Source organism: Streptomyces sp. AK08-02, from assembly GCF_033795085.1.
GTDB lineage: Bacteria > Actinomycetota > Actinomycetes > Streptomycetales > Streptomycetaceae > Streptomyces > Streptomyces echiniscabiei.
Genome location: NZ_JARAZV010000014.1, coordinates 57,349 through 114,651, shown reverse-complemented (window position 1 = coordinate 114,651; position 57,303 = coordinate 57,349). Strand labels below are relative to the sequence as shown.

Below are 57,303 nucleotides of genomic sequence, written 5' to 3'. Positions count from 1 at the left end.
TCCTTCGACGTTTCCTGATGAGGGCGAACTGAGCTGAGAGCGCTGCCGAGAAGCGCGGACGAGCGCTGAGAGGTGTGGGCGGCGGTGGCGTAGTCCCCGGCGCTTCGCCACCGCCGCCCGGCCTTCCGCCCTCTTTCGGCGGCCCCTCGTTCGCTGGGTCAATAACAGCAGACCGTGTGAACCGAGTCAACACGATTCACACGACGACTCATGTACACGGTCGTGAAGGGGTAGATCTTGTGCACGCCGGTATGCTCGGCGTCACACGTTGAACGAGGGTGTACGACCAGGGCTGTGTACAGGCGACCAGAGCCGCGCACAGGCACACCGAGGCCGTGCACGGGACGAGGGGAGCGCGGCGCGTGCAGGACAACGCCACGGAAGTGACCGCCGCCGGTATCGCACGGCTCGCAGGCGTCGGCCGCGCCGCCGTCAGCAACTGGCGCCGCCGTCACGCCGACTTCCCCAAGCCGGTCGGCGGCACCGAGACCAGCCCCGCGTTCGCCCTCGCCGAGGTCGAATCCTGGCTCCGCCACCAGGGCAAACTTGCCGAAGTGCCCCTCCGTGAACGCGTCTGGCAGCAACTCGTCGGCCACCCCGACGGGCCGGCCACCGCCCTCGTCCACGCGGGCTGTGTTCTCCTGCTCATCCACGACCGCCCCACTGTCTGGCTCGAACTCGGCGCGGTCTCCGACGAACGCCTCGCCGCCCGTCTGCCCGCCGCGCTGGAACAGGTGATCGCGCCGCGCTTTGGCCTCGGCGGAAAGCGCGGTGTTCACACCTCGCCCGCCGTGCGGGGAGTTCACAGGGAGTCGGTCGAACAGGGGGTTCACAGTCCGGCTGGTGTGCGAGGAGTTCACACTCCGGCGGTCGGACGCGTTGTGTCGGCTGTGAACGAGCCCGAGGGTGTGAACGCTTCGGATGCTGTGAACGTCGCGCCCGGCGTACACGCCTCCCCTCCCGCAACCGGCGTTCACACCACCTCCGCCCCACCCGGCGTACACAGCTCACCCGCCGTTCACACCACCCCTGCTCCACCAGCCGTACACACCCCCACCGGCCCCGCACTCCTCCCCTCCGTCCCCCTTCTCCGGGGAGTCGCCGAGCTCGCCGCCGAGATGGGGGCGCGGCAGGCCTACGAGTTCCTGGTCGGGCGGCATCTCGACGCCAACCCGCGGCAGTACACGCTCACCCCGGCCGAGCTCGCCCGCCTCATGGGGGACCTCGCCGGTCCGGCGCGCACCGTGCTCGATCCGGCCTGTGGCACCGGCGCACTGCTGCGCGCCGTCCCCGTGCGCGGCGCGCGGGAGGTCGAACGGGACGATGCCGAGCGGGAGTTGTACGGGCAGGACAGCGCCCCGGAGCTGGCCGCGCTCACCGCCCTCCGGCTCGCGCTCCAGGGGCAGAACGTCGTGCGCACGGCCGTTGGGGACACGCTTCGCAGTGACGCGTATCCCGGGCTCAGGGCAGACGCCGTCCTCTGTCATCCGCCGTTCAACGAGCGCAACTGGGGGCACGACGAACTCGCGTACGACGCTCGCTGGGAGTACGGGTTCCCGGCCCGCAACGAGTCCGAGCTGGCCTGGGTGCAGCACGCGCTCGCGCGGCTCAAGGACGGCGGCACCGCCGTACTGCTGATGCCGCCCGCCGCGGCCTCCCGGCGTTCGGGGCGCCGTATCCGCGCGGATCTGCTGCGGCGCGGGGCGCTGCGCGCGGTGATCGCGCTGCCGGTCGGCGCGGCACCCCCGTACAACATCCCGCTGCACCTGTGGGTGCTGCGGCGGCCCGGCAAGGCGCCCGCGCAGCCCGAGGTGCTGCTCGCCGACACCGGGACCGTCGCCGAGCACACCGGGCGCGGCGGGCTCGACTGGGAGGCCGTGCGTACGGCCGTCCTCGATGCCTGGCGGCCCTTCGAGCGGGCCGGGACGGCGGTCGAGCGGCCGGGGGTGGCGCGTTCCGTCCCCGTCATCGAACTCCTCGACGACGACGTGGACCTCGCCCCCGCCCGTCACCTCCCGCCGGCCACCGCGGGCGACGGCGAGCAGCTGAGCGACGTACGGGAGCGGCTCGGCGAGACCCTGCGACTGACGGCGGACCTCACTCCGCCCGCCCCCGCCGGACCCGTGGACGGGCAGGCCGGGCGTTGGCCGCTGATCACCATCGGCGAACTCGCGCGCGGGGGTGCCCTGGTGATGCGTACGGGCGGAAACGGCGGCCACGCGCGCGTGCCCGTGCTCACCGACCAGGACGTCCTCGCCGGCACCGCTCCCTCCGGCTCACTGCCCGAGAGCGACGACGAGGCGGTGCGGGTGGAGGTGGGTGACGTCGTCGTGCCGGTGCTGGGCGGCGGGTCCGTCGCGCGGGTGGTCGACGAGGTGACCGCGGGGGCCGTTCTCGGCCGCAGCCTCGTCCTCCTGAGGCCCGATCCGGCCGCCCTCGACCCGTGGTTCCTCGCCGGGTTCCTGCGCGGCACCGCCAACAACCGGCAGGCCAGCAGCTACGCGTCCACCGCGACCCGGCTCGACGTGCGCCGACTGCAACTGCCCCGGCTGCCCCTGGACGAACAGCGGCGCTACGGCGCCCGGTTCAGGGCACTCGCCGAGTTCGAGGAGGCCCTGCGGCACGCGGGCCGTCTCGGCGGACAGCTCGTGCGGGGTATGTACGACGGGCTGACGGACGGGACCGTCGCGCCAGACTGAGCGGGCGGAAAACGCGTATCGGAAGGTACGCGGGCGCGTGCACGTGCGTACATGGACGTATCAACTGATGAGCTGCACAACGGTTCGGTACAACCCGGGACCTGTTGTCGGTGTCGACCTATACGCTCGACACGCTCGACGCGATGTTCGTCCTCGTCAGGCGATCGGGTCCAGGTGATCGGGTTCGGACGATCAGGTCGGGCCAGTCGGGCGAGCTGGTCCAGTCGCGCAGGTTCAGTCGATCAGGAGCAACCATGTCAGGCCACGGCTACCCGCAGCCGGTGAAGCAGCCGCCCCCGAGCGGGTGGCTGGTCTTCCTGCGTGTGCTCTTCGTGGTGATGTCCGTCATGAGCTGCGGCCTCCTGACCTGGACGATGCTGCTGCGGCTGGCCATCGTGACCCGCAAGGCGCTCGACTGGGGCCTGTTCGTCGCCGTAGTGGCGGCCGACATCCTCGGCCTCGTCCTGCTGGGAAACGAGCCCGGTGAGGACATCCACACCCCGGGCGGCTACACGGGCCTCGTGCTGCTCCTCGGCACCCTGGCGATCATGATCGGGTACTACATCGCCGCGGACATACGCCACTTCAGCCGGCTCCGTCAGGCCGCCTCCGCCGGCCCGCAGCACCCCGGGTACATCCCGCAGCAGGCCCCGCAGGCGTACGGCTACCCACAGCCCCCCGTGGGGTTCCAGCCCCAGCCCCCGTCGCCGTACACCGTCACGCCCCCGTACCAGCCCCAGCCCCACACGCCGGTACCCCAGAACCATGGCCAGACCCCGATACCCCAGCCCCCCGTGGGCGGCCCGCCCGTCGACCCGCCGCGCCCCGCGCCCGCCCGTATCGACCAGGTCCGCGCCGAACTCGACGAGCTCAGCGACTTCCTGCGCCGCAACGACGGCAGCGGCAGCAATGGCAGCGGCAGCAACGGCAGCGGCAGCAACGGGAGCGGCACCAACAACAGCGGCGGCGGCCACGAGGGCGGACGGTGAGCGTGGCGACCGGACGCGTCATCGCCGACCGGTACGAACTGTCCACGCTCATCGGCCAGGGCGGCATGGGCCAGGTGTGGACGGCGTACGACCAGCGGCTCGACCGGCGGGTGGCCGTGAAACTGCTGCGCCCGGACAAGGTCGCCGGCCAGGAGGCGGACGAACTGCGCCGCCGCTTCGTGCGCGAGTGCCGGGTGACCGCGCAGGTCGACCACCCCGGCCTGGTCACGGTCCACGACGCGGGCAGTGAGGGCGAGGAACTGTTCCTCGTCATGCAGTACGTCGACGGCGCCGACCTCTCCGACCACCTCGCCGAACACGACCCGTACCCCTGGCAGTGGGCGGTCGCCGTGGCCGCACAACTGTGCGCTGTACTGAGCGCCGTGCACGCCGTGCCGATCGTCCACCGGGACCTCAAGCCGCGCAACGTGATGGTGAAGCAGGACGGCACGGTCACCGTCCTCGACCTGGGCGTCGCCTCGGTCATGGACACGGACACGACCCGCCTCACGCACACCGGTTCGCCGATCGGCTCGCCCGCCTACATGGCCCCCGAGCAGGCGATGGGCGGCGCTGTCGGCCCGTACACGGACCTGTACGCACTCGGCGTACTCCTCCACGAACTCCTCAGCGGGGACGTGCCGTTCTCCGGCTCGACCGCCCTCGGCGTGCTCCACCGGCACCTGTACGAACCGCCGCTGCCCGTGCGCCGTCTCAGACCCGAGGTGCCCGAGGTGCCCGAGGCGCTGGAGGCGCTCGTCCTGCGGCTGCTCGCCAAGGACCCGCAGCACCGGCCCGCCTCCGCGCAGGAGGTCTACGAGCACCTGTCGCTGCTCCTCCCGGAGCGCGGGATGCCCACCGGAGCGCCTCTCGATCCCACGCGCCCGTTCCTGCGCCCGCACGCCCCCTGGCCGGACCGCGCCCGCACCCCCGCGCCCCAGCCGTCGGCAGCCCCGGCGGCCGAGCGGCCCGACGTCGCCCGAGCTGTCGACGAGGTCAAACGCCTCCTCGGTGAGGGCCGGATCACCCAGGCCGTCGACATCCTCGGCGGAATCCTGCCCGCCGCCGCCGAACAGCACGGCGAGCACTCCCCGGTCGTCCGCACCCTGCGCAAGCAGTACGCGGCCACCCTCATGGACGACGGCCAGTACCGCCGCGCCCTGCCCGAACTGCGCCGCCTCGCCGACGAACGCGCCGCCGAGGCAGGCCAGGCCGACCCCCAGTCGCTGCGCTTCCGCTACGAGGCCGCCCAGTGCCTCGAACAGCTCGGCGAACCCGCTGCGGCCCTCGCCGAGTACCGCGCCCTCCTCCCGTACTACGAGAACCAGTACGTCGCCGGAGACCCGGAACTCTCCCTCGACGTCCGCCGCCGTATCGGCCACCTTCTCCTCGCCCTCGGCGACCGCACCGCCGCCCGCGACACCCTCGCCCGCCTCCTCCACGACGTGGACCGCCTGCGCGGCCCGGGACACCCGCTGGCGGCGGAGGTCCGGCGGACCCTGGCATGGCTCGGACAGGTGCACGGATAAGGTTTGCGGTGCCTTGAGAGAATCTTGTGTGTCCGTGGGGCCGATGTTTCCCGAACACGGGAACGACGCCGGTTACGTTGCGAACTGCTTCCGTGCCGCAGAACGTCGTGCCGAACAACGTCATGTCGCAGAACCAGGGGTGGGTTACGTGGTGTCCAGTCACCGGCAGTCCAAGAAGCGCAGGTACATCACCTGGGCGGTGGCCGGTACGGCCGTCGTCGCCGGGGCCGGGCTCGCCGCGCAGTCGTCGATGGCCGCCACCACCTGGCCCGCGCAGCGCACCTTCACCGGCCGCGCGTTCGACACCTGCACCGCGCCCTCCGTCGCCGCGATGAAGGCCTGGCGCACCAACAACTTCTACGGTGCCGCCGCCGTCTACATCGGCGGCAAGAACCGCGGCTGCGCCCAGCCCAACCTCACCGCGTCCTGGGTCAAGACGGTCAGCGCCCAGGGCTGGAAACTCATCCCCCTGTACGTCGGCGCCCAGCCGTCCTGCCAGACCGGTTCCAGCCCCGAGAAGCTCACCACCGCCACGGCCGCCTCCCTCGGCGCGAGTGACGCGGCGGACGCGGTGTCCAAGGCCTCGGCGCTCGGCATGAAGGCCGGCAGCCCGGTCTACCTCGACATGGAGTCGTACGACATCACGAACAAGGCGTGCAACGACGCCGTACTGACGTACGTACGCGCCTTCGACAAGGCACTGCAGGCCAAGACGTACCGCACCGGCTACTACGGCTTCACCAGCTCCAGCGCGAAGGCGATCGCCCAGGCCACCGACCGCACCAACCTGCCGGGCAACATGTGGTACGCACTGTGGGACAAGCAGAACACCACCACCGCGGACTGGCCCTTCGCCGCCACGCAGTGGACCAACCACAGCCGGGCCCACCAGTACATGGTCAACAGCAAGGAGACGCGCGGCGGATACACGATCACCGTGGACCGCGACGCGTGGGACGCGCCGGTGGCGATCACCGGCTGAGACCGCAGGAAGCCGTAGGCGCGGAGGGCGGTGCCCGAAGTCCTGGTGAATCGTTGGTCGAATGGCTTGGCCAGAGCCCGGCCACTGCCTAACATCGATCACCGCAAGACTTTGTGCACCGCCGCACAATCTCCTCAGGAGGCTTCCTTGCACCGCCGTCGTCGCACCGCGCTGTTCCTGTCCGCCGCGATCGTCGCGGCGGCACCGCTCCTCACCGCCTGCGGAAACGACGCGCATCCCGGCGCGGCGGCCGTCGTGGGCGGGCAGCGGATCACGGTCGCGCAGCTGGAGAGCAGGGTGAACGAGGTACGCGCGGCGCAGCGGGCGGCCACCCCGGACCAGGCCCAGTACGCGCAGACCGTCGCCAGAACCGGCAGTCTCACCCGGGACACCCTGCACACCCTGGTCCTCGACCGCGTGCTGAACCAGGCCGCGAAGAACGCGGGCGTGACCGTGACCCGCAAGGACGTCCAGAGTCTGCGCGCCTCGCTGGAACAGCAGGCGGGCAACGCGAAGGCGCTCGAAGACGCCTGGCTCCAGCAGTACGGTGTCGCTCCGGCCCGCCTCGACGACAGCCTCCACACCGAGATCGTGGCCCAGAAACTGGCCGCCGCCCTCGGCGCCGACATGAACACGCCGGACGGCCAGGCCACGTTCTGGAAGGCGATGTCCGAGGCTTCGAAGAGCCTCCACGTCGACCTGAACCCGCGCTACGGCACCTGGGACGTCAAGAAGAGCAGCCGCGTCGACGCGAAGACCCCCTGGGTACGGGAGATCACGGCCCCGCAGACGGCCCAGGGCACGGCGTAACGGTTGTCCGTTCGGGTGTTCGCGCGCACGGGTGTGCGGGCGCTCGGCACGTCCCGGCCTGTGGACAACCGGGATAACCGGGGAGGCTGTGGACAACCGGTGGGGCTGTCGGCGGCGTGGGTTACGTTCGGAGGGTGAACGCAACCAGCAGCTTCGAGACGGCTCCGGAGACGGAGATGGGGACGCGGACCGACTCCGGTCGAGTCGTCCTGCTCACCACCAGCCACCGCGTGGCCCCCGGCCTGCTGTCCTGGCCCGCCTGGCAGGTGCTGCACGCGGCCGACCGGGTGCTGTGCGCGGACGGTGGGCACCCCCAGCTGCCGTATCTGCGGGACGCCGGGATAACGGTCGAGGAGACCGCACCGACCGCCGAGGACCTGCTCGACGCCTGCGCCGACGGCCGAACGGTCGTGGTCGTGACGACGGGCGAGGGTGACCCGGCCCTCACCGACGGTCTGGCCCGCCTCGCGGGATCCGGCCGCGTACGGATGCCGGACCTGGAACTCCTCCCCGCCTCCTACGACCTTCCCGGCGCCCGCCTCCTCGACCTCGTCCAGGTCATGGACCGTATCCGCCTGGAGTGCCCCTGGTCGTCCCGCCAGACCCACAAGGGCCTGGCGAAGTACGGCATCGAGGAGGCGTACGAACTCGTCGAGGCGATCGAGGAGGGCGACCGGGACGAGCTGCGCGAGGAACTGGGGGACGTCCTGCTCCAGGTCGTCTTCCATGCCCGCATCGCCGAGGAGGGAAGTGCCGGGAGTGCGGAGAGCGGCGACGAGGACGAGGACGAGGACGAGGACGGAGCGGGCCCTTTCTCGATCGACGACGTGGCCGCCGGCATCGTCACGAAGCTCATCCACCGCCACCCGCACGTCTTCGGCGACGAGACGGCGTCCACACCGGAGGACGTCAAGGAGCTCTGGCTGCGCACCAAGGCGGTCGAGAAGCGCCGGACCTCGGTGACGGAGGGCATCCCGCTCGGCCAGCCCGCCCTGGCCCTCACGGCGAAACTGGCGTCCCGCGTCCGCACGGCGGGCCTGGACGTTCCGCTGCCGCAGGGCTCGGGCATCGGATACGAGCTGCTGGAGCTGGCGGTACGGGCGGAGCGCGAGGGCGTGGATCCGGAGGGGGCGCTGCGGGCCGCCGCCCGGGCCTATCGGGACGCGGTGCGGGTGAGTGAGGGCGCGCCGACCGAAGGGGCGGGTGCGGAGGGGGCGCTGGAGCCCTGATGCGCCCCCGGATCAGTACGGTTGTCCCAGGGCCGGTGCTGAGGCGTGGGGGCGTGCGTGGAAGAGAAGATGGATCAGCTTGCGGCCGAGGGCGCCGAGACACTGGTCGCCGGACTCAAGTCGGCCGACTGGGAACGGGTTCGGGACTGGTTCGCCGAGTGGTTCGACCAGCGCGGGCAGGACGAGTGCGTCCATGCGCTCCGCGCGTTGCGTGGGCCGGCTGAGTTCGCCGACACGGAGAAGGCGATCTGGCGCGACCGGTTGAGCGAGGCACTCGCCGACGCGTGGGATCTGGACGGCGCTGATGAACTGGCCTCTGTCCTGGAGGAGTTGAGTCTGCCACCGACGGGCGATGATGCGTCGGCCGCGCAGCGTACTCCCGCACCGGTTTCCGTTCCGGCTCCGGTTCCCGTTCCGGTTCCGGCCTCCGTTCCGGCCTCGGCTCCGGATCCCGTGGTGCAGGGGGACCGCTTCGACTTCCAAGGGATCACGGTCAACGGCCAGTTCGTCGGCGTGCAGCACGTGCGGCAGGTGCAGGAGGTGCGGCAGTCGGACGGGGATGCCCCGAAGGGTGCTCCCCGGTCCCCTTCGGCGGACTGGCCCGTGGCGGAGGACATGGATCCGCGGGATTACGGGGTACGGCCGACGCGGCGAGACAGAGGGCTTCCGCTACTCCCTCCGTATGTGGCGCGGGACGCGGATCCGGCGGTCAACTCGGCTCTGGAGCAGGCGGCTTCGGAGGGAGGCCTGGTCGTCGTACGAGGGGAGGCGTTCGTCGGGAAGTCGCGTACGGCGCTTGCCGCGATGGCCGAAGTACTCCCCGGCGTACGGGTGTTCGCGCCCGCCCGGCGCGAGAACCTGCGGCAGCTGCCCGCCCTGCTGGGAAGCCTGTCCGGCGAACGCTGCGCGCTGTGGCTCGACGACCTCGACGGTCACCTCGGGGACGGGGGCCTGGAACCACGGCTGCTGACCCAGTTGCGGGCGCAGGGGGTGGTGGTGGTCGCGACGATGAGTGAGGACACGTACGACGAGTTCCGGAGATCGTCCCGGGGGCGCGTTCTCGATCTGGCGCACATCGTCGAACTGCCCCGGGAGTGGAGCCACGCGGAGCGGCAGCGGGCGTTGGAGGCCGAGGACCCCAGGCTGAAGGAGGCAGGTCGCCGGTCCGGTGCGGAGGGCGTGGCGGGGTATCTCGCGGTCGGGCCGATGCTGTGGGAGGAGTGGCAGCGGGCCCGGCGCGCGGACCGGCATCCGCGCGGGTACGCCCTGGTCCGTGCGGCGGTCGATCTGGCGCTGTGCGGGTTGCGGGGCCCGCTGTCCCAGGACCTGCTGGTGAAGGTGCACGAGGGGTACGAGGCCGTCGCGGACATCGAACGGGAGCCCGTGGAAGACGCTTTGGCCTGGGCGGAGGAGGAGCGGCACGGGGTGCTGCGGATGTTGCGGAGGAGCGGAGCGAATGCATGGGAGGCGTCCCCCTGTCTGGTGGACACCGCGTCCCATGACGAGACGTTTCCGGCCGTGGATGTGGCGGTGTGGGGGGTGGCGCTGGAGGTGGCCCGGGCGAACTCGGCGTACGACTTCGTGGTGGTCGTGGAAGGCGCGCGGAGAGCCTTCGGGGCGGCGGCGGACGCGGGTGACGTGCGGGCCATGTTCGAGCTGGGCGTGCTGGAGGAGAGCCTCGGGGACTGGGAAGCGGCGGAGAGCTGGTTTCGGCGGGCGGTGAAGGCCGGGGAGCCGGAGGCCGCGGGGAAGCTGGGACGGCTGCTGGTGGGCAAGGGCGAGGAGAGGGAGGCGGAACCGTTTCTGGAGACGGCCGCCAGGGCCGGGGATTTCGGAGCGGCGCACCTGCTCGGGCTCGTTCTTCGCGACCGGGGACTGTGGTGGCTGGGGATAGCGTCCGATTCGAGGGATCCGGCGAAGGTGCGCGAACTGCTGCTTCTGCTGCGCGGGGACCAGGAGTTCGGAAGGGGCTTCGACCAGCGGGAGCCCGAGCCGGACAGGTCACACCGTCGCGGCGTGCAGCGCGACGGCGACGGCGGCCGTGGCCACGGCCGTGAGGCGGGTGACGACGCCCGAGACGACGCGCGTGACGATGCCCATGTCGCCCGCCTCGTCGCCCGTCTCTCCAAGAAGCTCGGGCTCGACGAAAAGCCTCTCGACGAACAGCTCGATGAACAGCTCGACGAATAGATGAGCAGAGTGCCGGCACCGAGGAGCAGGCAGGGTGGCCTCCTGCCTGCGAGCAGGCGCTCCCGGACCTCCCCACCCCTCCCGATACCGTCGACGAGTGACCAACCAGCCCCACTCCACGCCTCCGGCGCCCGCCCTCGCGCCCGCTCCCGAACTCTTCACCTGGGAGTTCGCCACGGACCCCTACCCCGCCTACGCCTGGCTTCGTGAGCACGCGCCCGTGCACCGGACCAGGTTGCCCAGCGGGGTCGAGGCCTGGCTGGTCACTCGGCACGCGGATGCCAAACAGGCCCTCGCCGACCCCCGGCTCTCCAAGAACCCCGCCCATCACGACGAGCCCGCGCACGCCAAGGGCAAGACCGGTATCCCCGGTGAGCGCAAGGCCGAGTTGACGACCCATCTGCTGAACATCGATCCGCCGGACCACACCAGGCTGCGGAGGCTCGTCGCCAAGGCGTTCACCCCGCGCCGGGTCGCCGAGTTCGCGCCCCGCGTCCAGGAACTCACCGATCAGCTGATCGACCGGTTCGCGGCGAGCGGCTCCGCCGATCTCATCCACGAGTTCGCCTTCCCGCTGCCCATCTACGCGATCTGCGACCTGCTGGGCGTACCCCGCGAGGACCAGGACGACTTCCGGGACTGGGCCGGGATGATGATCCGGCACGGGGGCGGGCCCCGGGGTGGGGTCGCTCGGTCCGTGAAGAAGATGCGGAGCTATCTCGCGGAGCTGATCCACCGCAAGCGCGAGGCGCTGTCCGACGTGCCCGAACCCGGTGAGGACCTCATCTCCGGACTCATCCGCGCCTCCGACGAGGGCGAGCACCTCACCGAGAACGAGGTCGTCGCCATGAGTTTCATCCTGCTGTTCGCCGGTTTTGAGACAACCGTCAACCTGATCGGCAACGGCGTCCACGCCCTGCTCACCCACCCCGAGCAGCGCGCCCGCCTCCAGGCGTCCCTGGCCGACGCGGACTCCTCCCTCCTCGAAACGGGCATCGAGGAACTCCTCCGCTACGACGGCCCCGTCGAGCTGGCCACCTGGCGCTATGCCACTCGCCCGGTCAGCATCGGCGGGCAGGACATCGCGGCCGGCGACCCCGTCCTCGTCGTCCTCGCCGCCGCCGACCGGGACCCGGCGCGGTTCGCCGACCCCGACACCCTCGATCTCGGCCGCCGGGACAACCAGCACCTCGGATACGGCCACGGCATCCACTACTGCCTCGGAGCCCCGCTCGCCCGCCTGGAGGGCCGCAGCGCGCTGGCCACCCTCCTCACCCGCCTCCCTGACCTGCGACTCGCCGCGGATCCGGCCGAGTTGCGATGGCGGGGCGGGCTCATCATGCGTGGACTGCGCACCCTGCCCGTCGAGTTCACGCCGGTGCACGAATCCGGCCAGACCTTGCCGGCGGCACCGTAGAAGATCACGAGAAGGTGACACTCCCTCAACAATGTGATCTTCACGTGATCTCTGCGGCATGAACTTGTGACTGGCGATCGCCTGCGGCTACGTTCGTGCACCAGTGCGATGCCCGGCATCACGCGTCGCACTGGTCCCCGCTGTCTCGCGAAAGGCAACCCCATGCTCTCCGGGAACGGTCGTCACCGTCGCCCCCGCCAGGCCCCGGCGCTGCTCGTCTCGGCCGGCGTCGCCGGCTCCGCCATCGCCATCCCGCTGCTCGGCGCGACCGGCGCCAGCGCGGCCAGTGGCACCACCTGGGACCGGGTCGCGGAGTGCGAGAGCGGCGGCTCCTGGAGTGCCAACCCCGGCAACGGGTACTACGGCGGGCTCCAGTTGACCCAGGCGGACTGGGAGAAGTACGGCGGTCTCTCCTTCGCCCCGAGCGCCGACCAGGCCAGCCGCTCGCAGCAGATAGCCGTCGGCGAGAAGATCCTCGCCGACCAGGGCGCCGGCGCCTGGGAGGCCTGCGCGCTGCTGTCCGGGCTCGGCAAGGACACCGGCTCGGCCGACGTCGACACCGGTGTGGCCGGGGATGACGCCGATGCGGACAAGGGTGATGTCTCGGGTCTGGGCCTGGGAGTGATCGCGGGCTCGGGGTCGGACTCCTCTTCCTCCTCCTCGACCTCGGCGTCGCCCACGCCCTCGGGGTCCCCCTCCACCGGCTCCTCGGCGCTGACCGGGGGTTCGGACTCGTCGCCGTCCCCGACGCCGTCCGGCGGGGCGACCACCGGCTCCGCCGACGCCGGTGACTCGGCCGGGTCGGCCACCTCGCCGTCCCCTTCCACCTCGTCGCCCGGTGCGAACGGTTCGAAGGAAGGCGACAGTTCACCCGGAGGAGCAGCAAAGGGTGGGGATGCTGGCAAATCAGGTCAGAAGGCAGAAAAGGTGAGCGGTGCGGGCAGTACCGAGACCTCTGCCGGTACCGGCCGTCACCGCGGCAAGGCCGAGGGGTCGTACGCGGCGAGCATCGGAGACGCCCTATGGGACGTCACCGGCTCTCTGGATCTCGTCGGCGAGCAGTCCGAATCCACCGCCGGGAGCGACGCCTTCCTTGACGCGAGCTCGGGCCTCGTTCTCCCCGGTCAGATCCTTGCGGTAGGTAGCGAACCCGGGCAAAACTAACCGAAGTTCACGTCCTGTTTTCACGCTGAATGTCCGTTATCGATGCGGTGAGAGATAGGTCTCAGAAGCCCTGATCGTCTTTGTATTTCATCGGATCAGCTGTTTACGGTCGTCATCGCCCGCCACAGTGGGCCCCGCCGGTCGCAACGCCGAATCCTGCCAACGGCCGAACGGGAACAGTCGTCGCGTCAAGCGCCGTAGGCAGGAGCGGGGGACCCAAGGTAGGTGCCGCACCGGGCAGTTGTCCGGAGCGGCTCGGGGTGAAGCCGTACGCCGCCCGACAGGGGCGTACGGCCGGGCAACTCAACCGGCCCGAACCCGACAGCTCACCTCGCAGGCGTCGGTGAGGGGATCTTTCATGCTGTTTTCCGGTAAGGGCAAGCACCGTCGTCCGTCCAAGGCCACCCGCGTCGTCGCCATCGCCGGCGTGACCGGTGCCGCTGTCGCCGCTCCGCTGCTGGCGGCCGGCTCCGCCTCCGCCGCCACCTCCGCCGAGTGGGACACCGTCGCCCAGTGCGAGTCCGGCGGCAACTGGTCCATCAACACCGGCAACGGCTACTACGGCGGCCTGCAGTTCTCCGCCTCGACCTGGGCCGCGTACGGCGGCACGGCATACGCCGGCACCGCCGACCAGGCCTCGAAGTCCCAGCAGATCACCATCGCCGAGAAGGTCCTCGCGGGCCAGGGCAAGGGTGCCTGGCCGGTCTGCGGCACGGGCCTGTCCAGCGCGTCCTACGACGGCGGTTCGAGCAGCGGCAGCGGTACGAGCACGGGTTCGAGCAACAACAACTCGTCCGGCGGCTCCAGCTCCAGCGGCTCCAGCGAGACCTCCACCCGCTCCACCGGCAACCAGCAGGCCTCCCGTTCGCAGGAGCGGCCCGCCGCGAAGAAGACCGTCACCACCCCGACCGGCAAGAAGGTCAAGAAGGGTGACGGCGAGTACAAGGTCGTCAAGGGCGACAGCCTCAGCGCGATCGCCGAGGCGCACCACGTCAAGGGCGGCTGGCAGAAGCTCTTCCAGCTGAACAAGGACATCATCGACGACGCCGACTTCATCTTCCCGGGCCAGCAGCTGCACCTCAGCTGACCCAGGGTCGAAAGCCGATCCCAGGGGCGGACAGGCCGCTCGAAGTACAGTCCGCTCGAAGGTGAACCACAGCGCCCTCACATCCGTGCCTTCCATAGTGAAGACCTCGTGAGGGTCACCCCCGTCCCCCACGGGCTCCCCGCTCCGGTGCGTGTTCCCCCGTACGCACCGGGGCGGGGCTTTTTGTTTCCCTGAGGAACAATGTTTACCCTCGGTTCCGTTCGTGTTCCGTCCATGGGGTGGTCGGACGGCTGGCCGATCCCCCCGAGCCGGTTAGGCTCATCAACGCGGAGCCGCCGCGGCCCCGTACCCGTGAGGCCTCAGCAGCCCCGCGTACCCGCGTCACATTCCATAAAAGGAGATGCTCGTGCCGTCCATCGACGTCGTCGTAGCCCGGGAAATCCTCGACTCGCGAGGCAACCCCACCGTCGAGGTCGAGGTCGGCCTCGATGACGGCAGCACCGGTCGTGCCGCCGTCCCGTCCGGCGCCTCCACCGGAGCCTTCGAGGCCATCGAGCTGCGCGACGGTGACCCCAACCGCTACCTCGGCAAGGGTGTCGAGAAGGCCGTCCTCGCCGTCATCGAGCAGATCGGCCCGGAGCTCGTCGGCTACGACGCCACCGAGCAGCGCCTGATCGACCAGGCCATGTTCGACCTGGACGCCACCGACAACAAGGGCTCCCTCGGCGCCAACGCCATCCTCGGCGTCTCCCTCGCCGTCGCCCACGCCGCCTCCGAGGCCAGCGACCTGCCCCTCTTCCGCTACCTCGGCGGCCCGAACGCGCACCTGCTGCCCGTTCCGATGATGAACATCCTCAACGGCGGCTCCCACGCGGACTCCAACGTCGACATCCAGGAGTTCATGATCGCCCCGATCGGCGCGGAGTCCTTCTCCGAGGCGCTGCGCTGGGGTGCGGAGATCTACCACACCCTCAAGAAGGTGCTGAAGACCAAGGGCCTGTCCACCGGCCTCGGCGACGAGGGCGGCTTCGCCCCGAACCTGGAGTCCAACCGCGCCGCGCTCGACCTCATCATCGAGGCCATCAAGCAGGCCGGTTACGTCCCCGGCGAGCAGATCGGCCTCGCGCTCGACGTCGCCGCGTCCGAGTTCTACAAGGACGGCAAGTACGAGTTCGAGGGCAAGTCCCGCACGGCCGCCGAGATGACCGAGTACTACGAGGAGCTCGTCTCCGCGTACCCGCTCATCTCCATCGAGGACCCGCTGTACGAGGACGACTGGGCCGGCTGGAAGACCATCACCGACAAGCTGGGCGACAAGGTCCAGATCGTCGGCGACGACCTCTTCGTCACCAACCCGGAGCGCCTCGCCCGTGGCATCGAGGAGGGCAGCGCCAACGCCCTGCTCGTCAAGGTCAACCAGATCGGCTCGCTGACCGAGACCCTGGACGCCGTCGAGATGGCCCAGCGCAACGGCTTCAAGTGCATGATGTCCCACCGCTCCGGCGAGACCGAGGACGTCACCATCGCCGACCTCGCCGTCGCGGTGAACTGCGGCCAGATCAAGACCGGCGCCCCGGCCCGCTCGGACCGCGTCGCCAAGTACAACCAGCTCCTGCGCATCGAGGAGATCCTCGACGACGCGGCGGTCTACGCCGGCCGCTCGGCCTTCCCGCGCTTCAAGGGCTGAGCCTTCCCCACGTCCGCTCTGCGGACCACGGGCACAGCAAGGGCTGAGCCTTCCCGGGCTAAGGCATAGCCAGTCGTACGTACGTCCCCGTATCCGGTCCCGTACCGTGTGCGGGGACGTACGCGCGTGTGAACGGGAGGCGGGGACCATGGCCGTACCGGGCCTTCCCGGGGGACGACCCCCGGACCCCCGGCCGAAAGGACGCAGTCGCGCGGGCGTGACCGGCGTAGAGCTGCGAGGTGAGCATCAGTGACCAACCGGGACCGGTTCTCCACCGCGACCAGGATCAAGCTGCTCGGCGAGCAGACGGCGGCCCGCGTCTACCGTTCGCAGACCAAGCGCCAGGCCCGCCGCTCCCGCCTGACCGGCCGGGCGGCCCTGCTCGTCCTGGTGCTCTGCTCGCTGATCGTGGCCCTCGCCTACCCGATAAGGCAGTACGTCTCCCAGCGCGCCGACATCGCCGACCTGGAGCGCGAGCGCGACCAGGCCAGCCGGCGGGTCGAGCAACTGCGCGACCTGAAGGCACGCTGGCAGGACGACGCGTACGCGCAACAGCAGATCAGGCAGCGGCTGCACTACGTGATGCCGGGCGAGACCGGCTACGTCGTGATCGACCCGGACGCGGCGAAGCAGTCGCGCGTCGACCTGGGCGCGGCCGACCGCCCCTGGTACGCGAACGTCTGGGACGGCGTGGACAAGGCCGACGCCGCCGACCAGTGAGCTCACCAGTGAGTTCATTAGTGAAGTGAACGGAACAGAGAAGACAGGTATGGACACGCCCCCGCCTCCCACCCCGCGTACCGAGCCGACCGACGCGGACGTCGCGGCCTTCCAGCGGCAACTGGGCCGCCCGCCGCGCGGGCTGCGAGCCATCGCGCACCGCTGCCCCTGTGGGCACCCGGACGTCGTCGAGACGGCGCCGCGCCTGCCGGACGGCACTCCCTTCCCCACGACGTACTACCTGACGTGCCCCCGCGCCGCCTCGGCGATCGGCACGCTGGAGGCGAACGGCGTGATGAAGGAGATGACGGAACGTCTGGCGACGGATCCGGAGCTGGCCGCCGCGTACCGGGCCGCGCACGAGGACTACATCTCACGCCGTGACGCGATCGAGGTCCTGGAGGGCTTCCCGAGCGCGGGCGGCATGCCGGACCGCGTGAAGTGCCTGCACGTCCTCGTGGGCCACTCGCTGGCCGCCGGCCCCGGGGTGAACCCCCTGGGCGACGAGGCGATCGCGATGCTGCCGGAGTGGTGGGCGAAGGGGCCGTGCGTGATGCGCGCGGGGCCTCCGGCGGGGGAGGGCTGGACGGTGCACACGAACGACTCCGGCGGCCACTTCGCGTTCAAGCCGGTGGACTCGGCGGATCCGGTGGACGCGCTGGAGTCCGGGGAGGGCGGCAAGTGACCCGTGTCGCCGCCATCGACTGCGGTACGAACTCGATCCGCCTCCTCGTCGCCGACGCCGACCCGGAGACGGGCGAACTCGTCGACCTGGACCGCCGGATGACCATCGTCCGCCTCGGCCAGGGCGTCGACCGTACGGGGCGGCTGGCCCCCGAGGCGCTGGAACGGACCTTCGCGGCCTGCCGGGAGTACGCCGGGATCATCAAGGAGCACGGCGCCGAGCGGCTGCGCTTCGTCGCGACGTCCGCCTCGCGGGACGCGGAGAACAGGGACGAGTTCGTACGGGGGGTGCTGGACATCCTGGGTGTCGAGCCCGAGGTCATCTCGGGCGAGCAGGAGGCCGAGTTCTCCTTCACCGGCGCCACCAGGGAACTGACGGGGCGCGACGACCTCGCCAGGCCCTACCTGGTCGTGGACATCGGCGGCGGCTCGACCGAGTTCGTGGTCGGGGACGACCAGGTGCGCGGGGCACGGTCCGTGGACATCGGCTGCGTACGGATGACTGAACGGCACCTCGTACGGGACGGGGTGGTCACCGACCCGCCGACCGAGGAGCAGATCGCGGCGGTACGGGCCGACATCGAGGCGGCTGTCGACCTGGCGGAGCGGAGCGTGCCGCTGAGCGAGGCGCGCACCCTGGTCGGTCTCGCGGGGTCGGTCACCACGGTGTCGGCGATCGCCCAGAACCTGCCCGCGTACGACTCGGAGGCCATCCACCACTCCCGGGTCTCCTACGACCGCGTCCGCGAGATCACCGAGACCCTCCTGCGGTCCACGCACGCCGAGCGGGCGGCGATCCCGTCCATGCATCCGGGGCGGGTGGACGTGATCGGCGCGGGGGCGCTGGTGCTGCTGTCGATCATGGAGCGGATCGGGGCGACGGAGGTCGTGGTGAGCGAGCACGACATCCTGGATGGCATCGGATGGTCTTTGGTCTGACCGCCTACAGGTTGCGGTACACGTCCCGCCGGTCGCCCACCTTGACGACGAGGATGACAAGTTCGCCATCGTTGATCTGGTAGGCGACCCGGTAGCTTCCGACCCTGAGCCGGTAGAGCCCGGACGGGCCGGTGAGTTTCTTGACGTCGGCGTCCTGGCGGTACGGGTCGTCACCGAGTGCGGTCAGCGCGGTGAGGATGCGCATGGCGTCGAGCCGGGCGATGTCCTTCAGCTGCCTCTGCGCCGCCGTGGTGAACCGGAAGGCGTACTTCACGCGGCGCCTTCACCGTGCTCGGTGAAGAGATCCGCCAGGAGTTCGGCCATGGTCACGGTGGGGCCGTTCTCGGCCAGGACCGCTTCGGCCTCTCGGGCCAACATGACGTCGGCCGCCTCCTCCAGGGCTTCGAAGTCCGCGATCGGCACCACGGCAGCCACCGGAGTGCCGTTGCGAGTGATGACCGTCGGGGTGCCTTCCTCGGCCAGGTTGATGCGCTCCGCGAGATGGGCGCGGGCTTCCCGTATGGTCACGGTGTCCTCGGTCATGACGCCAGTGTACGCGCATGTGTGTACACGCGTCGGGGTGAGTCGCGTTCGTGGGACATCCTCGACGGGATCGCGTGGTCGGTCGCCTGACCCCTCGGCTGAGCAGGTCGGATTACGCATGAGCGCACTTGGGGGGCTGTTCGCGGCCCCCCGGTGACGCCCTCGCGGGAAAGTTCGTGAAGTTCTTCACAAGGAATTCGGTCCTGTTGGGCGACGAACGTGGTCCGGAGGGGCTTTTCGGGGGCTCACCTGGGGTGGGAGCCTGCTCGGGGGAGCGTCGCGGGGGTGTTTCCAGAGGGTGTTGCGGGGTGCTGGTCCAGTCGCTCCGGAGACCCGGAAGAGCAGTTCACGCGGCATTGACATCGGGGCGTACCGCCCGCTGGTATCCCTCGCGTGGCGCGGTCCCGGGGATGCGGGGCGCGCAGTGTAACAGAGGGTCTGGGTAAGCTTGTGAAGGGGCGCACGAGCGACCCCCCTGGACCGGGTGGATACTCGATGGCATGAGCACCACGGAGCGTCCCAGGATCCTCGTAGTAGGCGGTGGGTACGTAGGCCTGTACGCAGCTCGGCGCATCCTCAAGAAGATGCGCTACGGCGAGGCGACCGTCACGGTCGTCGACCCCCGGTCGTACATGACCTACCAGCCCTTCCTCCCCGAAACCGCCGCCGGCAGCATTTCGCCGCGCCACGTCGTCGTACCACTGCGACGTGTGCTGCCCAAGGCGGAAGTCCTCACCGGTCGGGTCACCACCATCGACCAGGACCGCAAGGTCGCCACGATCGCCCCCCTCGTGGGTGAGGCGTACGAGCTGCCTTTCGACTACCTCGTCATCGCCATGGGCGCGGTCTCCCGCACCTTCCCGATCCCCGGCCTCGCCGAACAGGGCATCGGTATGAAGGGCATCGAGGAGGCCATCGGCCTGCGGAACCACGTCCTTGAGCAGCTGGACAAGGCTGACTCCACGACCGACGAGGAGATCCGCCGCAAGGCGCTCACCTTCGTCTTCGTCGGCGGTGGCTTCGCGGGTGCGGAGACCATCGGTGAGGTCGAGGACATGGCTCGCGACGCGGCGAAGTACTACACCAGCGTGTCCCGCGAGGACATGCGGTTCATTCTCGTCGACGCCGCCGACAAGATCCTTCCCGAGGTCGGCCCGAAGCTGGGCCAGTACGGCAAGGAGCACCTGGAGAGCCGCGGGGTCGAGATCTATCTTTCGACTTCCATGGACTCGTGTGTCGATGGTCATGTGGTGTTGAAGAACGGCCTTGAGGTCGACTCCAGCACGATCGTGTGGACGGCCGGCGTCAAGCCCAACCCGGTGCTGTCGCGGTTCGGCCTGCCGCTGGGCCCGCGCGGTCACGTGGACGCGCAGCCGACGCTTCAGGTCACGGGTACGGACTACGTCTGGGCCGCGGGCGACAACGCCCAGGTGCCCGACGTGGCCGCCCGTAAGGCCGGCGTGGAGAACGCCTGGTGCCCGCCGAACGCGCAGCACGCGCTGCGGCAGGCGAAGGTGCTCGGCGACAACGTGGTCTCCGGTATGCGGGGCTTCCCGCAGAAGGACTACGCGCACTCCAACAAGGGCGCTGTCGCGGGTCTCGGCCTGCACAAGGGCGTCGCGATGATCGTCATGGGCAAGATCAAGATCAAGCTCAAGGGTCGGCTGGCGTGGTACATGCACCGTGGCTACCACGGTCTCGCGATGCCGACGTGGAACCGGAAGATCCGGGTGTTCGCGGACTGGACGCTGGCGATGTTCCTGAAGCGTGAGGTTGTGGCGCTGGGGGCGTTGGAGACTCCTCGGGAGGAGTTCTACGAGGCTGCGAAGCCTGCGCCGGTCGCTGCGGCTAAGAAGGCCGAGGAGAAGACAGAGGCCAAGGCCTCCTGACGTTCTTTCCCTTGAGCCCTTGACCTCCGGTCGCTGAATTACCCCTGAAGGGGCTGCTCGCCATCCGTGGTGCGGGCGGCCCCTTCAGGGTTTTCTCGCCCCCGCCGCCCCTACCCGTCCCATCCTCGACCTGGGGGCTGTGCCCCCAGACCCCCCCATCGGCCCTGAACGGGCCTTGTCCTCAAGCGCCGGACGGGCTGGATGTGCGGGCCGGGGCTGGGGAGGTGCGGGCCGGGTGGGGGAAGGGTGTGCCTTGCCCTCGTATCCCCTTTGCCCAGTTGTGATCAGTTCTGGGGACTGCGGGCCCGGGGCGTTGGTGTTTGGGTGGGTGTTGGACATTCTCGGTTGTGTCGTAACGGAGGTGTGAGCCATGCCCGGAGCCGCGTCGCGGCTGCAGAGCTTCGCCGAACAGTTGCTGGGGGTCCCGCTCCCGATGCGCATCCGCGCCTGGGACGGTTCGCAGGCCGGGCCGCCCGGCGCTCCCACACTGGTCGTCCGTAACCGCCGGGCCCTGCGCCGGCTGCTGTGGAAACCCGGCGAACTGGGGCTGGCCCGGGCCTGGGTCGCCGGTGACCTGGGCATCGAGGGGGACTTCTACGCGGCCCTCGATCTGCTGTCCGGGCTGGTCTGGGAGCGCGGGGAGGACGCCCGGACTCTCGGCGAGACCCTGCGCGATCCCGAGGCGCGGGCCGCCGCGCGCGGGCTCGTGAAGATGGCCGGGCTTCCGCTTCCTCCGGCTCCGCCCCGTGAGGAGGTCACGCGGCGGCGCAGGCACCTCCACACCAAGCGCACCGACAAACGCGCCGTCAGCCACCACTACGACGTCGGCAACGACTTCTACGGACTCGTCCTGGGCCCGTCCATGGTGTACTCCTGCGCCTACTGGGAAGCCCCTGGCAGTGGCACGCTCGAGGACGCCCAGCGCGACAAGCTCGAACTCGTCTGCCGCAAGCTCGCCCTGACGCCGGGGCAACGGCTCCTCGACGTCGGCTGCGGCTGGGGCTCCCTCGCCGTCCATGCCGCCCGTGAGCACGGCGTCCAGGTCGTCGGGGTCACCCTCTCGCAGGAACAGGCCGCGTACGCCCGTAAGCGCGTCGCTGACGAGGGGCTGACCGACCGGGTCGAGATCCGGGTGCAGGACTACCGGGACGTCACCGACGGGCCCTTCGACGCCGTCTCGTCCGTGGGGATGGCCGAGCATGTGGGCAGCGAGCAGTATCTGACGTACGCGCGTGATCTGTACGGGCTCCTCAAGCCGGGCGGGCGGCTGCTCAATCATCAGATCGCCCGTCGGCCGCAGACGGACGAGGGCGCGTACAGCCTCGACGGGTTCATCGACGCGTACGTCTTTCCGGACGGCGAACTCGCGCCGGTCGGCACCACCGTCACCCAGCTCGAACGGGCCGGGTTCGAGGTGCGTGACGTCGAGTCGATCCGGGAGCACTACGCGCTGACCCTGCGCCGGTGGGTCGCCAACCTGGAGGCCGACTGGGAGCGGGCCCTGCGTCTCACCGGTCCGGGGCGGGCCCGTGTCTGGCGGCTGTACATGGCCGCCTGCGCCCTCGCCTTCGAACACAACCGTCTCGGCGTCAACCAGGTTCTCGCCGTGCGGGCCGCCGAGTCCGGTGCCTCCGGGATGCCCCTGCGGGCCCGTACCTGGAACTGAGCGTGAGTGAAAGGTAGTTGGGCCCCGCTCCGGGGGGAGTGGGGCCCAACTACCGTGCGGGTACCGCTGAACTCCTACTCCGACTTGATCGCCGTCAGCATGTTCAGGCCGGCCGCGCGGCGGGCCGGCCACAGGGCCGCCAGGACGCCCACCGTGGCGGCGAGGAGGAGGAACAGCGCCATCCTCGCCCAGGGCAGGACGAGTTCGTACGTCGCCATCTTCGGGCCCAGCAGTTCGCCGGCCGCCCAGCCGAAGAACACGCCCAGGCCGATGCCCATGACACCGCCGAAGAGGGAGATGACCAGGGACTCCAGACGGACCATCCGCTTGATGCCCTTGCGGTCGAGGCCGATCGCCCGCAGCATGCCGATCTCCTGCGAGCGTTCGAAGACCGACATGGCCAGGGTGTTGATGACCCCGAGGACCGCGACCAGGACCGCCATGGCCAGCAGGCCGTAGAGCATGTTCAGCATCAGCGTGAAGATCTGTGCGACCTCGTCCGAGCGGTCCTTCTTGTCCTGGATCTTGATGGCCGGGTTGGAGCCCAGGACCTTCTCCAGCCTGTCCTTCGCCGCGCCCGTCGCGCCGTCCGACATCTTCACCATGACCTGCGAGTCGGTGCTGCCGGTGTTGCCGGCCGCGTTCGCGCGGTGCGGGGTCAGGAGAGAGTCGTCGAGGATGATGCCGTTCGTGATCTCGTTGTCCTGGTACACGCCCGCCACGGTCAGCCGAGCCTTCCGGCCGTCCTCGTAGGCGGTCGTGACGGTCGAACCCACCTTCCAGCCAAGGTATTTGGCCGTGTCGCCGTCCACCACCATCCGGGTGCCGTCGACCTTGAACGTGCCGTTGTCCATCGTCAGCTTCGTGAGTTCGCCGATCGTGGCGCCGTTGACGCCGGTCACCCACTCCGTCTCGCCGTCGATGCGTACGGAGCCGTGGCTCAGAGGGCTGACAGCGACCACCCCGGACGTCTTCGCCAGTTTCCCGGCGACATCGGGGGAGAGGTCGTTGCCGTTGGCCATCGAGACGATGTAGTCGGCCTTGATGGATTCCGAGGCCATCTTGTCGATCGCCTGCTGGAGGCTGCCCGCGACCACCGTCATACCGGTGATGAGGGTGAGCCCGATCATCAGCGCGGAGGCCGTGGCGGCCGTACGGCGGGGGTTGCGGACCGAGTTCTGGCGGGCCAGCTTTCCGGCGACGCCGAACACGCGTGTGAACGGGCCGGTGGCGGCGATCAGCGGGCGGGAGAGGAGCGGGGTGAGGATGAAGACGCCGATGATGAGCAGTACCGCGCCGATGCCCATGGGAGCCTGGCCGTCCGAGCCGTCCATCCCCGTGGCCGCGAGGACCACGGCGACGCCCGCGCCCGAGAAGAGCGCGCCGAGCGTGTTCCGCAGCACCAGCGACTTGGTGGTCGCGGTCGCGTGGACACTGCTCATGGCGGCGACCGGCGGGATCTTCGCGGCGCGGCGGCCGGGCAGCCAGGCCGCCAGCATGGTGATGACGATGCCGACCGCGAGGGCCGCGCCGACCGTGCCCGGTGTGACGATCAGCGGCCCGTCGGGCACGGTCGCGCCGAGCATGCCCAGCAGTGCCCTCAGCCCGGCCCCGATACCGATGCCCGCGACCAGCCCGGTCACCGCCGCGACAGCGCCGACGACGAACGCCTCGATCAGCACGGACCGGGTGACCTGCCTGCGCGAGGCGCCGACCGCCCGCATCAGCGCGAGTTCCTTGGTGCGCTGGGCGACCAGCATCGTGAAGGTGTTGGCGATGATGAACGTACCCACGAAGAGCGAGATGCCCGCGAACACCAGCAGGCCCTGCTTGAGCCCGCTCATCGACGCGGCGATCGTTTTCGCCTGCTCGTCGGCGAGCCGGGCCGCCGTCGTCATCTCGACGGTGTCGCGCGGCAGGGCCTTTCCGAGCGCCGCCTTGAGCGCGGTCTGGCTCGTCCCGGGCGCGGCCTTGACGTCGATCTCGTCGTACGCGCCCACCTTGCCGAACAGTCGTTGCGCGGTCGGAGTGTCGAAGAGGGCGAGGCTGCCGCCGGCCGTCACGTTGCCGTCGTCCGTGGTGAAGATGCCGGAGACCTTGGGGGAGAGCACCGGGCCGTCCACCGACAGGCGCACGGTGTCGCCGACCCTGTAGCCGGCCCGGTCGGCGGTCTTCGCGTCGAGGGCGACCTGGCCGGAGCCCTTCGGCGCGGTGCCTTCCGTCAGCGGGTAACGGGCGTCCTTGTCACCCCAGTAGTTCCCGCCCTCCGACTGGAAACCGCCGCCGACGAGCTTGCCGTCCTTGTCGGCGATGGCTGTGAAGCCGTTCACGACGCCGATGACCGAGCCGGCGCCCGGAACCTTCGCGGTCTTCTCCAGCAGGGCCTGCGTCAGCTCCGGCGTCTTGCCGATCTTGTCGCCCACGTCTTCCCGGTAGCCGGGCCGCACGGCGACGTCGACCTGGTCGAAGCCCTTGGCGGAGCTGTTCTGGAGGGCGTTGGAGAGCGTGTTGGTGAAGACCAGGGTCCCGGACACGAACGCGACGCCGAGCATCACGGCGAGCACGGTCATCAGAAGCCTGGCCTTGTGCGCGAGTACGTTGCGCAGGGCGGTACGGAACATGGGTGTCGTCTCAGTCCGTCGAGTCGAGGTCGTGATGAAGAGGGGTGAGGGGTTACGGGAGTTGACTGGTCGTCAACTCCCGTAGCGCGGTGGCGCGTCAGCTGGTGCGGGTCGTCCTGGTGTCCAGTTGCTTCATGCGGTCCAGGACGCCGTCGGCCGTCGGGCCGTACAGCTCGTCCACGATGCGGCCGTCCGCGAGGAAGACCACCCGGTCCGCGTACGCCGCCGCCACCGGGTCGTGGGTGACCATCACGACCGTCTGCCCCAGCTCCCGTACGGAGTTGCGGAGGAAGCCCAGTACCTCGGCGCCCGCGCGGGAGTCGAGGTTTCCGGTCGGCTCGTCGCCGAAGATGATGTCGGGGCGGGAGGCCAACGCCCGGGCCACGGCGACGCGTTGCTGCTGGCCGCCGGAGAGCTGGGACGGGCGGTGACGGAGCCGGTCGGCGAGGCCGATCATCGAGATCACCGAATCCAGCCACTCCTTGTCGGGTTTGCGGCCCGCGATGTCCATCGGGAGGGTGATGTTCTCCAGTGCGGTCAGCGTCGGCAGCAGGTTGAACGCCTGGAAGATGAAGCCGATCTTGTCCCGGCGGAGCTTGGTGAGCTGCCTGTCCTTGAGCGAGCCCAGCTCGGTCTCGCCGATGCGTACGGAGCCGGACGAGAACGAGTCCAGGCCAGCCACACAGTGCATCAGCGTGGACTTGCCGGAACCCGACGGGCCCATGATCGCGGTGAACTCGGCCTGCCGGAAGTCGACGGAGACCTGGTCGAGGGCGACGACCCGCGTCTCTCCCTGTCCGTAGACCTTGGACAGATCCGTGGCGCGGGCGGCCACCGTGGTGGTCCGGTCGGCGAGGGGGGTGGTGGTCACGGGTGGGGCTCCTGTCGGGACGACGGCACGAGGTCTGAGGCTCGTGAACCATCGTCGTGGCCCCAGGTCGCCGTGTAGTCAGCCGCTGTTCCGGTTCCGAAGGCAGACTCCGGACGGACCCGGCGGGTCCGAGTCATACCTGGGGATGACGGTCGTCCCCTAGGTCCCGCCCGCACGGGTTATGTCAAGAACAGGTGGAGCCCCCTTGTTCGTACGGTGAAATTCCGTCATTCCGCATGCGCGCCGGACTGCCTCGCGAAAGGCTATTGGCAAGTGCGGATGGCCCGTTCCAGGTGCTGATGCACCCTCAGAAGTCAATAAAATAAGACAACATCGGGGCCCTCACCCTCAGCACGGGTGGGGCGTCCCGATAGGCTCGGAACCTCGATGCGGAGCCCAGGGCCTGCCCGGATGGTGGAATGCAGACACGGCGAGCTTAAACCTCGCTGCCCCTTCGCGGGCGTGCCGGTTCAAGTCCGGCTCCGGGCACTTTCGACAGCCGTATGCCGGATTTGTCGGTGCTGCCTCCATTGAGGTCTTCATCGTGGAACCGTTGACAGCGGCCGCATGTGGTCAGAGACTCGGCACAGTCAACTCGTGAAGGAAATTTCACCACACGAACATTCCGCGTCAGTGTCCATCCGCAGGGATGTACGTCCGCGTGAATGTGCGAAGGGAGCGACCGATGCGTACCACCGTCGGCATCATCGGAGCCGGCCCCGCCGGGCTCCTTCTCGCCCGGCTGCTCCACAACGCCGGTATCGACTCGGTCGTCCTGGAGAGCCGCGACCGGGACTACGTGGAGCGGCGGCAGCGGGCCGGGATCCTGGAGCAGGGGACCGTCGACGTGCTGCGCGCCGCCGGGGCCGGTGCCCGTATGGACCGGGAGGGGCTGCGCCACGACGGCATCGAGCTGCGCTTCGACAGGAAGCGTCACCGCGTCGACTTCCCCGCCCTCACCGGTGGCCGGTCCGTGATGGTGTACGCGCAGACCGAGGTCTGCAAGGACCTCATCGCCCTCCAGCTGGCGGACGGCGGCCCGCTGCTCTTCGAGGCGGAGGCGCTCGCCGTCGAGGACGCCGACAGCGACAGCCCACGGGTGCGCTTCCGGCACGAGGGGCGTGAGGACGTACTGGAGTGCGAGTACGTCGTCGGGTGCGACGGCTTCTGGGGGGTGGCCCGTACGGCGATCCCCGAGGAACTCACCCAGGTCTTCGAACGGTCGTACCCCTTCGGCTGGCTCGGCATCCTCGCCGACGTACCGCCCTCGCACGACGAGCTGGTCTACGCCCGCCACGACCGCGGCTTCGCCCTTCTCTCCATGCGCTCCCCGTCCGTCTCCCGCCTCTACCTCCAGGTACCGGACGGCACCGACGCCGAGGAGTGGGGCGACGAGGAGATCTGGGACGAGCTGGAGCGCCGCTTCGAGACCGCCGACGGATGGAAGCTCGACCGGGGGCCCATCACCCAGAAGTCCGTGACACCGATGCGGAGTTACGTCCACGAGCCGATGCGCCACGGACGCCTGTTCCTGGCCGGGGACGCCGCGCACATCGTGCCGCCCACCGGCGCCAAGGGGCTCAACCTCGCCGTCGGGGACGTCGTGACCTTCGCGCGAGCCCTGACGCACGAGAGGGAGACGGGGTCGGCGCGACTGCTCGACGCCTACTCCGAGACCTGTCTGCGCCGCGTCTGGCAGGCCGAGCGGTTCTCGTACGACATGACGACCCTCCTGCACCGGACCCCGGACGCCACTCCCTTCGAGGACCGGCTCCAGCTGGCCCGGCTGGAACGCATCGCCGGCGCCCCCTCGGCGGAGACCGACCTGGCCGAGGGGTACACGGGTTTCCCTCTCGACTGACGGGACAGACGACGGAGGCCAAAGGGCAAAGGGTCACGGGAGCACCGGAGGAGCCGAGCGGCAGGGCGCCGGATCACCAGATCACCAGATCAGGGGCCGGTCTCGGCTCTGTACCGGGTTGGTCATGGTCCGGGGGCTCCGTGGCCGGGAATCAGGGGGGCGCGTAGCGTGTTCGCGACAGGACGAGGGAAAGATCCTCCCCAAGCACTAGGGTCAATCCTTTGCCCACCTATTACTCTTGAGCCCAAGACCACGCAGTGTGGCCATGGAGGAGTGAAATGAGGAGCAGCAACCCGGTCTTCTCGCGACGGGGGTTCAGCCGCGACAACGGCTACGCGGGCTTCAACACCGCGCCGCAGGCCGGGGGCGCAGCTGTCGGTACGCAGCCGGGCAACCCGTATGCGGACCCGCACGCCCAGCAGGGCGGCAACCCGTACGCGACCAACCCCTACGCCCAGCAGGACCTTCAGCACGGCGCACCGCCGCAGGCCCCGGTCTCCACCGGCCGGATGACGATGGACGACGTCGTCATGCGGACGGCCACCACGCTCGGTGTGCTCGTCGTCACGGCGGCGCTCGCCTGGGCGCTGCTGCCCGTGGACGACGCGAACATCAACAGGTCCTACGGCATCGCCATCGGCGCCGGTCTCGTCGCGATGGTCCTGGGCCTCGTCCAGTCCTTCAAGCGCAAGGCCTCGCCCGCGCTGATCGTGACGTACGCGGCGCTGGAGGGTGTCTTCCTCGGCGTCGTCTCCAGCGTCGTCGACAACCGCATCGCGAGCGGTGCGGCCATGCAGGCCGTGATCGGCACGCTGGCGGTCTTCACCGCCGTACTCGTGGCGTACAAGGCGGGCTGGATCCGCGTCAACCGCCGCTTCTACGGCTTCGTGATGGCGGCGGCGCTCGGCTTCGTGCTGCTGATGGCCGTGAACCTGCTGTTCGCGGTGTTCGGCGGCGGTGACGGCCTCGGCTTCCGCAGCGGCGGCCTCGGCATCATGTTCGGCATCATCGGCATCCTGCTCGGCGCGTGCTTCCTCGCCCTCGACTTCAAGCAGGTCGAGGACGGCATCGCCTACGGCGCGCCGCGCGAGGAGGCCTGGCTCGCCGCCTTCGGCCTCACGATGACGCTGGTCTGGATCTACCTGGAGTTCCTGCGGCTGATCGCCATCCTGCAGGGCAACGACTAGTACTGGTAGCCAGTACTGGTACGCCAGGCAGTTGGCAGTAGCTGATAGCGGTGGAAGGGCCCCGGGATCGCCGCGATCCCGGGGCCCTTCGTCGTGGTGTCGGTGCGTGCCTCGGTCTCTCAGAGGGGCGTGCCCTCAGAGAAACTTGCGCGCGGCCCTCCTCAGGTCGTACTCGTGAATGAGGGCTTTGGCGTGGCCGTACGCGAGATTGTGCTCGTGCCGGAGCCAACTGACCTTCTCCTCGAAGCAGAAGAGGGAGGGGCCTTCGTCTACGGTGCGCAACCAGTCGGAGATCTCACGACCGGTGCATTGGGGGATGCGGGCGAGCATGTTGCGGTGGGTCTCCTCGGAGAGGACGTGGGACATCGGCGCCTCCGGACGCAAAGGGGATGTAAGCCGGTCCTTCACGCCACGGTGCCTCAGGGTTGGGTCGTTGGCAACAGTCCGGTTGCGACGCGTAGTCTCGCGGCGTGCTGGATACCTCGCCTTTGACGCTCGCAGTGGATCACTTTGCCGACCGGTTGCGGGCAGCGCCGCAGAGTCGCTTGCAGAGAGGGGCCGCGGCGGAGGCGCTGGGGCTGGCCAGGGAGTTGGCACGGCGTGCCCAGCTTCTGGAGTCACCGGCGGACGATCCCCGCGTGATGCCCGACGCGGGGATGTTCGCCGCGGCGGACCAGGTGACGGTGGCCGCGCACGATCTGGCGCTGGTGCTGCGCGGTGAGGGGGAGCTGGCCTCGGTGCTCGCCCTTGTCGCGGAGGCTCAGCAGCGGGCCGGGGTGTAGGCCGCGTCCGCGGGGCCGGAGGAGAGGCGCGTGGGGTGTGTGGGCGGACGCCTCACAGTGAGGCTATGACCCTGTCCGCCAGGACGTACACCGTCTCCTCGCCGCACTCGAAGGTCAGGGCGTAGGCGCCCGAGATGCCCGAGCCGCCGAGGAGGACCGGGGCCGCGCCCGAGCGCAGGGCCGCGGAGAGACGTTCCGCCGTCTCGCGGTGGCCCGGCGTCATACAGAGGGTCGTGCCGTCGGTGAAGACGTAGACGTCGAGGGTGCCCAGGGGGCCGGGGCGGACGTCGGCCAGCGCGGTGCGGGAGTCGGCGAGGTCCTCCAGGCAGGCGACCGTGCGTTCGTGGTCGTTCACGACGGGCGACTGGGCCGGTACGAAATCGGGGTGCGAGGGGTGCCGGCGACGGGCGGCGGCCAGTTCGGCGGACTCCCCGGCGAACTCGTCGGTGTCGGTGCTGGCCTCGGTCACCGGTTCCAGGGAGTCCAGGCCCGCGAAGTCGGCCGGGCGCGGCAGGAACAGCTCACTGTCGGGGAGGCCGAGCAGGGAGGGCGCGTCAGAGGTGTCACGGGCCTCCTGGGCGGCCCAGAAGGCACGCGCCTCGGCGAGCTCCCGCTCCCGCTCCTCGGCGAGCGCCTCGGCCACGGCAGCGCGTATCCGGTCGGTGTCACCGGAGTTGCGCGCCTGCGGTACGAGACCGTGCGCTCCGACGGCGAGACTCTGGGCGGCCAGTTCGGCGTGCAGGGCCGCGATCTGCCGACGCAGCCCCAGCAGGGTGCGCAGAACGGCGACGCCCACGGCCGTGGTGATGGTGGCTGTGGCGAGCAGCAGAGCAAGAGGCGTAGCGCTCACTGACGTACTCCCGGTTCAAAGTCGACCCCCGACTTCCTACATCAGCTTGAAGGATGGACTAACCACCTGTCAGTGCGTAACGTCACGAAACGGACAGGACTTTGGGCCCGGGGTTTGGTATCGAACCTACTTTGACCTGCGTATATGCCTCGCCGGAGCGAGATAGGTCACATCCTGGGGGAGATTGGATCACAAATCGGCCCAGAACCCCGGTGGTTACCGGGTTCCGGGCCGAGTTGTCACTCACTGCTTCCGGGCGATTACCGAAACGATTCCGCCAGTTGGGGATCGCGGGTGCCGCCGGGGTCTAGCTCAGGCGCTCGATGACCATCGCCATGCCCTGGCCGCCGCCGACGCACATCGTCTCCAGGCCGAACTGCTTGTCGTGGAACTGGAGGGAGTTGATGAGCGTGCCGGTGATCCGGGCGCCCGTCATGCCGAAGGGGTGGCCGACGGCGATGGCGCCGCCGTTCACGTTCACCTTCTCCAGCGGGATGCCGAGGTCGCGGTAGGAGGGGATCACCTGGGCGGCGAACGCCTCGTTGATCTCGGCGAGGTCGATGTCGTCGACGGTGAGGCCGGCCCGGCGCAGCGCCTGCCGGCTCGCCTCGACCGGGCCGAGGCCCATGATCTCGGGGGAGAGGCCGGAGACGCCGGTCGACACGATCCGGGCGAGCGGCGTGAGGCCCAGCTCGCGCGCCTTCGTGTCGCTCATGACGACGACGGCCGCGGCGCCGTCGTTCAGCGGGCAGCAGTTGCCGGCCGTGACCAGCCCGTCGGGACGGAACACCGGCTTGAGCCCCTGGGTGCCCTCCAGCGTCACTCCCGCACGCGGCCCGTCGTCCTTGCTGACGACCGTGCCGTCGGGCAGCGTCACCGGGGTGATCTCGCGCTCCCAGAAGCCGTTCTTGATGGCTTCCTCGGCGAGGTTCTGCGAACGGACGCCGAACTCGTCCATGTCCTGACGGGTCACGCCCTTCAGACGGGCGAGGTTCTCGGCGGTCTGCCCCATCGAGATGTAGGCGTCCGGCACGAGGCCGTCCTCGCGCGGGTCGTGCCAGGAGGTGCCCTCCTGCTCCGCGACGGCGGCGGTACGGGCCTCGGCCTCGGCGAAGATCGGGTTGCGCGTGTCCGGCAGCGAGTCCGAGTTGCCCTTCGTGAACCGGGAGACCATCTCGACACCGGCCGAGATGAACACGTCGCCCTCGCCCGCCTTGATGGCATGCAGTGCCATACGGGTCGTCTGGAGGGAGGAGGAACAGTAACGGGTGATCGTGCAGCCCGGCAGGTGGTCCATGCCCATCTGTACGGCGACGATCCGCCCGAGGTTGTTGCCCTGCTCGCCACCGGGCAGACCGCAGCCGAGCATCAGGTCCTCGATGTCCCGCGGGTCCAGCTCGGGGACCTTGGCCAGCGCGGCCTGGATGATCGTGGCGGTGAGGTCGTCGGCGCGCAGCTCCTTGAGGGAGCCCTTGAAGGCGCGTCCGATGGGGGAGCGGGCGGTCGAGACGATGACGGCTTCCGGCATGACGGCTCCATTGGCGTACGAGGATGTAAGCAACCTGCTTGGGAAGTTACCCGTACGTATGGCCCCGGTCACGGGTGTGGCGGTGTGACTCGGGCCGCACTTTTCTAAGCGCTTGCTCAGGGGGGTGGGGGTGCGGCCATGCGGTCAGGTGAGGAGTCGGTCTCACGCGTAGTCGTAGACGGTGGCGGCGATGTCGCGGGCACCGAGGGTTTCGCCGATGATCGGCTCGATACGTTCCCACTTGCCGCCGGCGAGGCCGCAGCCGATGCGGGGCATGTGAACGGAGGCCTTGTTGGCAAGGGCGTGCTCAGCGACGGCCTGTAGGCAGCGTTCCACGGCGTCGTATCGGATGGGGGGACCGTTGCTTCCCACCTTCATCCCGTGCTGCGCGACCATGTTCGCGACCCAGATGTCGGATCGGACGCGGATCAGCTGCACCGCGCCGAGGGCGAAGTCGTTGCCTGCCCGCTCGCGGTGCCAGCGGCGGTACTCGCGCTCCGGTTCGGGCCAGTGGCGCGAGATCGCCAGGACGAATCCCTTGCCCCATCCGCCGAGGTCGTTGCAGATGTGGGCGATGATCTTCGGACCCTTCGCCTGAGGGTTGGTCGCGTCGCCCGCGACGATCTCCAACGGTTTCACGGAAGTCATGGTCGCCCGGTCCACGACCAGAGGCCAATGCTTTTCCCGCCCGGTGAGTACGCCGAGCAGCGCGGCCTGCGTCCGCGCGGTGCGCTGCTCGGCGACTTCGATCGCCCGACCCTCCGGCACCTCCGGCAGGCCCTCGCCGGGATCAGCCGCTCGACACTCCTCGCGTCGTCGTCGGCGCGGGGGACGGGTCCGTCGCCGGTACCCGCCTGCGGCGCCTGCGCTTGAGGAGTGCCCAGGGTCCTCTGGGCCCCGTCGGCATCGCCGCCGCGACCTCCGTGCCCGGCTCCGACGCGGCCTCCGCCGCCGCCCGCGCCACCGGCAGGAAGCCCTCGCGGCGGGAGACGTCCGGGCGTTCCTCGTCCGCCGGCCACAGGCCCAGCGCCGCGCACACCGTAGGGAGGACCGCCATCGCCGCCGTCGCGTAGCCCTCCGCCGAGGGGTGGTAGTTGTCCGGGCCGAACAGTTCGCGCGGGTTGGCCTCGAACTCGGGGCCGAGCAGGTCGCCCAGAGACACCGTGCGGCCTCCCTGCTCCACGACCCCGATCGTCTGCGCCGCCGCCAGCTGCCGGGACGCCCGCCGGGCCAGCCAGCGCAGCGGCTGCTGCACGTGTTCGACGGTGCCCAGGTCGGGACAGGTGCCCACGACCACCTCCGCGCCCGCCGTACGCAGACGACGTACCGCCGAGGAGAGGTGGCGGACCGAGCGCGTCGGGGGCATGCGGTGCGTGACGTCGTTCGCGCCGACCATGATCACGCAGATGTCCGGGATCCGGTCGGACGCCGAGACGACCAGCCCCACCTGGCGGTCCAGGTCGTCGGACTGTGCGCCGGGCAGCGCCACGTTGCGCAGTTCCACCGGGCGTTCCGCGACCGCCGCCAGACCGGACGCGAGCAGTGCGCCCGGGGTCAGCCTGGCCCGGTGGACGCCCTGGCCGGCCGCCGTGGAGTCGCCCAGCAGGACGAGTCCGAGCGGAGGTTCACCCGGGGTGGTGTATCCGCGTCCGTACAGGCCGTCCGCGCTCGGCGGGTGCGGACCGCGTCCGTTGCCCACCTGGCGTTTCGCCAGTCGTACCTCTGCCAGCACCAGTCCCACGGCCGCCACGCTCATCAGGCCGATCCCGCCACCGCCGTACGCGGCTCCGGCCGCGATCCGCCGGGCCACTCTTGCCCTGGACATGCTCGTCATGCGTCGCCGCCACCTCCTCGTAGCCGTACACCCACTCCTTGCCCCGTAACGACCGCCCGCCAATCGTGACGTGAGGTGAATGCCGGGGTGGAGCCTTAGGCTGGCGTGACCAATGACGACCACTTTCATGTGCGGCAACCGGAGACAACGGTGCGATTCCACGACTCGATGATCAGCCTCGTCGGCAACACCCCGCTGCTGAGGCTCAACAGTGTGACCGCGGGCATTCAGGCGACCGTCCTCGCGAAGGTCGAGTACTTCAACCCCGGCGGATCCGTGAAGGACCGCATCGCCCTGCGCATGATCGAGGCTGCGGAGAAGAGCGGCGAGCTCCGGCCGGGCGGCACGATCGTCGAGCCGACCAGCGGAAACACCGGGGTCGGGCTGGCCATCGTGGCCCAGCAGAAGGGCTACAAGTGCATCTTCGTCTGCCCTGACAAGGTCTCCACCGACAAGATCAACGTCATGCGCGCGTACGGCGCCGACGTGGTGGTCTGCCCGACCGCCGTCGACCCCGAGCACCCGGACTCGTACTACAACGTGTCCGACCGGCTGGTGCGTGAGACGCCGGGCGCCTGGAAGCCCGACCAGTACTCCAACCCGAACAACCCCCTCTCGCACTATCACTCCACCGGCCCCGAGCTGTGGGAGCAGACCGAGGGGCGGATCACCCACTTCGTGGCGGGCGTCGGCACCGGCGGGACCATCTCCGGGACCGGGCGCTACCTGAAGGACGCCAGTGACGGGCGCGTCCAGGTCGTCGGGGCCGACCCCGAGGGGTCCGTGTACTCCGGGGGGTCCGGGCGGCCGTACCTGGTGGAGGGGGTGGGCGAGGACTTCTGGCCCACCGCCTACGACCGGACCGTCGCCGACGAGATCGTCGCCGTGTCCGACAAGGACTCCTTCCAGATGACCCGGCGGCTCGCCAAGGAGGAGGGCCTGCTGGTGGGCGGCTCCTGCGGAATGGCCGTCGTCGCCGCGCTGCGGGTCGCCGAGCGGCTCGGGCCCGACGACGTGGTCGTCGTACTGCTGCCCGACAGCGGGCGCGGATACCTCAGCAAGATCTTCAACGACGAGTGGATGGCCGACTACGGCTTCCTGGAGGACACCGGGCCCTCCGCCCGCGTCGCCGACGTCCTCGACTACAAGGAGCACGGCCACATCCCCTCCCTCGTCCACATGCACCCGGACGAGACCGTCGGCCAGGCCATCGAGGTGCTGCGTGAGTACGGCGTCTCGCAGATGCCGATCGTGAAGCCCGGCGCCGGTCACCCGGACGTCATGGCTGCGGAGGTCATCGGGTCGGTCGTCGAACGCGAGCTGCTCGACGCGCTGTTCACCCAGCGGGCCTCCCTCGACGACCCGCTGGAGAAGCACATGTCGGCACCGCTGCCGCAGGTCGGCTCCGGCGAACCGGTCGGCGACCTGATGTCCGTACTGGGCGCCCACGACGCGGCGATCGTGCTGATCGAGGGCAAGCCGACCGGTGTCGTCAGCCGGCAGGACCTGCTGGCGTTCCTGGCCAAGGGCGGCAACCAGTAGCGAACGTCCGGTGAACGGGACGTGTCGGGACGGAACTTGCGGTCTCCGCCGCGATGTTCCGTCCTGATTCCTTTCCGGCGGAGACTTCTCGGAAGTGGTACGAGGGCGTCACGTCCGCGCAGCACACGCTTAACACGGGACCGGCACAGTAGTGGATGTCGGCAAGGGCGGGAGCGGCTCCCCGCCCAGGCCGACACCCAAACGGCGTCACGGACTTCCGGAGCGGCTCCCGGACCTCCACCGACGCCCTGGACGCGCCGGCCCGGCCCTGACCCGGCCCGCGTCCCTCGCGGGGACCGCCGTCGTCCCGCCCCCCGGCAACGGGGGTGCGGCGGTCCCCGCGCACAGCTTTCTCACCCGGCGGCCCCTCAGTCCTCCCAGTCGCCGCCCCGGTCGGACCCGCGGTGCCTGCTGCCGAAGAGCCAGGCCGAACTGCGTGCCGCCTGGAACGCGTTGACGCCCACGATGCCGCACCAGGCGACCAGCAGGCCGGGCAGCCCCGAGCTGCCGCCGCCGATGGCGGACAGGGGTATCGCCAGCACCAGCGAGACCATGCCGAAGCCGAAGCGCTCGCCGAAGCTGTCGGTCGATTTCGGCCCGCGCGAGTCACGCGCCGCCACCATCCGCTGCTCGGCGAGCTGCCGCCGTACCCGGCGCTCCACCGCGCTGTCTATCCGCTGGTCGACCTTCTCCAGGAACGAGTCGACAAACACGGACTCGTACTCGTCGCCCAGTTCCCTGCGGGCCTGCAGGGTGGCGTTGAGTTCCTTCTTCAGGTCGGCGTCGTGTGCGCCCGTCGCGTCCATACCGGTCATGCACACCACGGTAGGGAAACGGCATCCGCCAGGCACTGGGGTTAGCCCCCCTGTTGCCCCTGGGCCGGACCCTAGGGGACCGGATCGCCAGGGGACCGGAGTGCCGGAGCGTCGGAGCGGCGACGAGAGGGCTGGGCGGTTACTTCGTCAGGCCCTTGTCCTTCGCGTACGCGTTCGCCACGTCCTCCGGGTCCTTCTTGTCCTTGTCCACCTTGCGGTTCAGCTCGGTGAGGTCGGCCGTGGTGAGGACGTTGCCGAGTTCGGCGAGGGCCTTGCGGACGGTCGAGTCGGCCTTGCGGTCGGCGATCAGGGGGACGATGTGCTGGCCGGGGATCAGGTTCTTGGGGTCCGTCAGGACCACCCAGCCGTTGTCCAGGATGTCGGTGTCCGTGGTGAAGAGGTTCGCCACGTCGACGTCGCCCTTCTTCAGGGCGCCCTTGACCAGCGGGCCGGACGAGTCGAGCGACTTGAACTCCTTGAACTCGACCCCGTAGACCTCCTTGAGGCCCACCACGCCCACCTCGCGCGTCTTCACCTCGGCCGCCGCGCCCAGTATCAGCTTGCCGTTCTGCTTCTTCAGGTCGGCCAGCGAGGTCAGGCCGTACTTCGCCGCCGTCTCGCGGGTCACGACGAAGGCGTCGGAGTCCTCGGCCATGCCGTACGGGAGGACCTGGAGGCCCGCCGGGAGGGCGATGGTGAGGGCGTTCTGCATCTCGCCCTCCTCGGTGGCCGTCGCCTTGGGGGCCAGGTAGTGGAGAAGGGCGCCCTGGTACTCGGGGAGGAGGTCGATGTCGCCGCCCTTCATCGCGGGGATGAGGATCTCGCGGCTGCCCAGGTTAGGGCGGACCTTCGTCTTCACGCCCGCCGCGTCGAGCACGGCCGCGTAGAGGTATCCCAGCACCTGGTTCTCGGTGAAGTTGGCGGTGCCGATGGTGAGGCCGCCGGCGCTGGAGCCGCCGCCCCCGCCCGAGCCGCCGCCTTCGTCGAGGGAGGTGATGCCACCCCCGCACGCGGCGAGGACGGGGACGGAGGCGGCTGCGAAGAGGCCGCCGAGGAGGGCGCGTCGGTTCATCGGAAGGGCCATCGGAAGGACTCCTGGGCGGTTCGGTTTACCCGGTTCGGGTTACGCGGGGCGGTGGCGGAAGAGGAAGCGCTGGACGCCGGAGAGGGTCAGGTCCAGGGCGATGGCGACCACGGCGACCAGCACGGCGCCGCCCATCACCTGGACCAGGTCGCGCTGGGCGAGGCCGTCGAAGACGTAGCGGCCCAGGCCCCCGAAGGAGACGTACGCGGCGATCGTGGCAGTGGCGACCACCTGGATCAGCGCCAGGCGCAGGCCGGTCATGATCAGAGGGAGGGCGAGGGGCAGTTCGACCTGGAAGAGCACCTGGTGCCAGCGCATGCCCTGGCCGCGTGCCGCGTCCTTCACGTCCGGGTCGACGGCGGTCATGCCCGCGTAGGTGTTGGTGACGATGGACGGGACCGCGAGCGCGACCAGGGCGATGTACACCGGCCACATCGACAGCCCGCTGGCCAGGAAGACGAGGACGACCAGGCCGACGGTCGGCAGGGCGCGGCCGAAGGAGGCCAGGTTGATCGCCACGAACGCGCCCCTCCCCGTGTGGCCGATGAGCAGGCCGAGCGGGAGGCCGATGACCGTCGCGACGAGGGTGGCGAGCAGCGAGTACTGGAGGTGCTCGGCGAGGCGGTGCGCGATGCCGTCGTAGCCCGACCACTGGTCGCCGCTGGTCAGCCACTTGCCGAGGTCCTTGAAGAGTTCGTACATGTCAGGCTCGCCGCCTCGTCCACGGAGTGAGTACGTACTGGACGGCGACCAGCAGGGCGTCCGCGACCACCGCGAGGAGGAGGGTGAGGACCACTCCCACGATCACCGGGGTCGGGAAGTCGCGCTGGAAGCCGTCCGTGAAGAGCTGGCCGAGACCGCCGTCGCCGATGTAGGTCGCGACGGAGACGAGCGAGATCGACATGACCGTCGCGATGCGGACGCCCGCCATGATCACCGGGAGGGCGAGCGGGAGTTCGACCGTGAGGAGGGTGCGCAGCGGGCGGGTGCCCATCGCCTTGGCCGCCTCCTTGGTCTTCACCGGGACCGAGTCCAGGCCCTCGACCGTGTTCCGCAGCAGCACGACCAGGGTGTAGACCGTCAGACCGATCACGGTGGTCGTGCGGGTCAGGCCGCTCACCGGGAGCAGCAGCACGAAGATCGCGATCGACGGGATCGTGAAGAGGACGTTGGAAAGGCCGAGCAGGAAGCCGCGCAGGGGGCGGACCCGGTGTGCGACCACGGCCAGCGGGAGAGAGATCAGCAGGCCGAAGAAGACCGCCGAGAAGGCCGCCTGGAGGTGGGAGACCGTGAGGCTGGTGAGGTCGTCGGTGTGGTCGCCGATCCACGACCAGTCGATGGTCATGCCGTGACCTGGGATTCCGTGGTCTCAGGGGCGGCTGCCAGGGCTTCCGTCCGGGCTTCCGTGTGCGCCCGGCCCGCCTGCGCGTGGATGTCGTCGCGGGACGAGACACCGGTGAGGGCGCCCGTCGCGTCCACGCGGGCCACGAGCCCCGTGGGGGAGGCGATCGACTCGTTGAGCGCCGCGAGGAGCGAGTCGCCGTCCCGCAGCGGCCGTACGGGTATGTCCGTGCCCGGCGTGCTCGAACCCGTCTCGTGCCAGCGCAGCGGCCTGCGGGCCTCGTCGAGTACGAGGGTCCAGGCGGCCCCCTCGGGGGTCGGGGCCTGCGGGAGGTCCGCGAGGGTCTTCAGCGAGAGCAGCTTGAGGCCGCGCTCGGCGCCGAGGAAGTCGGAGACGAAGTCGTCGGCCGGGTGGGCGAGGAGTTCGGCGGGGGCCGCGCACTGGACCAGATGGCCGCCGGTGCGGAAGATCGCGATCTGGTCGCCGAGCCGGACGGCCTCGTCTACGTCGTGTGTGACGAAGACGATGGTCTTGTTCAACTCCTTCTGCAGGCGCAGAAGTTCGTCCTGGAGCTGGGTGCGGACCACCGGGTCGACCGCGCCGAACGGCTCGTCCATGAGGAGGACGGGCGGGTCGGCGGCGAGGGCGCGGGCCACACCGACGCGCTGCTGCTGGCCGCCGGAGAGCTGGTGCGGGTAGCGCTTGCCCGCGTCGGCGGCGAGACCGACGGTCTCCAGCAGCTCAGCCGCGCGGGAACGGGCCTTCCTCCGGCCCCAGCCGAGGAGCAGCGGCACGGTCGCGATGTTGTCGAGGACCGTGCGGTGCGGGAAGAGGCCGGACTGCTGGATGACGTATCCGATGGATCGGCGCAGGTCGGCGGCGTCCTGCCGCAGGACGTCCTGGCCGTTGACCTTGATCGTGCCGGAGGTCGGGTCGACCATCCGGTTGATCATCCGCAGGGTGGTCGTCTTGCCGCATCCGGAGGATCCGACGAGCACGGTCACGCCGCCTTCCGGCATGCGGAGGGAGAGATCGTGGACCGCTGTGGTGCCGTTCGGGAAACGCTTGTGGACCGCGTCGAACTGGATCATGGGGTGTCCCTTGCCGGGCTTGTATATCGTCATGCAGAGTTCTCTGTGTCTGAATAGATTGTCAATGCCCTGGTGTTAATCCGAGGTAACGGACGTCCGGCAAGCAAGATCGAGCGTCCGGCTTACGTCCCGTTTGAGGGGAGTCTTCGCCTTATGTCGTCTCGGATCGTGGATACGGCGCTCTCGGTGTCACCGCCGCTCTCCACCGGCATCGTTGTTCTGGACGGCGTCGGCCTCGGCGTCGACGACGTCGTACGCCTCGCCGACGGGGCCGCGCGGCCGGTCCCCGGCACGGACGCGATGAAACGCGTCGAGCAGGTCTGGGACGTGGCCCGCCGGATCGCCGCGACCGGCCGCGTCTACGGCCGCTCCACCGGCGTCGGCGCCAACCGCAACGAGGACGTCCCCACCGAGGCCGCCGCCGACCACGGCCTGCGTCTGCTGCGCAGTCACGCCGGTGCCATCGGCGCGGAACTGCCGGCCCGGCAGGTGCGGGCGATGCTCGCCGTCCGCGCCAACCAGCTGCTGGCGGGGGGTGCCGGACTGCGGCCCGGGGTCGTCACCGCCCTGTGCGAGGCGCTGGAGAACGGCGCGTACCCCGTGGTCAACGAGTTCGGGTCGGTGGGCACCGGGGACATCGCGGCGCTGGCCCAGGTGGGGCTCGCCCTGGCGGGGGAGCACGAGTGGATCGGGTCGGACACGGGAGGGGGAGCGGGAGCGGAAAAGGGGGCGGCAGCGGGAACCGGAACGGGAACGGGGGCGGCAGCGGGAGCTGGGACGGGAGCGGGCGGATCGGCCTCCCGGGGGTGGAGCGCGGCCGGCGCCCCCGAGCCCCAGGCCCTCGACAACAACGACGCCCTCGCCCTGATCAGCAGCAACGCGCTCACCCTCGGACAGGCCGCGCTCGCCCTGCACGAACTGCGCGGGCTCATCGCCGCCACCCAGGTCGTCGCCGCGCTCTCGCTGCTCGCCGTCGACGGTTCGCACGAGGCGTACGCGGCGCCCGTACACGCCGCCCGTCCGCACCGGGGGTCGGTCGAGGTCGCCCGCCGGATGCGGGAGCTGATCGGTTCCGCGGACCGGCCAACCCCTCCCCTCGGGCGCATCCAGGACCCGTACGGCTTCCGGTGCCTGCCGCAGATCCACGGGCCCGCGCACGACGCGGCGGACGCGCTGGAGGGAGTGCTCGCGATCGAGATCAACGCCGCCGCCGAGAACCCGCTCATCTCCCCCGAGGACCTCACCGCCTACCACCACGGCGGCTTCTACCAGGCCCAACTCGCCCTTGCCCTCGACCACTTCAGACTCGCCATCACCCAGGTGGCACGGCTGTCCACCTCACGCCTGTCCACCCTCAACGAGCCCGCCTTCACCCGCCTGCGCCCCTTCCTCGCCGATCACGAGCCCGCCGCCTCCGGGGTGATGATCCTGGAGTACGCCGCCGGCGCGGCCCTCGGTGACCTGCGGGCCTTCTCCGCGCCCGCCTCGCTCGGGCACGCTGTACTCTCCCGGGGCGTCGAGGAACAGGCCAGCTTCGCCTCGCTCGCCGCCCGCCAGACACTGCGCGCGTGCGACGCGTACCGTCTCGTCGTGGGCTGCGAACTGGTCGCCGCCGTACGGGCGCTGCGCCAGCGCGACCTGCGTCCTGACCCGGAACTGCCGGTCGGACGGGCGCTGGAGCTGGCCGAGTCGGTCCTCGACGCCGACTCGACCGACCGGCCGCTCACGGACGACGTGACAGCGGCGTCGGCACTGCTGGACCGGTTCACGGAGATCTGGAGGGGGAGCGGGGAATGAGCACGCCGAGCGCGGACGACAACGACGACAACAGGGGCGCCGGTACGGGCGCGGAGAAGGCGGAGGAGAGGACAGAAGGGAGGGCGGGGACGCTGGGGACGGAGGGCGCCGCAGGAGAGGTGGGTGCGGGCGGACACCTTCCCGACAGTCCCGCCGCCCGGCTCCAGGCACTGTTCGAAGGGCATCGGCTCACCCCGACGCAGCGGCGCATCGCGCACAGCATGGTGCGCCGCGCCTCCGAGGTGCCGTTCCTCTCCAGCGTCGAGCTGGCCGAGCTGGCCGGTGTCAGCCAGCCGTCCGTCACCCGCTTCGCCGTCGCCCTCGGCTTCGACGGCTACCCGGCGCTGCGCAAGCACCTGCGCGAGGTCGCCCCCACCGAACAGAGCGCCGATCCGGGCTCGTACAACGAGTACCAGCAGGCCGTCGAGGCCGAGATCGAGAACCTGAGGCATCTGGCCGAGTTGCTCGCCGACCCCCGCCCCCTGCACCGGGCGGGGCGGCTGCTCGCCGCGTCCCGCCCCCTGCCCGTCCTCGGGCTGCGCGCCGCCGCCTCCCAGGCGTACGGCTTCGCCTACTTCGCCGCCAAGGTCCACCCGGACGTACGGCTGCTCCACGAGGGCGGCACGATGATCCAGGACCGTATCGACGCCGCCGTACGGGCGGGCGCCACGACCCTGCTGTGCTTCGCGCTGCCCCGGCATCCCCGCGAGGTCGTCGACACCCTCGCCTACGCCAAGGGGGCGGGGCTGACCGTCGTCACCGTCGCCGACTCGGCGTTCGCGCCGGTCGCGAAGGTCTCCGACCTGCTGCTGCCGGCCGCCGTCGGCACCGGCCTCGCCTTCGACACCGCCTGCGCGCCGATGCTGCTCGGCCGGGTGCTGCTGGAGGCCATGTGCGACGACCTGCCGGACGCCCAGGCCCGCCTGGAGGAGTTCGACGCGAGGGCGGCGGCCCGGGGGCTGTTCGTCGAGTAGGCCCGCGCGGGTTCGTCGTGGGTTCTTCGCGGCTTCTTCGGGGTTCTTCGCGTCCGTCCCGTCCTTCGCGCCCTCGTCCCCGGCTCTCAGACTCGTCTCACGTTCGCTCGCTACTCTCCCGCTCCGGCAGGGCTGTGCGAGCTGGAGGAACCGGGAGGCGGACGTGGCGCGCGGAGGTCAGGGGCTGGCGCGGGTGGCTGTGGTCGTACGGGCCGGAGCGGCGCCCATGTGGTGGTTCGGAGTGTTCGCGGCGGGCATCGGCGTACTGGTGCCGGGGATCACCGGCCGCCGGATCGGGGTGATGGCGGGGGCCGCGCTGTTCATCATCACGGCCGGGGTCGTGGCGTACCTGAGGCGCGGGCGCTACACCGCGCTCGCCGCCGGTCCCGCCCGGGCCGGGAGGCACGATGTGCTCCAGGACCGCGCGGTGACGGTACGCAACTGGCGCCGGGGCCACCGCTGGTGGCTGCTGCTCGCCTTCGCCGCCGCACTGGGCAGCTCCCTCGTGGTGCCCGCGGCGGGCGGGCTGCTGCTCGCCGGAGCCGGTACCGGACTGCGGCTGAAGGCCGCCTGGCTGGGCCGCCGCGAGCGCGCCGACGACGTACTGCTCTGGGTGCGGGTCGACTGGCTCGGCCCGCGCTCCGGAGCTCCGGCGGGCAAGCCGGTCAAGGCCTACCGCGCCACGGGAATCGCCGCCGGCGACGCCACCCCGGGCGGGGCGCGCCGCCGCGGCGACGTACTGGTCTAGCCTCTTCGTCGCTTCGGGCGCGGGGAGGGTCTGCGCGGGGAGCGTCTCAGACCTCGATCTCCGCCTCGATCCGCTTCAGCTGGTGGCGGGCCATCGCCAGGTTGGAGCGGTTGATGTCGAGCACCAGGTAGAGGAAGAGGCCGTTGCCGCCGCGCCCCTTCATCATGCGGATCAGGTGGTACTGGCTGGAGAGCGTGATCAGGATGTCCTCGATCTCGCCCTTCAGGCCCAGATGCTCCATCGTGCGCATCTTGGCGCGTACGACGTCGGTGTTGCCGGCGGCGGCGACGTTCAGGTCGAACGTCTTGCTGCCGCCCATGGTGCCCAGGGCCATGCCGCTGGTGTAGTCGACGAGTGCGACTCCGGTGGCGCCCTCGATGGAGGTCAGTGCCTCTTTCAACGCGGTTTCTGTGGTGGCCATGACGGTGGTCCTCTCCTGCTTCCGGTTCAGTTTTCCGTGGTGGTGGTGCGCGCGTTGGGCGTGGTTGTCGGTGTGCGTGGCGCGCGCGGGGTTCTGGTTCGGGTGGGCATGGGTGCGGGTGCGGCGGTGGGCATGGGGGGCGCTGCGGGATCGATGGGCCCGGTGGCCGGTTCGGCCACGGTCGGCGGTGACCGGGTCTCGGCCGCCGCGTCGACCAGTTCCCCGATGCGCAGGCCGGCCCGGCGGCCCTCCAGGTGCAGCCGGCCGACGTTGACGCGGTCCTGGGCGAGCAGTGTCAGGACGGCGGTCCGGCCCGCCGCGTACGTCGCCACATAGCCGTACACCCCGCGCACCAGCAGCTCGCGGAAGTCGCCCTGGCCGGTCGCGTCCGCCATCCGCACGGCGACGCTGAGCGCGGTGGCGGTGAGCGCCGCGACCGTCTCCGGTTCGACGCCGGGGGTGTCCTGCACCAGGACGAGACCGTCGACGCTGGCCGCGAGCGCGCCGGTGAGCTGGGGTACGCGGGCCCGCAACCGGCGCAGTTCGTCCATGACCTCGGCCTCGGCTGCCATGAGCTGTCTCCTCTCGGCACGCGGGCGCTGCCGTTCAAAGGGCCTCCAGCGCATCCCTGAGCCTCTTCAGCAGCGTGATGTTGGGGTCGGCGAACGACGGCGGCAGTGTCCCGGGGGGAGCCGGGGGAGCGGAGGACTCGGACAGTGGCGGCGGGGCGAGTGCGGGGTCGGCGGGTATCGGGGCCGGGGTGGCCTCCGGGGCTATGACGCCCGCCGCTGCCAGCCGCCGTATGTCCACGAGGGCGTGGAACGTCGGCCGGGCCAGCGCCAGGGCGATGTCCGCCGCCGTACGGACGCCGTTGACCAGGGCCAGTACGGCGTGCTGGCGGGCGGTGACCGTCGGCGCGGCCGGGCTGCCGGAGAGGAGCAGGGGGGCGCTGTCGGGGGCCGGGTCGGGCCAGATGCGGTGCAGCAGGGCGCGCCTGCGCAGCGTCTCGTGCTCGACCGCCGCCACCGGCACCGGTCTCACGGGGCCGAGCCAGTGCGTGTCCCCGTACCGGAAGTGTCCCGGCGTGCCGCTGGGCGAGAGGGCGAAGTACGCCGCGTCGTACAGCGCCCCCAGGTGGCACACCTCCAGGGCGCCCGCGCCGATCCGGCCGCTCTCCACCAGGAACCGCCCGACCCGGTGCGTTTCGCCGGCCGCGCCGACCGCGTCCCGCCAGCCGTCCGCGTCCAGCGTGCCGCCCGCCGTGAGCAGCACGTCGAGGCCGGGTACGGCCGGGCTCTCCGCGTGCACGACCTGGCCGTCGGCGAGGTAGAGCGAGCCGCGCTCGCGGACCAGGACACCGGTGGCCCGCTCGGTGGCGAGCCGGGCGAGCATCGGCGAGACCCCGCCCCACGCCCGCTGCCGGGCCGCCGTCCTGTCCCGCACCGGCAGGCGTGGTGGCGGGGTCGTCAGGTTCGTGCGCAGTGTCGTCATCCCAGCACCAGCCGTCCGGCCATCTCGCCGAGCCGGATGCGGGCCAGCGCGAGATTGCCGTCCGCGCGGGCCAGCCACAGATGCAGGAACACACTGCTGTCGAAGCTCGTCGTGACGAACCGCAGGACGTGATAGCTGTCGCGGTTGCTGATGATCAGGTCCTCGACCGGAGGATCCTGCCGCGGCCGGCCCCCGCCGAACTCGTCGGCGTCGGCGGCCTCGTCGTCCTCCTCCTCCGGGGCGAACGCGCGGTGCTCGGCGGCCAGCCGGGCCAGCTCGGCGGCCTCGGCCGCCATCGTCTCCGGGTCACCGCCCGGGGACTCCCCGACGGTGCCCAGTGCCAGCCCGCTGGTCCAGTCGACCAGCGCGGCGCCCCGGGCACCGGGCAGCCGCATGGCTTCCAGTAAGCACTCGTCGATTCCGGGCACCCTGAGCCCCTCCCGCCTGTCCCGCTCGCGTCTGTCCGGCCGGTACTCGGCCGCTCCACCTGGCGTTCGGCCGACGGATGTTCGGCCCGCCCGGTGTTCGGCTGAGTGACGCAGACGCTACGCAACGTGTGCGCGAGGAGTGAGAGATCTGGCATTTTCCAGTGGAACATGCGCTGGATGACTAAGGTGGGTCGGCTGAGCCTGTTTTCAGGGCAGTTGACCTGCATGTTCCCCGGAGTCCGTCAAGGGCGCGCCGAGGGGGAGGTGGGAGGGGCGAGGGTGGTGAGCGCGGATGCGTGCGCCCCGCCGGATTCGGCCACGATCTCGGCGACGGTCTGCGGCTCCCGCACGACCGCGAAGGCGACGTTCCCGTCCCTGCCGTCACCGCCGCCGACCGGCGCGAACCCGTAGATCCCCGGCCGCGCGAGGGAGTTGTACGCGTAGTGATGGGCGAAGTAGTACGCGCCCGTGTCCAGCGCCGCCGCGTAGTCGCCCTGTTCGAGCAGCGGCAGCGCCCGGCCCTCGGCGAGCAGGTCGCCGGAGAAGCAGGCGGGACCGGCCACGTCCTGCACCACGTCCGCCCCGGACTTGGGGCGTCCCTTCCCGTCGTACGCGGCGATCCTGAGCGGCCACGACCCCGGCGCGTACACCGTCCGGGTCGCGACCTGTACGCCCGCGTGCGTGACCGCGACCGGGCGTCCGCCGGCGCTCTTCGCGTACTCGACCCGGGCCACCACCGTGCCGTGCTTGGCCAGCAGCGACCGCCCGAACTCGGTCACCAGCCCGTACCGCCCCGCGAACAGCCCCGGTACCGCGTCGCCCAGCAGCCGCGCGTACTGCGCGAACGTCGGACTCGTCGCGTCCGACGCGAAGTTGACCGGCAGCCCGCCGCCGATGTCGATCGTGTCGATCTGCCGCCGCCCGACCCGACGGTTGATCTCCTCGGCGAGCGCGTACGTCTCCGCCACGCCCCGCACCATCAGCGACAGCGGGATGCCCTGGGACCCGGTGTGCGCGTGCAGCCTGGTCAGCCACGGGCGCTCGGCGTACGCCCCCACCACCCACTCGCGCGCCCCCTCGTCCTGCAGTGCCACCCCGAACTTCGAGGTCGCCGTGGCCGTGGACGTGGCCCCGATCGACCCTCCGCCGATCTGCGGGTTCACCCTGATCCCGACCGGGGACCGGCTGGTGGCCGAGCGCATCAGCGCGTCGAGCCGGTCCAGCTCCTGCGGGTTGTCGGCGTTCACGGCGATGCCGAGCGCCAGCGCCTCGCGCAGTTCGGCGGGCGTCTTGGCCGGAGAGTCCAGCACTGTCAGCTGCGGCGGCACCCCCGCCGCCCGCACCAGCGCCAGCTCCCCCGGGCTCGCCACCTCGGCCCCGATCCCCTCCTCGCGCAGCAGCCGCAGTACGGGCACCAGCGGGGTCGCCTTCACCGCGAAGGCGTGCAGTACGGGCGTGCCGGGCGCCAGGACCGCGTCGAAGGCGGCGCGCAGCTCGGCGGCCGACTCGCGGATGCCGTTGACGTCGAGCAGGCCGACGATGGGCGCGTGGGTGTGGAGCAGCCCCTGCTCCACGGCGGCGCGTACGGCTTCGTCCCGCCGGTTGATCCGATCCGACCTGTTGTGCTCCATGACAGCCCCCGTGGTGTCGTTGTCCGTGACGTGTCCGTGTCGAAATGCGTCGATGTCCGTATCGATGGGGCAAGCCAAACATCCGCGGCGCGCGCGTGCTGGCGCAAGAACGTATTGACTAGTTCTATTCAGACGGCGAAGATGTGAATATCCACTGCAATAGTCGCTATCAGTCCGCTGGGAGGCAGACCATGTCAGGACCCCGCCCCGTACGAGCCCCGCGCGGTACGGAACTGAGTGCCCTGGGATGGCAGCAGGAGGCCGCCCTGCGGATGCTGCAGAACAACCTGGACCCCGAGGTCGCGGAGCACCCCGACAAGCTCGTCGTCTACGGCGGCACCGGCAAGGCCGCCCGTGACTGGCGCTCCTTCGACGCGATGGTCCGCACCCTGCGCACCCTCAAGCAGGACGAGACGATGCTCGTCCAGTCGGGCCGCCCGGTCGGTGTCATGCAGACCCACGAGTGGGCCCCGCGTGTCCTGATCGCCAACTCCAACCTGGTCGGCGACTGGGCCAACTGGGAGGAGTTCCGCCGTCTGGAGCAGCTCGGCCTGACCATGTACGGGCAGATGACGGCCGGTTCCTGGATCTACATCGGCACCCAGGGCATCCTCCAGGGCACCTACGAGACCTTCGCCGCCGTCGCCGCCAAGAAGTTCGGCGGCACCCTCGCGGGCACGATCACGCTGACGGCCGGCCTCGGCGGGATGGGCGGCGCCCAGCCGCTCGCCGTGACCATGAACGACGGCGTCGCGATCTGTATCGACGTCGACCCGCGTGCCATCGAGCGTCGTATCGAGCACCGGTACCTCGACGTGAGGGCCGACTCCCTGGAGCACGCCCTCCAGCTCGCGGTGGAGGCCCGTGACGCCCGCCGCCCGCTCTCCATCGGCCTCCTGGGCAACGCGGCCGAGCTGCTCCCGCGCATGCTCGCCGAGAGTGCCCCCATCGACATCGTCACCGACCAGACGTCGGCCCACGACCCGCTGTCCTACCTGCCGGTCGGCGTCGACTTCGACGACCTGGCCTCCTACGCGGCGAAGGACCCGGCCGGCTTCACGACCCGGGCGCGCGAGTCGATGGCACGGCACGTGGAGGCGATGGTCGGCTTCATGGACGCCGGTGCCGAGGTCTTCGACTACGGCAACTCGATCCGGGGCGAGGCCCAACTCGCCGGATACGAGCGGGCGTTCGCCTTCCCCGGCTTCGTGCCCGCCTACATCCGCCCGCTCTTCTGCGAGGGCAAGGGCCCCTTCCGCTGGGCGGCCCTGTCGGGCGAGGCGTCCGACATCGCGAAGACCGACAAAGCGATGCTGGAGCTGTTCCCGGAGAACGAGTCGCTGCACCGCTGGATCAAGATGGCCGGCGAGCGCGTCCACTTCCAGGGACTGCCGGCCCGGATCTGCTGGCTCGGCTACGGCGAGCGGGACAAGGCGGGCGAGCGCTTCAACGACATGGTGGCGAGCGGGGAACTGGCCGCGCCGCTGGTGATCGGCCGCGACCACCTGGACAGCGGGTCCGTCGCCTCCCCGTACCGGGAGACGGAGGCCATGCTCGACGGCTCCGACGCGATCGCCGACTGGCCGCTGCTCAACGCCATGGTCAACGTGGCGTCCGGGGCTTCCTGGGTCTCCATCCACCACGGAGGCGGTGTCGGCATGGGACGGTCGATCCACGCCGGACAGGTGTCGGTGGCCGACGGCACGAAGCTGGCGGGCGAGAAGATCCGCCGGGTGCTGACCAACGACCCCGGGATGGGAGTGATCCGGCACGTGGACGCCGGGTACGACATCGCGGAGTCGGTCGCGGACGAGCGGGGCGTGCGGGTGCCGATGCGCGAGGGTGACGACGCGTGAGGGGTTTTTCCGGCGGGGGCGGTGACTCCGCGGCGGAGACGGACAGTTCGTCGCCGACCGCGGGTTCGGCCGCGTCCACTCTCCCCGCCTCGCAAATTCGTTCGAGTGGTTCGTCCGGTTCCTCCTTTCTGGAGATGTGGCGGGACCTCGCGCCCATCGGGCGGCATCCCGACTCCCGTGGCTATCGCCGGTTCGCCTGGACCGGGATCGACCTCGAATGCCGGGCCTGGTTCAAGGAGCAGGCCGAGAGCAGGGGGCTGTCCTACGAGGTCGACCGGAACGGGAACCAGTGGGCCTGGCTCGGGGATCCCGACGCCGGGGACGCCGTTGTCACCGGGTCGCATCTCGACTCGGTGCCCGATGGCGGGGCTTTCGACGGTCCCCTCGGTGTCGTCTCCTCCTTCGCCGCCCTCGACGAGCTGCGGGGCCGGGGTGTGCGGTTCGGCAAGCCGCTGGCCATCGTCAACTTCGGGGACGAGGAAGGCGCCCGGTTCGGGCTCGCCTGTGTCGGGTCGCGGCTCACCGCCGGTGCCGTCACCGTCGAGCAGGCCCGGCTGCTGACCGACGGGGACGGTGTCACCCTGCCACGCGCCATGGAGGCCGCCGGGTACGACCCGGACGCCATCGGGCCGGACCCCGAGCGGCTCGCCCGGATCGGCGCCTTCGTCGAGCTGCACGTCGAGCAGGGACGGGCGCTCGACCTGAGCGGCGACCGGGTGGGCATCGCCAGTGCCATCTGGCCGCACGGGCGGTGGCGGTTCGACTTCCGCGGTGAGGCCAACCACGCCGGTACGACCCGCCTCGTCGACCGCCGCGACCCCATGCTGTCGTACGCCGAGACCGTCCTCGCCGCCCGGCGCGAGGCACAGCTCGCCGGGGCCGTCGCCACCTTCGGGAAGATCGCCGTCGAGCCCAACGGGGTCAACGCCATCCCCTCCCTCGTACGCGGCTGGCTCGACTCCCGCGCCGCCGACCAGCACGCCCTCGACACCGTCGTCTCCGGAGTCGAGAAGGCGGCCCGTGAGTACGCCGAGGCGCACGGCGTCGATCTCGACGTCGTCCGGGAGTCGTTCACCCCCGTCGTCGAGTTCGACCACGCCCTGCGCGACGAACTCGCCCGGCTGCTGGGCCGGGACGAGAAGGACGCCGCACTCACCGTCCCCGTCCTGGGCACCGGTGCCGGACACGACGCCGGGATTCTCTCCGGGAGCATCCCGACCGCCATGCTGTTCGTGCGCAACCCCACGGGCGTCTCGCACTCCCCGGCGGAGTACGCCGCCGAGGACGACTGCGTGGCCGGGGTGACCGCACTCGCCGACGTACTGGAAGGGCTGGCCCGCACGTGACGCACCCTCATCAGCACGCTCAACAGCAGCGCACCTACTGGCTGGAGCACGCCTGGCTCGGCACCTTCGTCGAGCCGGGCGTCGCCCTCGACGTGCGGGACGGCCGGATCGCCGCCGTCCGCACCGGAGTCGACGCCCCGCCGCCCGGCGCCGAGATCCTCCGCGGGCTCACCCTCCCCGGGCTCGCCAACGCCCACAGTCACGCCTTCCACCGCGCCCTGCGCGGCACCGTCCAGGTCGGCTCCGGCACCTTCTGGACCTGGCGCGAGATCATGTACTCCTTCGCCGACCGGCTGACCCCCGAGAGCTACCACGCCCTCGCCCGCGCCGTGTTCGCCGAGATGGCCCTCGCCGGCATCACCGCCGTGGGCGAGTTCCACTACGTCCACCACGCCCCCGGCGGCACTCCGTACACCGACCCGAACGCGATGGGCGAGGCGCTCCTCGCGGCGGCCTCCGACGCCGGGATCCGCATCACCCTCCTCGACACCGCCTACCTCTCCTCCGGGATCCACGACACGAAGAGCGGACAGCCCCCGAACCGTCACCAGCTCCGATTCTCCGACGGCACGGCCGACGCCTGGGCGGAACGCTGTTCAGTTCTCAAGGACCGGGATCACGCGCGGATCGGTGCCGCCATCCACTCCGTACGGGCCGTGCCCGCCGGCGAGTTGGCGACCGTGGCACGCTGGGCCGAGGAACGCCGCGCGCCGCTCCATGTGCACCTGTCCGAGCAGACGGCGGAGAACGACGCCTGCCTCGCCGCCCACGGACGCACCCCCACCCGCCTGCTCGCCGACCACGGGGTCCTCGGCCCCCGCACCACCGGCGTCCACAACACCCACCTCACCGACGAGGACATCGCGCTCCTCGGCGACAGCGGCACCGGTACGTGCATGTGCCCCACCACCGAACGCGACCTCGCCGACGGCATCGGCCCCGCCGTCGCCCTCCAGCGCGCGGGCTCACCCCTCAGTCTGGGCTCCGACAGCCACGCCGTCATCGACCTGCTCGAAGAGGCGCGCGCCATGGAACTCAACGAGCGACTGCGCACCCGCACCCGGGGCCACTGGACAGCGGCAGCCCTGCTCCGGGCGGCCTCCGCCGACGGTCACGCGGCCCTCGGCTGGGACGACGCGGGCACCCTTGAGGCGGGTGCGCTCGCCGACTTCACGACGATCGCGCTCGACTCGGTCAGAACAGCGGGGCCGCTGCCTCGTCTGGGAGCGGAGACCGCGGTATTCGCAGCGTCGGCAGCGGATGTGCGCCATACGGTCGTGGGCGGCCGGCACGTCGTGCGAGACGGGGCGCACACCCTCGTCCCCGAGGTGCCGCGGGCGCTTGCGGCGGCTGTCGAAGCCCTGCGCGGCTGACACCCGTACGCACCCCGGTACGTCCCCCCGCCCGCAGGCCCGCCACCCACGAGGACGCCATGAACAGCACCAGCACGCCGAGCAGTCCGGGCAGCCCGAACCGGACGAACAGCGCTATCGGCAGCACGACCGACACCACCACCGGCACGACGACTGTCATCACGAACATCGGCAGCCTGGTCACCAACGACCCCTCTCTGGGAGACGGCTCTCCTCTTGGACTGGTCCTGGACGCGGCCGTCGTCATAGAGGGCGACCGCGTCGTCTGGACCGGTGAATCCAGCAAAGCACCAGCCACTGACAATCGGGTCGACGCCGGTGGCAGGGCCGTCCTCCCGGGCTTCGTCGACTCCCACTCCCACCTCGTCTTCGCGGGCGACCGGACCCAGGAGTTCAACGCCCGTATGTCGGGGCGGAGCTACACCGCCGGGGGCATCCGCACCACAGTCGCCGCCACCCGCGCCGCCACGGACGCGGAACTGGAGGCCAACCTCACCCGTTACCTCCGCGAGGCCCTCCACCAGGGCACGACGACCTTCGAGACCAAGTCGGGGTACGGCCTGACCGTCGAGGACGAGGCCCGCGCCCTGCGCATCGCCGCCGCCCACACCGACGAGGTCACCTACCTCGGCGCCCACATCGTGTCCCCGGACTACGCCGACGACCCGGCCGCCTATGTCGCCCTGGTCACCGGCGAGATGCTCGACGCCTGTGCCCCGTACGCCCGTTGGGTCGACGTCTTCTGCGAGAAGGGCGCCTTCGACGGCGACCAGGCGCGCGCGATCCTCACCGCCGGGAAGGCGAAGGGGCTGCATCCGCGCGTCCACGCCAACCAGCTCTCGTACGGTCCGGGCGTGCAGCTGGCCGTCGAACTCGATGCCGCCAGCGCCGACCACTGCACCCACCTCACCGACGCCGACGTGGACGCCCTCGCGAGCGGCGACACGGTCGCGACCCTGCTGCCCGGCGCCGAGTTCTCCACCCGTGCCCAGTGGCCGGACGCCCGCCGGCTCCTCGACGCGGGCGTCACGGTCGCGCTGTCCACGGACTGCAACCCGGGGTCGTCCTTCACCTCCTCCGTGCCCTTCTGCGTGGCCCTCGCCGTACGGGACATGGGCATGACCCCGGACGAGGCGGTCTGGTCGGCCACGGCGGGGGGCGCACAAGCCCTCCGCCGCACCGACATCGGCCGCCTCACGCCCGGGGCGTACGCCGATCTGACGTTCCTGGACGCCCCGAGCCACGTACACCTGGCCTACCGGCCGGGAGTTCCCCTGGTCAGCGGGGTGTGGCGGCGGGGCGTGCCCGTGATCTGACCGAACCGGACGGTCAGAGGCCGTACCTGTTCTTCATGTGGCGCCAGAAGTCACGGAACATCCACTTGTCGAACTCGGTGATCTGCGTCGCGCTGCCCGCCTTCATGAGGAAGCAGCACTGGCCGGTCGGGGTCCAGTCGTAGAAGTCGTCGAGCCCGAAGGTGTGGCCGACCTCGTGCAGGTAGATGTGGATGTTCTCCTGGTCGAGCGTGCTGGTGAAGTACTCCTGGCCGACCCGCTGGCCCCAGTCGCCCCCGGCGCCGCCCTGGAAGCCCTTCGTCAGCCACAGCGACTGGTCGTAGTGGCGGGACGCGCCGCCCGGGCAGCGTGAGTAGTTGCCGTCCTGGTGGAAGAAGCGGCCGCAGTCGGGAGCGCACTGCGGGGAGCCGCCGCCGTCGAGGTTCCCGGCGTAGATGTCGACGGAGTTGTCGGTCCACTGGAGGGTCGAGCGGTTCTTCACCGCCCACCCGACGATGTTGACCGGCACACTGGTGTACGGCCAGGCGTTGTGCCCCGTGCCGTTGTCGACCATGGCCGCCATCCACTTGCCGAACTGCTTCTTCAGCGCCGTGTGGATCCGGTCGCGCAGGGCGGTGCTGACAGGTGCGTCCGACTCCCAGCGGACGCAGTAGTTGACGCTTCCCCGGTTGGCCATGACCTGGTCCCAGCCGTAGTTGCGGAAGCCGTAGAGGTTCCCGTAGGTCGACTCGACGTGGTTCCAGACCTCGTTCAGGGGCTGTACGAGGTTCGCGGGCGGGTTCCAGTTGTCGGCGGCCTGTGCCTGTGCCTCGGTTCGCGCCTCTGCCTGTGCCGCCGTCACGGCGGGAGCGGCGAACGCCGCCGGCAGACCGGGAGCGGCGATCAGCGCGGCCAGTGCGGCGAGGACCGCCAAGAGGCGTGCGATGCGTTTGCGCATGGGTGAACTCCTGTTGTGGGGAACGGGATTCACCCTCGGGTCGTCACCGGTCGCGCACGGGGTTGCCGACAGGTCTCCGGCGGCGTTTCACTCCCTTCTCCCACGGGTGGAGTGAAATGCCGGGCCCGCGAGGGAGGTTGGCGAGTACGGCCTTTTCAGCTAGAGCCCGCGCGCCAGCGCTGCCCCGACCCACCGGTCAGCGGGGCGAGGGTCAGGCCGCCGTCGACGTCCGGACTGAGCGCCGTCGCGATGGCGATGGCCGGGCGGATCACACCGTCGTCGTCCACGGTGAAGCGCAGGTTGTCGCCATTGTCGTCACTGTCCACCGACGCGCACTCCCAGATGCCGACGCCCTTGTTCACGTCACCTCGGCTGTCCAGGCACAGATCGGTGTCGGCGGCCGAGCGCAACAACCCCAAGTCGGCGTCCACACGCCAGCGTTGGGTCCGGGCCGACGCGGAACAGGGTGTCGTGACGACATCCGTCCCCTTCTCCGGCACACCGTCCCGGATGTCCAGACAGCGCCCCGAGGCGAGGTTCACCACCTGGGCGTACGAGGCTCCGGGCGCCCGGAACACGGACGTGCGCGAGGGAGTCGGTGTGGGACCGGGTGTGCGCGTCGGCTCGGCGGTCGGTGTCGGAGTGGTCCGGGGGCGTGAGGTCGGCGGCGGGGAAGGGAGCCCGGTGGAGGCCGACGCCGTGGGGGCCGCCGCCCCTGGGCCGCTCGGTACCGAGGTGAGCGGGGGCGTTCCCGACACTCCCCGCTGGTTCGGCGAGCTGTCGCCCGACCAGAGCAGCGCGATAAGCAGCGGGACCAGCGTCACACCCAGCACAGCCGAGGCCAGCACGAACCGCCGACGGGACCGCCGGGCCGGCGACCAGGGCCAACTGGGCTCGGGCGTACGGGCGTTGGCACGGGTCACCGTCGGCGCGTCCCTCGCGTACGCCGGACCGCACCACGGCAGCAGGCCCTCTCCCAGCGCCGTGCGCGGGTGGTCCCGCAGGGCGGAGAGTTCCTCGTAGGCCCCCGAGCAGTGCGGGCAGATGACCATGTGGGAGTTCAGGTCCGTGCTGTGGCGGGGGTTGACGGGGCGGACCGACTCCTCGATCAGCCGGCGGAAGTCCTGGCAGCGCGGGTCGTCGGAGGCGGCCAGCCTGGACCGCAGACAGGCCTGGGCCAGGGTCTGGAGCGCCGTCTGCGTCTCGTGGGTCACGTCTTCGGGGGTCAGGCCGAGAAGCGCGGCGGTCCGGTCCTCGGACTCGCGCTCCACGATGCCGTACCAGATGAGGCCCTGCGTGCGGGACGGCAGCGACTGGAACGGGCCCAGCACGGGCGGCGGCGGCCAGCTGCCGCCGCCGGTGCTCAGGACGAGGAGCAGGCTCGCGTCGAGGCCCGCCGCGCGTTCGTCGGTGGCCCAGGTGGCCGCCAGATCGGCGGTCAGCAGCAGGAGTTGGTGGCGCCACGGGACGCTCGGCTCGGTGCCGCGTGCCGTGTCCCGGGCCGCCGCCGTGAACGACTGGTCCGCCAACTGCCGTGCCGTGGAGTCGCTCACCGTGCACAGACGGGCGTAGGCGAGGACGGACGCCCGGTGCCGGCCACGGAGTTCCTGCAACGCGGGGTATGCGGTGGGGGAGTTGGTGCGCAGCAACTCCGTGAGGTGTGCGTCGGACGCGCCGACGTACACCCCGTACTCCCCGCTGCCGTCGGTGTCCTGGGACATCCGTCCGCCTCCTCGCCCCCCGACTCCGGCCCCGTGCTGACGTACCGGCCAGTCTGAGGGCGCGCTCGGTGACGCAGGGGGCCTTTGGGAAAAGAGAGGAGGGGTTTCCGTAGGTAACCGAAAACCCCTCCCGAACGGACGCCGGTTCTCGACGTCCCGACGGCGAACCCTGACCGTCACTCCTCGACGGTCAGGCCCTTGCGCAGTCGCTGCAACGTCCGTGACAGCAGTCGCGACACGTGCATCTGGGAGATGCCGAGTTCCTCGCCGATCTCCGACTGGGTCATGTTGGCGACGAACCGCAGCGAGAGGATCTGCCGGTCCCGGGGCGGGAGTCCGGCGATCAGCGGCTTCAGGGACTCGACGTACTCGATGCCCTCGATGCCGTGGTCCTCGTAACCGATGCGGTCCGCGAGCGCGCCCTCGGAGTCGTCCTCCTCGGGTTGCGCGTCGAGAGAGCTGGCGGTGTAGGCGTTCGAGGCCGCCATGCCTTCCACGACCTCGTCCTTGGAGAGGTCGAGCCGTTCTGCCAGCTCACCCACGGTGGGGGCGCGGTCGAGCTGCTGGGCCAGTTCGTCGCCGGCCCGTGCCAGGTCCAGCCGGAGCTCCTGGAGCCGGCGCGGGACGCGGACGGACCACGACGTGTCGCGGAAGAAGCGCTTGATCTCGCCCACGATGGTTGGCAGGGCGAACGTCGGGAACTCGACGCCGCGGCTCAGTTCGAAGCGGTCGATCGCCTTGATCAGGCCGATGGTGCCGACCTGGATGATGTCCTCCATCGGTTCGCTGCGCGAACGGAAACGGGAGGCGGCGAACTTGACCAGCGCGAGGTTGAGCTCGACGAGCGTGTTACGGACGTACGCGTGGTCGTGCGTGCCTTCTTCGAGGGACTCCAGTCGCGCGAAGAGGGTCTTGGACAGGGCCCGGGCGTCGACCGCCCCCACCTCGTCGAACGGCGGGATCTCGGGGAGCCCGTCCAGGGCCTCCGGAACGCGCGGGCCGGGGAGGTGCTGGTCCAGTTGCTGGGAGTCCGTGTTTTCCGGAGGGGGTGTCGACGTCGCCCAGTGGGTATGCGATGCGTCGAGCCGGGGTGACATGGTGTCCTCCATGGTTCTCGGCATAAGGCTGCCGAAGCCGGGGCGTGTGGTGCGGTGTGCGGCGCCTCCAATGCCGGCCGTGTCGGGTGCGTGTCTCGAGCCGGCTCGCTGGGGGAACCGGCTCAGTACTAGGCCTACCCGCTTTCCCGAGCCCGCCGCAAGTGCGTTGCCTTACCATATGTCCGCATTTGGGCTTTAGTTCAGGTGTCGGAGAGTGTGAGGAAGGCGTAGTGTTCGTGGACGTCAGTTGGGCGCGAGTACGCGCCGGTAAGCAGCAGAGGCCTCGGGAGAGAGGGACGGCATGGACCGCGAGACGGTCGGCAGCGCACAGTCTGGCCGGCTTCTGGTGGAGGTTCGGCAGGACGGCCCCAGCGCCGTTGTGACGCCGACGGGTGAGCTCGATCACCACACCGCCGATCTGTTGCGTGAACCACTCGAGGACTGCCTCGCCAAGGGCGTCGCACGGCTGGTCGTCGACTGCACACGGCTGGAGTTCTGTGACTCCACAGGCCTCAACGTGCTGCTCGGCGCCCGTCTGAAGGCGGAGGCCGCGGGCGGCGGGGTGCACCTCGCCGGTATGCAGCCGGTGGTCGCG

Annotated in this window: 50 protein-coding genes, 1 tRNA gene and 1 riboswitch (1 of these 52 only partly in view); of the genes, 29 read left to right on the top strand and 22 right to left on the bottom strand. The window is 70.5% G+C overall.

The window, feature by feature from the left end:
* Positions 1 to 362 precede the first annotated feature (362 nt).
* The 14 genes from PV734_RS28520 to PV734_RS28455 all read left to right on the top strand — a co-directional run bounded on the left by PV734_RS28520 (position 363) and on the right by PV734_RS28455 (position 18,087).
* Positions 363 to 2,699, top strand: coding sequence for an N-6 DNA methylase (locus PV734_RS28520; protein WP_319292589.1), 2,337 nt, complete (start codon positions 363 to 365; stop codon positions 2,697 to 2,699).
* Positions 2,700 to 2,953: 254 nt separating this feature from the next.
* On the top strand, positions 2,954 to 3,688 hold the full coding sequence (locus PV734_RS28515; protein ID WP_319292588.1) for a hypothetical protein: 735 nt from the start codon (positions 2,954 to 2,956) through the stop codon (positions 3,686 to 3,688).
* A 38-nt stretch (positions 3,689 to 3,726) separates the two neighbouring features.
* Positions 3,727 to 5,217 carry a protein kinase domain-containing protein gene (locus PV734_RS28510; protein ID WP_319292701.1) on the top strand — a complete coding sequence of 497 codons (1,491 nt, stop codon included), beginning with the start codon at positions 3,727 to 3,729 and terminating at the stop codon, positions 5,215 to 5,217.
* Between the two features lie 151 nt (positions 5,218 to 5,368).
* Entirely contained in the window at positions 5,369 to 6,199 is an 831-nt protein-coding gene (locus tag PV734_RS28505; protein WP_319096878.1) for a glycoside hydrolase domain-containing protein, read from the top strand.
* 147 nt (positions 6,200 to 6,346) lie between these two features.
* On the top strand, positions 6,347 to 7,009 hold the full coding sequence (locus PV734_RS28500; protein WP_319292587.1) for a SurA N-terminal domain-containing protein: 663 nt from the start codon (positions 6,347 to 6,349) through the stop codon (positions 7,007 to 7,009).
* A 134-nt stretch (positions 7,010 to 7,143) separates the two neighbouring features.
* Positions 7,144 to 8,238 carry a nucleoside triphosphate pyrophosphohydrolase gene (locus tag PV734_RS28495; protein ID WP_319292586.1) on the top strand — a complete coding sequence of 365 codons (1,095 nt, stop codon included), beginning with the start codon at positions 7,144 to 7,146 and terminating at the stop codon, positions 8,236 to 8,238.
* Positions 8,239 to 8,307: 69 nt separating this feature from the next.
* A complete protein-coding gene (locus tag PV734_RS28490; RefSeq protein WP_319292585.1) occupies positions 8,308 to 10,428 on the top strand; it encodes a hypothetical protein in 2,121 nt (706 codons plus the stop codon).
* A gap of 97 nt (positions 10,429 to 10,525) precedes the next feature.
* Entirely contained in the window at positions 10,526 to 11,845 is a 1,320-nt protein-coding gene (locus PV734_RS28485; protein WP_319096759.1) for a cytochrome P450, read from the top strand.
* A 162-nt stretch (positions 11,846 to 12,007) separates the two neighbouring features.
* Positions 12,008 to 13,009: a transglycosylase family protein gene (locus PV734_RS28480; RefSeq protein WP_319292584.1), complete on the top strand. Its 1,002-nt coding sequence runs from the start codon at positions 12,008 to 12,010 to the stop codon at positions 13,007 to 13,009.
* Positions 13,010 to 13,192: 183 nt separating this feature from the next.
* Positions 13,193 to 13,364, top strand: a riboswitch (cyclic di-AMP (ydaO/yuaA leader).
* A 3-nt stretch (positions 13,365 to 13,367) separates the two neighbouring features.
* Positions 13,368 to 14,096, top strand: coding sequence for a transglycosylase family protein (locus PV734_RS28475; RefSeq protein ID WP_319292583.1), 729 nt, complete (start codon positions 13,368 to 13,370; stop codon positions 14,094 to 14,096).
* Positions 14,097 to 14,457: 361 nt separating this feature from the next.
* Positions 14,458 to 15,744 carry a phosphopyruvate hydratase gene (gene eno, locus PV734_RS28470; protein ID WP_319096763.1) on the top strand — a complete coding sequence of 429 codons (1,287 nt, stop codon included), beginning with the start codon at positions 14,458 to 14,460 and terminating at the stop codon, positions 15,742 to 15,744.
* A 249-nt stretch (positions 15,745 to 15,993) separates the two neighbouring features.
* A complete protein-coding gene (locus PV734_RS28465; RefSeq protein WP_319096764.1) occupies positions 15,994 to 16,464 on the top strand; it encodes a septum formation initiator family protein in 471 nt (156 codons plus the stop codon).
* 49 nt (positions 16,465 to 16,513) lie between these two features.
* Entirely contained in the window at positions 16,514 to 17,149 is a 636-nt protein-coding gene (locus PV734_RS28460; protein ID WP_319292582.1) for a DUF501 domain-containing protein, read from the top strand.
* Positions 17,146 to 18,087 carry a Ppx/GppA phosphatase family protein gene (locus PV734_RS28455; RefSeq protein ID WP_319096767.1) on the top strand — a complete coding sequence of 314 codons (942 nt, stop codon included), beginning with the start codon at positions 17,146 to 17,148 and terminating at the stop codon, positions 18,085 to 18,087. Before PV734_RS28460 ends, PV734_RS28455 begins: the two co-directional genes overlap by 4 nt.
* Positions 18,088 to 18,091: 4 nt before the next feature.
* On the opposite strand, the gene PV734_RS28450 is transcribed toward PV734_RS28455, so the two are convergent.
* On the bottom strand, positions 18,092 to 18,361 hold the full coding sequence (locus PV734_RS28450) for a type II toxin-antitoxin system RelE/ParE family toxin (protein ID WP_319096770.1): 270 nt from the start codon (positions 18,359 to 18,361) through the stop codon (positions 18,092 to 18,094).
* Positions 18,358 to 18,630 carry a type II toxin-antitoxin system Phd/YefM family antitoxin gene (locus tag PV734_RS28445; RefSeq protein ID WP_164409767.1) on the bottom strand — a complete coding sequence of 91 codons (273 nt, stop codon included), beginning with the start codon at positions 18,628 to 18,630 and terminating at the stop codon, positions 18,358 to 18,360. Before PV734_RS28445 ends, PV734_RS28450 begins: the two co-directional genes overlap by 4 nt.
* Positions 18,631 to 19,130: 500 nt before the next feature.
* On the opposite strand from PV734_RS28445, the gene PV734_RS28440 reads away from it, so the two are divergent.
* Both PV734_RS28440 and PV734_RS28435 read left to right on the top strand, forming a co-directional pair.
* A complete protein-coding gene (locus PV734_RS28440; protein WP_319096772.1) occupies positions 19,131 to 20,519 on the top strand; it encodes an NAD(P)/FAD-dependent oxidoreductase in 1,389 nt (462 codons plus the stop codon).
* A gap of 370 nt (positions 20,520 to 20,889) precedes the next feature.
* The gene (locus tag PV734_RS28435) at positions 20,890 to 22,185 is read left to right on the top strand and encodes a cyclopropane-fatty-acyl-phospholipid synthase family protein (RefSeq protein WP_319292581.1); all 1,296 of its coding nucleotides are present in this window, start codon (positions 20,890 to 20,892) and stop codon (positions 22,183 to 22,185) included.
* Between the two features lie 74 nt (positions 22,186 to 22,259).
* Here the strand turns inward: PV734_RS28435 and PV734_RS28430 are convergent, their stop codons facing one another.
* The gene (locus tag PV734_RS28430) at positions 22,260 to 24,806 is read right to left on the bottom strand and encodes an ABC transporter permease (RefSeq protein ID WP_319292580.1); all 2,547 of its coding nucleotides are present in this window, start codon (positions 24,804 to 24,806) and stop codon (positions 22,260 to 22,262) included.
* 97 nt (positions 24,807 to 24,903) lie between these two features.
* On the bottom strand, positions 24,904 to 25,677 hold the full coding sequence (locus tag PV734_RS28425; RefSeq protein WP_319096776.1) for an ABC transporter ATP-binding protein: 774 nt from the start codon (positions 25,675 to 25,677) through the stop codon (positions 24,904 to 24,906).
* Positions 25,678 to 26,082: 405 nt separating this feature from the next.
* Between PV734_RS28425 and PV734_RS28420 the strand changes: the two genes are divergently transcribed.
* The 3 genes from PV734_RS28420 (at position 26,083) to PV734_RS28410 (ending at position 28,725) form a co-directional block, all read left to right on the top strand.
* Positions 26,083 to 26,166, top strand: a tRNA-Leu gene (locus tag PV734_RS28420).
* 196 nt (positions 26,167 to 26,362) lie between these two features.
* A complete protein-coding gene (locus tag PV734_RS28415) occupies positions 26,363 to 27,538 on the top strand; it encodes a 4-hydroxybenzoate 3-monooxygenase (protein WP_319292579.1) in 1,176 nt (391 codons plus the stop codon).
* Positions 27,539 to 27,816: 278 nt separating this feature from the next.
* A complete protein-coding gene (locus PV734_RS28410; protein ID WP_319096779.1) occupies positions 27,817 to 28,725 on the top strand; it encodes a Bax inhibitor-1/YccA family protein in 909 nt (302 codons plus the stop codon).
* Positions 28,726 to 28,860: 135 nt separating this feature from the next.
* Here the strand turns inward: PV734_RS28410 and PV734_RS28405 are convergent, their stop codons facing one another.
* The gene (locus tag PV734_RS28405) at positions 28,861 to 29,091 is read right to left on the bottom strand and encodes a DUF4287 domain-containing protein (protein ID WP_006375250.1); all 231 of its coding nucleotides are present in this window, start codon (positions 29,089 to 29,091) and stop codon (positions 28,861 to 28,863) included.
* A 104-nt stretch (positions 29,092 to 29,195) separates the two neighbouring features.
* Between PV734_RS28405 and PV734_RS28400 the strand changes: the two genes are divergently transcribed.
* The gene (locus PV734_RS28400; protein WP_319096781.1) at positions 29,196 to 29,507 is read left to right on the top strand and encodes a hypothetical protein; all 312 of its coding nucleotides are present in this window, start codon (positions 29,196 to 29,198) and stop codon (positions 29,505 to 29,507) included.
* 52 nt (positions 29,508 to 29,559) lie between these two features.
* Here PV734_RS28400 and PV734_RS28395 read toward each other — a convergent pair whose 3' ends face one another.
* The 4 genes from PV734_RS28395 to PV734_RS28380 form a co-directional block, all read right to left on the bottom strand.
* Positions 29,560 to 30,357, bottom strand: a complete 798-nt coding sequence (locus PV734_RS28395) for a hypothetical protein (RefSeq protein ID WP_319096782.1) — start codon at positions 30,355 to 30,357, stop codon at positions 29,560 to 29,562.
* 307 nt (positions 30,358 to 30,664) lie between these two features.
* Positions 30,665 to 31,885, bottom strand: a complete 1,221-nt coding sequence (locus PV734_RS28390; protein ID WP_319096783.1) for an acetyl-CoA C-acetyltransferase — start codon at positions 31,883 to 31,885, stop codon at positions 30,665 to 30,667.
* A 162-nt stretch (positions 31,886 to 32,047) separates the two neighbouring features.
* Entirely contained in the window at positions 32,048 to 32,524 is a 477-nt protein-coding gene (locus tag PV734_RS28385) for a macro domain-containing protein (RefSeq protein ID WP_415924285.1), read from the bottom strand.
* Between the two features lie 151 nt (positions 32,525 to 32,675).
* Positions 32,676 to 33,719, bottom strand: coding sequence for an SGNH/GDSL hydrolase family protein (locus PV734_RS28380; RefSeq protein ID WP_319096784.1), 1,044 nt, complete (start codon positions 33,717 to 33,719; stop codon positions 32,676 to 32,678).
* A gap of 150 nt (positions 33,720 to 33,869) precedes the next feature.
* Here PV734_RS28380 and PV734_RS28375 point away from each other — a divergent pair, with 150 nt between their 5' ends.
* Complete coding sequence (locus tag PV734_RS28375) at positions 33,870 to 35,261, top strand: cystathionine beta-synthase (protein WP_319096786.1); 1,392 nt, start codon at positions 33,870 to 33,872, stop codon at positions 35,259 to 35,261.
* 368 nt (positions 35,262 to 35,629) lie between these two features.
* On the opposite strand, the gene PV734_RS28370 is transcribed toward PV734_RS28375, so the two are convergent.
* From PV734_RS28370 to PV734_RS28350, 5 genes are all read right to left on the bottom strand, one after another.
* A complete protein-coding gene (locus PV734_RS28370; RefSeq protein WP_415924277.1) occupies positions 35,630 to 36,076 on the bottom strand; it encodes a hypothetical protein in 447 nt (148 codons plus the stop codon).
* 139 nt (positions 36,077 to 36,215) lie between these two features.
* Positions 36,216 to 37,148 carry an ABC transporter substrate-binding protein gene (locus PV734_RS28365; RefSeq protein ID WP_319292697.1) on the bottom strand — a complete coding sequence of 311 codons (933 nt, stop codon included), beginning with the start codon at positions 37,146 to 37,148 and terminating at the stop codon, positions 36,216 to 36,218.
* A gap of 51 nt (positions 37,149 to 37,199) precedes the next feature.
* Positions 37,200 to 37,862 carry an ABC transporter permease gene (locus PV734_RS28360; protein WP_319096787.1) on the bottom strand — a complete coding sequence of 221 codons (663 nt, stop codon included), beginning with the start codon at positions 37,860 to 37,862 and terminating at the stop codon, positions 37,200 to 37,202.
* Between the two features lies 1 nt (position 37,863).
* Positions 37,864 to 38,505, bottom strand: coding sequence for an ABC transporter permease (locus PV734_RS28355; RefSeq protein ID WP_319292578.1), 642 nt, complete (start codon positions 38,503 to 38,505; stop codon positions 37,864 to 37,866).
* Positions 38,502 to 39,593: an ABC transporter ATP-binding protein gene (locus PV734_RS28350; RefSeq protein WP_319292695.1), complete on the bottom strand. Its 1,092-nt coding sequence runs from the start codon at positions 39,591 to 39,593 to the stop codon at positions 38,502 to 38,504. The genes PV734_RS28355 and PV734_RS28350 overlap by 4 nt, the downstream gene beginning before the upstream one ends.
* Positions 39,594 to 39,746: 153 nt before the next feature.
* Here PV734_RS28350 and PV734_RS28345 point away from each other — a divergent pair, with 153 nt between their 5' ends.
* From PV734_RS28345 to PV734_RS28335, 3 genes are all read left to right on the top strand, one after another.
* A complete protein-coding gene (locus PV734_RS28345) occupies positions 39,747 to 41,390 on the top strand; it encodes an aromatic amino acid ammonia-lyase (protein WP_319096789.1) in 1,644 nt (547 codons plus the stop codon).
* Positions 41,387 to 42,364 (top strand): MurR/RpiR family transcriptional regulator, encoded by a 978-nt coding sequence (locus PV734_RS28340; RefSeq protein ID WP_319096790.1) that lies wholly within the window; start codon positions 41,387 to 41,389, stop codon positions 42,362 to 42,364. Before PV734_RS28345 ends, PV734_RS28340 begins: the two co-directional genes overlap by 4 nt.
* Positions 42,365 to 42,527: 163 nt before the next feature.
* Entirely contained in the window at positions 42,528 to 43,112 is a 585-nt protein-coding gene (locus PV734_RS28335; protein WP_319292577.1) for a hypothetical protein, read from the top strand.
* A gap of 46 nt (positions 43,113 to 43,158) precedes the next feature.
* On the opposite strand, the gene PV734_RS28330 is transcribed toward PV734_RS28335, so the two are convergent.
* The 5 genes from PV734_RS28330 to PV734_RS28310 form a co-directional block, all read right to left on the bottom strand.
* Positions 43,159 to 43,533: a hypothetical protein gene (locus PV734_RS28330; RefSeq protein ID WP_164318636.1), complete on the bottom strand. Its 375-nt coding sequence runs from the start codon at positions 43,531 to 43,533 to the stop codon at positions 43,159 to 43,161.
* A gap of 26 nt (positions 43,534 to 43,559) precedes the next feature.
* Positions 43,560 to 44,105, bottom strand: coding sequence for a roadblock/LC7 domain-containing protein (locus tag PV734_RS28325; protein ID WP_319096792.1), 546 nt, complete (start codon positions 44,103 to 44,105; stop codon positions 43,560 to 43,562).
* A gap of 34 nt (positions 44,106 to 44,139) precedes the next feature.
* Positions 44,140 to 45,024, bottom strand: a complete 885-nt coding sequence (locus PV734_RS28320) for a transcriptional regulator (protein ID WP_319292575.1) — start codon at positions 45,022 to 45,024, stop codon at positions 44,140 to 44,142.
* Positions 45,021 to 45,452 carry a hypothetical protein gene (locus PV734_RS28315; RefSeq protein ID WP_319096794.1) on the bottom strand — a complete coding sequence of 144 codons (432 nt, stop codon included), beginning with the start codon at positions 45,450 to 45,452 and terminating at the stop codon, positions 45,021 to 45,023. The genes PV734_RS28320 and PV734_RS28315 overlap by 4 nt, the downstream gene beginning before the upstream one ends.
* 242 nt (positions 45,453 to 45,694) lie before the next feature.
* A complete protein-coding gene (locus PV734_RS28310; RefSeq protein WP_319096795.1) occupies positions 45,695 to 47,083 on the bottom strand; it encodes a diaminopimelate decarboxylase in 1,389 nt (462 codons plus the stop codon).
* A 191-nt stretch (positions 47,084 to 47,274) separates the two neighbouring features.
* On the opposite strand from PV734_RS28310, the gene hutU reads away from it, so the two are divergent.
* The 4 genes from hutU to hutI all read left to right on the top strand — a co-directional run bounded on the left by hutU (position 47,275) and on the right by hutI (position 52,974).
* Positions 47,275 to 48,939 (top strand): urocanate hydratase, encoded by a 1,665-nt coding sequence (gene hutU, locus PV734_RS28305; RefSeq protein WP_319096796.1) that lies wholly within the window; start codon positions 47,275 to 47,277, stop codon positions 48,937 to 48,939.
* Positions 48,940 to 49,073: 134 nt separating this feature from the next.
* A complete protein-coding gene (locus PV734_RS28300; protein WP_319096884.1) occupies positions 49,074 to 50,285 on the top strand; it encodes an allantoate amidohydrolase in 1,212 nt (403 codons plus the stop codon).
* Positions 50,282 to 51,658 carry a formimidoylglutamate deiminase gene (locus tag PV734_RS28295; protein WP_319292574.1) on the top strand — a complete coding sequence of 459 codons (1,377 nt, stop codon included), beginning with the start codon at positions 50,282 to 50,284 and terminating at the stop codon, positions 51,656 to 51,658. Before PV734_RS28300 ends, PV734_RS28295 begins: the two co-directional genes overlap by 4 nt.
* A gap of 59 nt (positions 51,659 to 51,717) precedes the next feature.
* On the top strand, positions 51,718 to 52,974 hold the full coding sequence (hutI, locus tag PV734_RS28290) for an imidazolonepropionase (RefSeq protein ID WP_319096798.1): 1,257 nt from the start codon (positions 51,718 to 51,720) through the stop codon (positions 52,972 to 52,974).
* A gap of 13 nt (positions 52,975 to 52,987) precedes the next feature.
* On the opposite strand, the gene PV734_RS28285 is transcribed toward hutI, so the two are convergent.
* The 3 genes from PV734_RS28285 to PV734_RS28275 all read right to left on the bottom strand — a co-directional run bounded on the left by PV734_RS28285 (position 52,988) and on the right by PV734_RS28275 (position 56,720).
* A complete protein-coding gene (locus PV734_RS28285; protein ID WP_319096799.1) occupies positions 52,988 to 53,890 on the bottom strand; it encodes a hypothetical protein in 903 nt (300 codons plus the stop codon).
* Positions 53,891 to 54,045: 155 nt separating this feature from the next.
* The gene (locus PV734_RS28280) at positions 54,046 to 55,611 is read right to left on the bottom strand and encodes an RICIN domain-containing protein (RefSeq protein WP_319292573.1); all 1,566 of its coding nucleotides are present in this window, start codon (positions 55,609 to 55,611) and stop codon (positions 54,046 to 54,048) included.
* A 176-nt stretch (positions 55,612 to 55,787) separates the two neighbouring features.
* Complete coding sequence (locus PV734_RS28275; RefSeq protein WP_319096801.1) at positions 55,788 to 56,720, bottom strand: RNA polymerase sigma factor SigF; 933 nt, start codon at positions 56,718 to 56,720, stop codon at positions 55,788 to 55,790.
* Between the two features lie 289 nt (positions 56,721 to 57,009).
* Here PV734_RS28275 and PV734_RS28270 point away from each other — a divergent pair, with 289 nt between their 5' ends.
* A protein-coding gene (locus tag PV734_RS28270; RefSeq protein ID WP_319292572.1) for an STAS domain-containing protein crosses the window boundary here: on the top strand, positions 57,010 to 57,303 show its 5' portion. It continues 111 nt past the right edge of the window; the window shows 294 of its 405 coding nt (coding positions 1–294); it begins with the start codon at positions 57,010 to 57,012; the stop codon falls past the right edge of the window.

Excerpts from the sequence above, each read along its gene's own strand:
- PV734_RS28515 (WP_319292588.1), top strand. The coding sequence starts at position 2,954 with ATGTCAGGCCACGGCTACCCGCAGCCGGTGAAGCAGCCGCCCCCGAGC.
- PV734_RS28490 (WP_319292585.1), top strand. The coding sequence starts at position 8,308 with ATGGATCAGCTTGCGGCCGAGGGCGCCGAGACACTGGTCGCCGGACTC.
- PV734_RS28480 (WP_319292584.1), top strand. The coding sequence starts at position 12,008 with ATGCTCTCCGGGAACGGTCGTCACCGTCGCCCCCGCCAGGCCCCGGCG.
- PV734_RS28475 (WP_319292583.1), top strand. The coding sequence starts at position 13,368 with ATGCTGTTTTCCGGTAAGGGCAAGCACCGTCGTCCGTCCAAGGCCACC.
- eno (WP_319096763.1), top strand. The coding sequence starts at position 14,458 with ATGCTCGTGCCGTCCATCGACGTCGTCGTAGCCCGGGAAATCCTCGAC.
- PV734_RS28460 (WP_319292582.1), top strand. The coding sequence starts at position 16,514 with ATGGACACGCCCCCGCCTCCCACCCCGCGTACCGAGCCGACCGACGCG.
- PV734_RS28445 (WP_164409767.1), bottom strand. The coding sequence starts at position 18,630 with ATGACCGAGGACACCGTGACCATACGGGAAGCCCGCGCCCATCTCGCG.
- PV734_RS28440 (WP_319096772.1), top strand. The coding sequence starts at position 19,131 with ATGAGCACCACGGAGCGTCCCAGGATCCTCGTAGTAGGCGGTGGGTAC.
- PV734_RS28435 (WP_319292581.1), top strand. The coding sequence starts at position 20,890 with ATGCCCGGAGCCGCGTCGCGGCTGCAGAGCTTCGCCGAACAGTTGCTG.
- PV734_RS28430 (WP_319292580.1), bottom strand. The coding sequence starts at position 24,806 with ATGTTCCGTACCGCCCTGCGCAACGTACTCGCGCACAAGGCCAGGCTT.
- PV734_RS28415 (WP_319292579.1), top strand. The coding sequence starts at position 26,363 with ATGCGTACCACCGTCGGCATCATCGGAGCCGGCCCCGCCGGGCTCCTT.
- PV734_RS28410 (WP_319096779.1), top strand. The coding sequence starts at position 27,817 with ATGAGGAGCAGCAACCCGGTCTTCTCGCGACGGGGGTTCAGCCGCGAC.
- PV734_RS28405 (WP_006375250.1), bottom strand. The coding sequence starts at position 29,091 with ATGTCCCACGTCCTCTCCGAGGAGACCCACCGCAACATGCTCGCCCGC.
- PV734_RS28390 (WP_319096783.1), bottom strand. The coding sequence starts at position 31,885 with ATGCCGGAAGCCGTCATCGTCTCGACCGCCCGCTCCCCCATCGGACGC.
- PV734_RS28380 (WP_319096784.1), bottom strand. The coding sequence starts at position 33,719 with ATGACGAGCATGTCCAGGGCAAGAGTGGCCCGGCGGATCGCGGCCGGA.
- PV734_RS28370 (WP_415924277.1), bottom strand. The coding sequence starts at position 36,076 with ATGACCGGTATGGACGCGACGGGCGCACACGACGCCGACCTGAAGAAG.
- PV734_RS28365 (WP_319292697.1), bottom strand. The coding sequence starts at position 37,148 with ATGAACCGACGCGCCCTCCTCGGCGGCCTCTTCGCAGCCGCCTCCGTC.
- PV734_RS28360 (WP_319096787.1), bottom strand. The coding sequence starts at position 37,862 with ATGTACGAACTCTTCAAGGACCTCGGCAAGTGGCTGACCAGCGGCGAC.
- PV734_RS28355 (WP_319292578.1), bottom strand. The coding sequence starts at position 38,505 with ATGACCATCGACTGGTCGTGGATCGGCGACCACACCGACGACCTCACC.
- PV734_RS28350 (WP_319292695.1), bottom strand. The coding sequence starts at position 39,593 with ATGATCCAGTTCGACGCGGTCCACAAGCGTTTCCCGAACGGCACCACA.
- PV734_RS28345 (WP_319096789.1), top strand. The coding sequence starts at position 39,747 with ATGTCGTCTCGGATCGTGGATACGGCGCTCTCGGTGTCACCGCCGCTC.
- PV734_RS28340 (WP_319096790.1), top strand. The coding sequence starts at position 41,387 with ATGAGCACGCCGAGCGCGGACGACAACGACGACAACAGGGGCGCCGGT.
- PV734_RS28330 (WP_164318636.1), bottom strand. The coding sequence starts at position 43,533 with ATGGCCACCACAGAAACCGCGTTGAAAGAGGCACTGACCTCCATCGAG.
- PV734_RS28325 (WP_319096792.1), bottom strand. The coding sequence starts at position 44,105 with ATGGCAGCCGAGGCCGAGGTCATGGACGAACTGCGCCGGTTGCGGGCC.
- PV734_RS28320 (WP_319292575.1), bottom strand. The coding sequence starts at position 45,024 with ATGACGACACTGCGCACGAACCTGACGACCCCGCCACCACGCCTGCCG.
- PV734_RS28310 (WP_319096795.1), bottom strand. The coding sequence starts at position 47,083 with ATGGAGCACAACAGGTCGGATCGGATCAACCGGCGGGACGAAGCCGTA.
- hutU (WP_319096796.1), top strand. The coding sequence starts at position 47,275 with ATGTCAGGACCCCGCCCCGTACGAGCCCCGCGCGGTACGGAACTGAGT.
- PV734_RS28300 (WP_319096884.1), top strand. The coding sequence starts at position 49,074 with ATGTGGCGGGACCTCGCGCCCATCGGGCGGCATCCCGACTCCCGTGGC.
- hutI (WP_319096798.1), top strand. The coding sequence starts at position 51,718 with ATGAACAGCACCAGCACGCCGAGCAGTCCGGGCAGCCCGAACCGGACG.
- PV734_RS28285 (WP_319096799.1), bottom strand. The coding sequence starts at position 53,890 with ATGCGCAAACGCATCGCACGCCTCTTGGCGGTCCTCGCCGCACTGGCC.
- PV734_RS28280 (WP_319292573.1), bottom strand. The coding sequence starts at position 55,611 with ATGTCCCAGGACACCGACGGCAGCGGGGAGTACGGGGTGTACGTCGGC.
- PV734_RS28275 (WP_319096801.1), bottom strand. The coding sequence starts at position 56,720 with ATGGAGGACACCATGTCACCCCGGCTCGACGCATCGCATACCCACTGG.